The organism is Dyadobacter jejuensis (assembly GCF_003149085.1).
In the GTDB taxonomy this organism is placed as follows: domain Bacteria; phylum Bacteroidota; class Bacteroidia; order Cytophagales; family Spirosomataceae; genus Dyadobacter; species Dyadobacter jejuensis.
Map to the genome: position 1 here is coordinate 57,672 of NZ_QGDT01000017.1, position 45,506 is coordinate 103,177.

Below are 45,506 nucleotides of genomic sequence, written 5' to 3' on the forward strand. Positions count from 1 at the left end.
TTCAACAGGCGTTTTATTATCCCAACCCCTTTAGGGGAACGGTACAATGGAAGGGCGAAGCCTTGAAAAAGATAGAGGTGTATGACCAGTCCGGAAGGCTACTTCGGGAAATTACCGATGGAATTCAAGGTGATTTTATAGACCTAAAGGAACTAACCCAAGGTTATTACTATTTTAAAACGTACACAACAAAAGGAAGCAGCGTACACAGAATGCTGCGGTTGAAATAATGATTAGGTAACTTAATAAATTTGAAGTAATGGATATAACGGTAGAAGAATTAAAAGAAAGACTTGATAAAGGAGAAAATCTTCACTTTTATGATGTCCGTGAGGAGCATGAATATGAAGAGGATAACTTAGGGGCCACTTTGATTCCTCTAGGCGACTTTCCCGACCATGTGGAAGAGCTTAGCCCCCTTAAAGACGAAGAGGTAATAGTACATTGCCGCTCTGGGGCAAGAAGTGGCAAAGCCGTTGCATTCTTGAAAGCTCAAGGCTTTAGCAATGCCAGGAATGTAATAGGCGGTATATTGGCCTATCGTGAATTGGAGGAGTCAGAAGACTAGTGAATAGGAAGGAAGGAATTAACTCACCTTGTGGTGATTTTAATTCCTTCCTTATTATCCCTCCATCGTGATAGCCGCCCGGTTGCACACTCCTCCGACTGGGGGGTTAAATTTAGAAACCTTCACCGTGACCTTGTCCACAGAAGGGTAGGAGCCCCGTATTTTTTGAATCACCTTCAGGGCAATATGTTCCAACAGGTGAGCGGGTTCCTTCATCACCTCTACGGCAATGCTGTATAAAGTTTCATAATTTACAGTTTCACTAAGTTTGTCATGCTCTGCAGCCAGTATAAAATTGGTGTGGATGGTGATGTCCAGTGAATACTTGTTTCCAATGCGTTGTTCTTCAGGGTAGTAGCCGTGATAGGCAAAAAACTCTAATCCTTCTAAGGTAATGGTTCCCAATGAATGTGGTGGTAGGTTCTGTGGCGCTGGTGAGGCCACTTTGATGAATAATATGGTTTAAATTTGGTCAAAAAAGGAACCCCCACTCTCCATTTCGTTGGCTCTGGATGGCTCTGGCGCCTTTGGCTTCGACGGCTCGGTAGCCTGCTGAGCTGGCGGAGTGGGTAAGTTTTTGTCTTGCGCCTCTGCAATGGGGGTGCTATTGTCCGCTTCAGAGCTATGGGCTATCTCGGGGTTTGCTTCTTGTGACCGCGCTGTGTCCTGCGAAACGGGGGCCGCTTTGGCTTCCTCCTCCTGCAAGTTGGGTTCCACTGTTCTGGCGATGTTCAGATTGGTTTTGGCAACTGGAGGTTGTGGTATAATAGCTTCGGACTCGCCAGAAGCCAAGGGTATGGCAGCTTCTACAGGCTTTTCTTCCTGTTTTTCTTCAATAGGCTTTTTGGGGATTTCGATTTGTGCTACATGTTGCTTTATCTCATCCATTTTATTGAGCACCGATTCCCGATCGTACTTCTGCTCGAATCGTTCTATCGTTTCTAAAGTGTTATTGGCCAAGGACGAGAGCTGAACCATGAGGTTATCCCTATAGTTTTCAATGGCTCTAAAATCTCTTTCCTGATTTTTGACCTCATTGACAAACTCCTCCTTTAGGTTTTGAAGGCGCAATTCGGTGTCGGCAATTACCTTTTGAGTGCGTTCCTCCGCTTCTAATATCATGGAGTCGGATAAGGATATAGCTTCTTCTTTCCTCTTTTCGGCCTCCTCTAGGGCTTCTTTTTCTATCTGTCTTCCCGTTTCTTCCGCCGTTTTTAGGGTTCTAAAAAGGGATGATTCTATGTCTTTTAGCTTGGCAAGTTCATTTTGAGTCTGTTCTAGCTGCGCTTTTAGTTGTCGGTTTTCACTGGTAAATCGTTCCCATTCCTGTGATAGTGAATTCAAGAAGGCGTCCACGGCCTCAGGCTCATAACCCCGAAATATTTTTTCGAAGGTATGCTTGCGTATGTCTATAGCGGAAATCTTCATGGCAGAATATAGGCTTGATATGTATTTTTTAAACGTTGCGTAAGTTAAAGATAACTACCCTACATTTCAAAGAATTTGCCAATATTACCATTTAATATGTTTCATATGGCTGTACTTCCCAGACAGAGATGGTACGGTCATCACTACAAGACACTAGCTGATTATGGTAGTTGGACCATAGTAATTTATTCACAGATGTGCCATGGCCGGCGTGGCGTCCTCTATCGATTACTTTTTTGAGCCGAAATCCCTCAGTTTGCCATATTTTTATGGATTTGTCCATACTAGCCGTAGAAAAATAGGCGCCATCGGGACTGAAAGTCAGGTGGTTGATCGCATACATATGTGCGGGTATATCCTGAATCAGCTGGTAGTCAGTTGTAGCATCCCAAATTTTAATATGGGCATCGCGACCACTGCTCAACAAATACCGTCCATCGGGCGAATAGTTCAGGGTGAATACAGAATTGCCATGTTCCCCAATGGTCTGTTTGAGGTGATAGTCTTGTAAATCGAAAATATGTACTCGATTTTGGCTATCCCCGACGGCAAATTCCCTCTGGTCGGGGCTTACTGCGATGCAGCGTATACTTTCTGAACTTAATTTAATATGTTTTTGAACGGAGAAACTGGGGATGTCCATTACCATAAGTACCCCATCGCCCAGGGCAATGAGTGCCTTGTCGTTCACCAGTTGAATGTCGAAAATACTGGCTGAAGTAATTTTGGCCGTTTTTAGGATTGTATTGGTTTTGGTATCCAGGAGCTGGATTCCTTCATAATTCTGGCCTATCCATAGCTGCTCTCGGGTAGGGTCATAGGCTAGGGCGTACACCGATGCGCCGGCGCGAGCTATGAGCTTGCCGAGGTCGGGTTGGGTCAAATCCCATAGAATGATAAAGCCGTCGCCACCTGCCGAGTAGAATTGGGAATCAGTATGTTTTTGAATTATGGTGTAAATACTATCGCGATGACCAGAAAAAGTATCAATTTTGTGGATATTCATATAGGATTGTTTTCACTAGCTAATTAAACAATATAGTTATGCCCCTCGTTCATTCTGAACTTATCGATAATAAGGCTACCCTGTTTTTATGGGAATTGACCGAAGATGAGTCGGAACTCCGTCGCCAGTTGCACCACAAATATAATATGGAAGAGTTGGAGGCCATTTCTCATCCTCAAAAAATTAGGGAATGGTTGGCTAGCCGCTTGCTGTTGCAGCTATTGGCCCAACAACAAGAGCTTGTGTATGCGGGTACCCAAAAGGATGAGCATGGTAAGGCTTTTTTGATAAACCATAACCTACAAATATCCTTGACCCATACCCAGGACTATGTAGCGGCCATCTTAGGGACGGAGTTTCCGGTAGGTATCGACATGGAGCGCCTAGATCCCAAACTGCAGCGTACGGCGCACAAGTTCTTGACGGTAAGCGAATATGAGCATGCCGAAGACGACCTACGCCGATTAGGAACCTACTGGTGTGCCAAGGAGGCGGTATACAAGCTTTATGGGAAGAAGAAGGTAAGCTTTAAAGATCAAATTTACATTCTACCCTTTTCCGATCAGCAAGAGGTGCTGGAAGGGGAGCTTCGGGATGAGGATACCCTGCTCGTCTCCCAGGTATATCTGCGATGGATTGGCGAGTATTGTATGGCCATAGCACTCTAGTGAGGTGCTATTCCAAGGGGTGGTCCATGGTCGACCGTAATATATTTTCCAGCTCCTTCTTTTTCTCATGATCGCCCGTCTTCTCGTAGGACAACAGCAGGTTTCTCAGTACCCTTTGAATTATCTCCAGGTTGGTGCAGGGCTGGTAGAAGATATCTTTGGGCTTAATATTCAATTGGGCAATGTAATGATCGATATCGGTTTTAGAAAATATAATACCCCGACTGAATACATTGATATAAAACTGCACCTGGTCCTTTTTATAAGTCAAGACAAAAAGGTTGGGAAGATTAACTCCGTAAATGGGCAGTTTTAGCTTATGTGCTATCAGCAGATAAATTACGCATAAGGTAATCGGGTTCCCCTTTTTGGTTTCCAAAACAATATTAATCATCGAGTTGGAAGGAGAATGGAAGTTTTTGGTATTAGCCGAAAAATTTAGGTCGCCAAAAAAGACCCCGTTGATCCTTTTTATCTGGTCCACCGGATTCATTTCGTCTTGAAACTGGGTCCATATATCATAATAGAGCTGCTCAACAGACACGTTTAGCTCTTCGAGGGTAAGGTCGGGGTATAGGTAGGTAGCCACTATCCACATACCCTCCATCAAATCCTGTCCACCACTATTTCTCCAGGTCTGCAGGCGATCCATCAGGATACTCTGTTGTAGTTCATGGATAAGTTCTTCTATGCGATGCTGTACCGTAGGGTTAAAGCTATTTTCCCATTCTGTTTCCAGTAAGGGGATAATACTACCACCCAAAGATAAAATCCTACCTTCTACATGCTGGCTCACTTCATGGTCTTCGTCGTCGAGTAGTGATATCAGTGCTTTTATTTCGTTCTTATTCATAATCCCACAAATCTTCGTTTTCTAACAATCGGATAAATAAAAACATTTTTTTTTTATAGACGTCAAATTTTCTACTTTTGCTCGGAAAAAATAATTATATCCCCTTGTTGTTTTGCCCTATTTTAAAGGGTTAAGCTAAGGTAGGTATGTTAATTTTGAGTCAATCGGTAATTTCCTTATTCACTACCATTTAGATATTAAGTATATTGAAAATGAAAATACTTGTTACAGGAGGGGCCGGTTTTATAGGTTCGCATACCGTTGTGGAGCTACACCAGGCAGGCTTTGAGCCCGTTATTCTCGATAACCTCTACAATTCTAATCGGGATGTTCTTAAGGGCATCCAGCAAATCACCGGTGTCGAATTTCCTTTCTATGAATATGACTGCAATGACCTTGAGAAACTCAGAGAACTTTTTGATAAAGAGCGGTTCGATGGGGTCATTCACTTTGCCGCTTATAAGGCGGTAGGAGAGTCCGTTCAGAAACCCTTGGAATATTATGAAAATAACCTTGTTTCGCTGCTCAATTTACTGAAAGTCATGCAGGAATACAAGGTGCCTAAGTTTGTATTTTCTTCGTCTTGTACCGTATATGGTCAGCCAGAGCAACTCCCCGTTACTGAGGACACCCCAAGGCTGCCAGCTACTTCTCCTTATGGCAATACCAAAGCGGTAGCAGAGGACATTATCAGGGATTTTGTGTTTTCTGGTACGGTGGTTAAGGCCATTGCACTTCGGTATTTCAACCCTATTGGAGCGCACGAAACTTCTTTGATAGGCGAATTGCCTAATGGAGTTCCTAGTAATTTGGTGCCCTATATTACCCAAACGGCTGCGGGCTTGAGGCCCTCACTTACCGTTTTTGGTAGCGATTATGATACGGCCGACGGTACCTGTGTTAGAGATTTCATACATGTGGTCGATCTGGCCAAGGCCCATGTAAAAGCCTTGGAGTTGTTAGACGAAAACCAGGCCGATCAGTACTACGATGTCTTTAATGTAGGAACTGGAGAAGGATATACTGTCCTGAATCTGATCAAAACCTTTGAGGAGGTCAATAAACTTAAGCTCAACTATAGCATAGGTCCTCGCCGTGCTGGTGACGTGGAGAAGATCTACGCTCAGGCCGACAAAGTAAATACCATCATGAAATGGAAAGCAGAAAAAAGCCTCGCAGAAGCACTGCGTGACGCTTGGAATTGGCAATTAAAAATTACACAGACTAAATGAAAAAAATACTTATTACCGGAGGAGCCGGTTTTATTGGTTCCCATGTGGTACGTCGATTCGTAACCAACCATCCCGAATACCATATCTTTAACCTGGATGCTCTGACGTATGCGGGTAACTTGGAGAATCTGAGCGACCTGGAAGATGCCGGTAACTATACTTTTGTTAAGGGAGATATAGTAGATGCCGCATTCCTCGATAATCTGTTCGCCGAGAATGACTTTTTTGGAGTGGTGCATCTTGCCGCCGAGAGCCATGTAGACCGGTCCATATCCGACCCTATGTCGTTTGTGATGACCAACGTGGTGGGGACGGTCAACCTATTGAATGCCGCTAAAAAGGCTTGGGGTAGTGACTTAGACGGACGCCGCTTTTACCACGTGTCTACCGATGAGGTATATGGTGAACTGCACGACCCTAAGGAGTTCTTTCTCGAAACGACTAGCTACGATCCTCGCTCCCCATATTCCGCTTCGAAAGCCTCTTCCGATCACTTTGTGAGGGCCTACCACAACACCTATAAGCTGCCCGTGGTGATCTCCAACTGTTCTAATAACTATGGTCCTAACCATTTTCCAGAAAAGTTGATCCCTCTAAGTATTCATAATATTTTGAATAATAAGCCACTTCCTGTCTATGGAAAAGGCGAAAATATTCGGGACTGGTTGTATGTAGTAGACCATGCCATTGCCATCGATGTCATTTTTCATACCGGAAAAGACGGCGATACGTATAATATTGGAGGGCATAATGAGTGGAAGAATATCGATTTAGTGTTGCTACTTTGTAAAGTGATGGATCAGAAATTGGGCCGTCCCGAAGGTACTTCCGAAAAGCTTATTACCTATGTTACCGATCGTGCCGGCCACGACTTGCGGTATGCCATCGATGCTACCAAGCTTTCGGATGAGCTAGGATGGAAGCCTTCCCTTCAGTTTGAAGAAGGGTTAGAAAAAACCGTAGACTGGTATCTGTCTAATCAGGATTGGCTCAATAACGTCACCTCGGGAGATTATAAGAAGTATTACGACTCAATGTACACTAATCGTTAATTATGAAAGGAATAATATTGGCGGGAGGGTCTGGAACCAGACTTCACCCACTCACACTTGCCGTTAGTAAGCAACTCATGCCGGTTTATGATAAGCCCATGATATATTACCCCTTGTCCATTCTGATGCTGGCGGGGATAAAAGAGATTTTGATCATTTCGACCCCACACGATTTACCCAATTTCGAAAAATTGCTAGGCGATGGTAGCCGATTGGGTTGTAGATTCGAATATGCCGTTCAGCCGAGTCCGGATGGACTGGCTCAAGCATTTATTATTGGAGAAGAGTTTATTGGAGACGATAAAGTGGCCCTGATATTGGGTGACAATATATTTTATGGCTCTGGACTTTCCAAATTATTACAATCCAATAATGATCCTCAGGGAGGGGTTATATTCGCTTACCAAGTACATGACCCTGAGCGTTATGGAGTGGTAGACTTCGATAAAGAGAAAAATGTGATCTCTATTGAGGAGAAACCTCAGAAGCCAAAATCGAATTATGCCGTTCCTGGTCTCTATTTTTACGATAATAATGTAGTTGAAATAGCCAAGACGATTCCACCTTCACCTAGAGGCGAACTGGAAATAACCGATGTGAACAGGGTTTATTTGGAGCGGGGCCAACTTAAAGTGGGCGTGCTCGATCGTGGAACCGCCTGGCTCGACACTGGCACCTTCCAATCTTTGATGCAAGCCGGACAATTCGTTCAGGTGATCGAAGAAAGGCAAGGATTGAAAGTGGGGTGCATTGAGGAAATTGCCTATAGAATGGGCTTTATCAATGAAGACCAGCTTAGAGAGATTGCCAAACCGCTCGTTAAAAGTGGCTACGGAACCTATCTCGAAAGTATTATTGCCCATAAGTAAACGTTGATATACCCTAGAAATAGTAATTTTCTGTATGAAATTTATCTTAAATGAAATAGAATCTTACTGTGAGTTACATTCGGACCCTGAAAGCGACTTGCTGAGCAAGTTAAACCGGAATACACAGGCCAATGTCCTGAACCCCCGGATGCTTTCAGGGCCCTTACAAGGAAGATTGCTCTCCCTATTTTCCGGAATGATAAACCCTAAAAGGATACTGGAAATAGGGACTTATACCGGATACTCCGCCCTATGCTTGGCCGAGGGGCTCTCCGATGATGGTAAGTTAATTACCCTCGACATCAACGAAGAGCTGGAAACGATGGCTAGGAGTTACTTCGACGACTCCCCTTACAGCCAAAAGATCGATTATAGAATAGGGAATGCTCTGGATTTGATTCCAGAAATAGACGAGGTCTTTGATCTCGTATTTATAGATGCCGACAAAATAAACTACCAGGCCTATTATGATTTATGCCTACCTAAGATGAGGCCGGGGGGGTACATCCTCGCCGACAATGTATTATGGAGCGGAAAGGTGGTAGAAAAGTTGAATAAAATTGATAAGGATACCCAGGCTTTATTAGATTTTAACAAAGCCATAACCGACGACAAACGGGTGTCCAACTTGCTCTTGCCCATTCGGGATGGATTGATGGTGATTCAAAAACACGCTTAAATACTGACAGCATTTCATTTATGAGAATCAAACTAAAAAAATATAACAGCACCAATGGTTTTCTATTGGCCCTACTCATGTTAATAATGACTGGGGTACGTGCGCAGGATTTCCCTAAAGTGCCCGATCATGTCAACTTCGGAGGCATCAATGTGAAGTTCGATAAGGGGGCTCAAAGGATCATTGAGCAGGACATTAAGAGCCTGATGGGTAACCAAAAGTTTTGGGAAGAGAAAATGGATAGGGCCATTCTCTATTTTCCAATCGTAGAGGGCATCTTAATGGATGAAGAAGTACCCATCGATTTTAAATACTTGGCGGCACAAGAAAGTTCCTTCAAGCCCGATGTAGTCTCTAGCTCGAAAGCAGTAGGTTTTTGGCAATTCAAAGCCGAAACGGCTATAGAAATGAACCTCAGGGTGGATAATGAAGTGGATGAGAGGAAAAATATTTCTTCGTCGACCCACGGAGCCGCTTGGTACCTTAAGAAGAATAACCAACAGTTTAACAACTGGGTAGCCACCCTATATTCCTATTATCTAGGAGCCGGAGCAGTCAAAAAAATAGTGCCTTCTAACTGGGCCTATGCTAGGGAGGTTTCGCTGACCAACAAGACTGATCGCTACGTGCTTCGCTTTTTTGCACATAAGATTGCCCTTGAAGCGGGGATTGAGCGTTATCGCTCCAAGAATAAACTCGTTTTGCTAGAATCGGATTTTGGAAAGGGGAGGTCTTACGCCGATATCGCTCAAACGCTAGGCATCAATCGGCAAGAATTACAAGAATATAACCGCTGGTTCGTAGGCGAAAGGGTTCCTGATGATCGGGAATATCTATTGACAATCCCCGTATCGGTCGACCACGTAGTGGCAGTGAGAGAAAAACTTTCTATGCCGGCCATAGCCGCCACGGTACCTGTGGCGAGGCAGTCAGGGGCTAGTGGATATCCCATCCTGAAGCCCTCCAATGTGCAGCCTAAAGGCAGTAGTCACGAATTTTATGAGATTAACGGATTGGCGGGTATTTTGGCTAAGCCTGGAGATACCCCAAAGTCTTTGGCGAAGGCCGGAAAGTTGAGTATTTCAAAGTTTATGAAGGCCAACGACCTGGTGCGCGACATGCCCATTATACCCGGTAATGTGTATTATTTGGCTAAAAAGCGTAAGCAAGCTTCCGTGCCTTTTCATGTGGCAGAGCCAGGAGATACCTGGCAGGCGATTTCCCAGCAATATGCTATAAGACTGGTGAACTTGCTGAAAAATAACCGTACGATTAGTCGCAATTATCCCATTCAGACGGGGCAGAAGCTTTATTTGAACCGTAAACGACCTAGGAAAGAACCCATCGAGATAGTGCCAGTGGCGCCTCCTACGCCGATGGCCCCCCCGGCACCTATGGTGACTGAAGCCGCAAAGGAAACAGAGCCTGCCACTAACGATATTCCAAGCAATTCTTCGGAAAGGAAGAAATATGCCCCTGTGTTGGTAGAAAGTAAACCGATGGAGCCCACTCCAGCGGTAGAGGTAGAAAAACCAGCGGTGGTAGTAGCTGCCGAAATTAAAAAACCGACACCCTCTACACCTACTACGAGCCAAGTGAATGACCGTGTCGTGATTATTAGTCAGGACGATAACGATTCCGAAAATACTCAGGTAGGCAAGAATACCATAAGTACAGAGCGGCCAAAAGAGGTAGCTAGCAATGGGTTCGAATCGGAGCAGACTCGTGTAGCCTCAAAACCCTCAGGAGTCAAAAAGGCACAAAGCCATATTGTTAGTTCGGGGGAGACTTACTTTAGCATTGCCCGGATGTACGACTTATCCGTGACTAAGCTATTGGCCCTCAACAACCGGTCGATAGATACCTCATTGCTGTCGGGCGATGAACTTATTGTGGAAGGTACTGGGTCGGTAGCCGCTACCCCGAGCACAGCGGAAGTTGCCGTCCCCAAAAAGGCACCCGTGGTTAATAGTCCCGTGGAGCCCAAAAAGGTAGTTCCTAAGCCTAGCATCGAGAATAAATCTGTAGCCCAATACCACACGGTAGAGTCGGGCCAAACCTACTATAGCATTTCTAAGTTACATGGGCTTACGGTCAATGAACTACTTGGATTGAATGCTTTGTCGGTAAACGATAAGTTAGCCGTTGGGCAGCGGTTGATCGTTAGAAAGGGCCAGGCAGCGGTGTCGGCTGCACCTGCAGCCAGCGAAGCTCCGGGATATCACGTGGTGCGGTCGGGTGAAACGCTATTTTCTATTGCCAGGCGTTATAACATGACAGTCGACCAAGTGAAAAGATTGAATAATATGTCAAGCAATACGGTTCTTGTCGACCAGAAATTAAAAATTGCCCAATAAACGGATCCATGATACTAATTGAGAATACCTGCATCAGCGACGATATAGAAGATCAACTCTTTGTATGTGACTTAGAAAAGTGCAAAGGAGCTTGCTGTGTGGAAGGAGATTCCGGTGCTCCTTTGGATGAGGACGAACTGGCCATACTGGATGAAATATATCCGGCTGTGGAGCCGTATCTGACTGAAAAAGGAAAGGCTGTTATCAAAAAAGAAGGAACATTCACCACCGATTGGGAGGGAGACTATGTGACTCCCGTTATCGACGGGAAAGAGTGTGCCTATGCCCTGTACGACGAGAAGGGGATTTTAAAATGTGGGATTGAACAGGCATATATTGATGGTAAAACGACCTATAAAAAACCCCTGTCATGCCATTTGTATCCGATCCGTGTCACGAAGTACGACCAGTACCATGCGCTGAATTACGACCGTTGGAGCATCTGTAGCCCCGCTTGCTCCTTGGGGTCTGAACTTGGCGTGCCAGTTTATAAATTTCTTAAAGCCCCGCTCATTCGGGCTTATGGCGATGACTGGTATCGTCAGTTAAGCGAAGAGATTCAAGAGCGGCAACAAGCTAAGGATGGTCAAAAGTGATTTTTTTGAGGATGTCTATGCCGTTGTAAAGCTGATACCTGCCGGGCGTGTAACTTCCTATGGAGCCATTTCCAGCTATCTGGGGGCCAAGCAAGGCGCCAGAATGGTGGGTTGGGCCTTGGGGCATAGCCATTCGGCAGGGGATATTCCGGCCCATAGAGTACTGAATAGGGACGGCCGACTCACCGGTAAGCTGCAGTTCACTACCCCCACGCTGATGGAGGAACGGCTAGGCGCAGAGGGTGTGGCGGTAGTAAATGACCGGGTAGTGGAGTGGAATAAATTATTTTGGGATCCTATGTTGGAATTGCTTTAAAACTTAAAATCGGTCAGGGTTTATCCTCAAATGGATGGTAGGCCCTGACCGATTCTCTTCAATCATATTTTTTTGGTACCGCCACTCTCATTGGCAATCTTCTGAATCATCGGGAGTTTCTCTGCAGGGATTAAGTTTTTATAATCCCAGAAGGCCGAAACACATACAATTTTCCAGCGCCCATCTATTTTTTCCATCAGACGAACTTCCTTACTATGATGGAAGTTTTTTTCATTCTGATCACTATTAAACTGATCCCAAGTGAGGTAGGCTACCTGACTGCCGTAAAACTTGAATTGCATATTTTTTCTTTCTACAATAGGATGGCTCGAAAGGGGCTCGGGATTTTCTTCGATGTATTTGCCGATATGTTTGTTGATATCCTCCCAGCCTACGTTAGAGTCGAAAGTGCCGTCGTCGTTACTCCAGGCCTGAAAGGCGTATTCTGTTTGGGCGAAATTAGACTTCCAAGCTTCATAATCTCGGGCAAAGAAGGCCGCGGTCTCATTGGCTATTACCTCGCGGATGGCCTGCTTTTCGGCCTCCATGGTTTTTTCACTTTTATTAGGGTCTTTACTCTGGCCACAAGACCAAAACAATAGCGCGATAATAAAGAATAATGGATAAGTTCTCATGTCGTAATAAGTTAGTTTGTGAAGATTACTTTCAAAACACCACTTTAGGTACGCATACTAGATGAAATTCGTTTTGGTTATTAAATTTAGGAGTAAGTTAACAAAATTTTGGAGTAAATCAAGTAAAGTATCCTTGTTTTGGCCAGGAAGCCAACAATTATATTATCCGCACCATGGGGGCGAACTTTCTAGGAGCCCTTACTTTGTAAGAGGAAGCTAGTATTATTCAAAGAACCCCACAGGGTGATGGGATTCTTTGGGAGAAGGTTGAATTAGATTTGGGATCTTCCAGTACTCATGGCCATATCCCGCTTGTTGCCTTTTTTACCCAGGAATAGTAAGCCTATAAAAGTGAGCATCCCATTGATGATAAGTCTTTCGAATCCGATCTTATATCCATTAAAAATTTCTGCAGAATAACTATTCAATATATAGGTGATTATCGGCGCTATTACACAAATCAGAGGTACCCAGCGGTCGATGACGGGGCGCTTCATAAAGGCCCCAAAGGCGAATAAACCGAGTAGGGGCCCATAGGTATAGCCCGCCAAATCGAAAATGGCCGTGATGACTTCTTTATTATTCATTTTGCTGAACACCAGAATTACCAGGTAAAACAATACTGAAAAGCCTATATGAACCCAGAATTTGATTTTTGAGCGCTTTTCTTCTGGCTTCGCTTCTATATTCATAAAATCGATACAGAATGCCGTGGTCAGGGCGGTTAGGGCGGAGTCGGAGCTGGCATAGGTAGCCGCCGTAATACCTAATAAAAAGGTGACACCCACTAGGAGTCCTAGGTGGTTGAGGGCCAACATGGGGTAAAAATCATCTGTTTTGGCCAAGACCGGAATGCCCTTGGACTCGGCATAAACGTAGAGTAAAGCGCCTAATGATAGGAATAGGAAATTGACTACCACCAATACCGCGGTAAACCAAAACATGTTTTTTTGAGCCTCTCCAATGTTCTTACAGGTCAGATTTTTTTGCATTAAATCTTGGTCTAGCCCCGTCATGACGATGGCGATAAAAGCCCCAGCCAAGAACTGCTTAAAGAAGTTTTTGGGGTCGTTGGCGTCCCAGTAGAAGATCTTAGAGTAGCCACTGTTCTGAACCGTATCCCAAATAGCCGTTGGACCGTCCAGATTCAACTCTTGAGAAACCAAAACGATAGTCAATATAACGGCAGTAATTAAGAAAAAGGTCTGAAGGGTATCGGTGATAATAATGGTTTTAACCCCACCTTTAAAAGTATAGACCCAGATAAGAAATATGGTGATGGCCACAGAAATTTCGAAGGGTACTCCCAACGGTTTAAAAAGGGCCAATTGGAGTACTTGAGCGGCCACATAAAGCCGAACTGCTGAGCCCAAGGTACGGGAGAGCAAGAAGAATGCGGAGCCTGTTTTGTAAGACCAAAAACCAAAACGTTTTTCTAAAAAGGAATATATAGAAATCAGATTGAGGCGGTAGTACAGGGGCATCAGGACGGTGCCGATTACCAAATAGCCTATTATGTATCCTAGGACTACCTGAAAATAAGAAAACTGTATATTAGCCACCGACCCTGGGACCGAGATAAAGGTAACCCCCGACAAGGACGTTCCGATCATTCCGAAGGCTACCAAATACCAGGGCGACTGGCGGTTGGCAGTAAAGAAGGTATTGGTGTCCGCCCCTTTGGAAGTGAAAATTGAAATGGCAATGAGCATTCCAAAATATACGACGAGTATAAGCAAAGCAATAAGCGGATTCATTGAAAGCGGGTTATTAGTAGTGAATTAAGAATAAATTAAAAGATACCTCTTGTCCTTCTGATAGTCTGGGTTTTTCATTATTTTTGCTAATCAAACAGAAATTTAGTTGTTATGCAAATAGATATAGAGACAGACGAACAAATTCTGGAAGATACAGTAGCTGTCGATATGCTCAAACTCGTCATTTATAATGACGATGTAAACACTTTTGATTGGGTGATAGACACCTTGATGGAGGTGTGTGGGCATACGAGCGAACAAGCCGAACAATGCACCATTATCATTCACTACAAAGGGAAGTGCAGTGTGAAAGAGGGAGAGTTCGGGGAGCTACTGCCTATGCGCAATTCAATTTGCGAGCGTGGAATTTCTGCCGAAATCCACTGATCTTTCTTCCATATTTTTAATACTTCTACATGAATTATCCCTCACGTCTTATTGAGGAAGCTGTAAATGAAATATCCCGTCTGCCAGGTATAGGTAAGAAGACGGCCTTAAGATTAGCGTTACATTTGCTGAAACGAGATCAGGCCCAGACTTTACAACTGTCTGAAGCCTTGGTCAAAATGCGCTCTCAGACAACTTATTGTAGGCAATGTCATAATATTGCAGACGCAGAGCTGTGCAATATTTGCAATAACCCCAACCGAGACCAGCATATTATCTGCGTGGTGGTGGATACGCGCGATGTGTTGGCCATAGAAGCAACTAGTCAATTCAAAGGGCTATACCATGTGTTGGGAGGGATTATCTCCCCTATGGAGGGGGTTGGCCCCGCCGACCTGAACATCGATTCCCTGATGCAGCGGCTCGAAGGCCAGCAGTCTGGAGAGTCGGTAGAAGAGATCATTTTGGCTTTAAGCCCTACCATGGAGGGAGATACGACCGCCTTTTATTTACAGAAGAAAGTGAAAACATTCGGTATAAGAGTCAGTACCATCGCTAGGGGAGTCCCTATTGGTGGGGACTTGGAATATGCCGATGAAATTACCCTGGGAAGGAGTATAGTAAGCCGTGTGGCTTATGATTGAACAATTAAACTTAACCTATGAAAGTAATGATGAATAGAAAGGAATTTTTACGTGCGATGGCTTTAGGAACAGCCGGAGTCGCTACTATAGCCGATCAAGTATTTGCTGCTGAGCAAACCCCGGGTTTGGTACTGGAGAAGGCTCCTTTTAAGCAAGCGCCACTTTCTTATGGATTTGCCGACCTAGAGCCTAGCATCGACAAAATGACCATGGAAATCCATTATGGCAAGCACCATGCCGGGTATGTTAAGAACTTGAATGCGGCAGTAGCCGGAACTCCTTACGAGAAAAAAAGCCTCGAAGATATACTAAAGTCGATCAGCAAAGCACCTGTAGCTATTCGTAACAATGGAGGAGGGCACTGGAACCATAGCTTCTTTTGGGAAATAATGGCCCCTGGTAAAGGTGGAGCGCCTCAAGGTGCCGTTGCCGATGCTATTAAAGGTCAATTTGGCTCTTTCGAAAAATTGCAGGAGGAATTCAATAAAGCGGCAGGAACTCGTTTTGGTTCTGGATGGGCCTGGTTGGTAGCCAATAAAGGAAAGCTGACCGTAACCTCTACCCCTAACCAAGATAATCCCTTGATGGATATCAGCGAAGTGAAAGGAACCCCTATTTTGGGAATCGATGTTTGGGAGCATGCCTACTACCTACATTACCAAAACAAGCGTGCCGATTATGTAAAGGCATTCTGGGACCTGGTCAATTGGGATAAAGTAGCTCAGCATCTGAAGAGTGCTAAATAAGCGTTGAAATATATCGGAACATGCCTCAATTTACGCTGGTAAATTGGGGCATTTCTATATAGTATGAGCCAGAATAAATATGCGTATTTCCAATTTTTCGTAGCGTAATGTATAATGATTGATTTAAGAAGTGATACAGTTACCCGTCCTACACCGGCCATGAAAGAGGCCATGTGGTCGGCTTCCGTTGGGGACGACGTCTATGGTGAGGATCCCACCGTAAATGCTCTGGAGCAGAAGGTCGCCAATATGTTTGGGATGGAAAAGGCCTTGTTTTGTGCATCTGGAACTATGACCAACCAATTGGCCATTCGGGTGCACTGTGAGCCTGGCAGCGATGTGATCTGCGAGAAAGACTCCCATATTTATTTGTACGAAGGAGGTGGAGTAATGGTCAACGCCCAGGCCTCAGTTCGGTTGCTTACGGGAGATAAAGGTCGACTAAACGCTGGTCAGATAGCGGAAACCATATCTCCTGAAAACGATATTCATAATACCTATACCCGCCTGGTTTCTCTAGAAAATACCATGAACAAGGGCGGAGGGAGCTATTATGATTTCGATGAAATTCTTAAGATTCAGAAGGTCTGTAATGAACGGCGGGTGGCTCTACATTTGGATGGGGCCCGGCTGTTCAATGCCATAGTAGAAACAAATACTCCCTTGAAAGACTATGGACAAGCCTTCGACAGTATTAGTATCTGTCTGTCTAAGGGCCTAGGGTGTCCCGTTGGTTCCTTACTGCTAGGTACGGAGGCCTTTATACATAAGGCATTACGGTTCAGAAAAATGATGGGAGGGGGCTGGAGGCAAGCGGGCATGCTTGCTGCCGCGGGTATCTATGCGCTGGATCATCATGTGGAACGCCTAAAAGACGATCATCGACGTGCCTTAGCATTGGCAGAGCTGTTCTCTAGGCAGCCCGAAGTATCCTATATCTATCCGGTTCAAACCAATATTGTTATTCTTAAACTGCAGGATGGATTGGATGCCCAAGCCTATGTCGATAGCTTGGCGAAGAGAGGGGTGTTGGCCATAGACTTTGGAAAAAACCTAGTGCGGCTCGTGACGCACCTCGATTTTTCAGACGATCAATTGAATTGGCTCAGTGACCAATTATAAAGAACGGCGACCCTTTTATGGGTCGCCATTCTTTTATTAATTATACATCGGCAAAGTGCCATATTTTTTGCCATATTCGATCATCTGATTGTAAAAGGAATGTGGGTATTCGAGTTTTACATCTACGATCTCCCCTTCTTCGAGGATAGGCACCAGCCGTGGTTGAATAAAACCCTTGTAAGGCTTGATGTTAAGCTTGGCATATCGCTCCAACACTTCTTTGTGCAGGGGTTGATCTACCTTTACTCCGTAGTTTTCTACCAGTTTTTTTCCAGCTTCATAGTCGCCTTCCGATTTGATACGTTGTATCTCCTTGAGTAATTCACCAAAGAGGCCGCGTAGCTTTTCGTAATCGTTGACTTTTACATAGGTCTTGCCCTCCTTGGTAACAAATTCTACGATCTTCTGATCTTTCCCTTTTTCATAGACCCAGTAGGCATTTAGCGCCCTATTGCGCATATGAGCCTCCTCTATATTATCCCCTAGCTTCAGCCTGGTCAGCTGGGTGAAAAGTCCATTCATCATATAGCTGTCATATTCGGCCTTTCCCACCTCCAAGGAGGGCATCACGCCCAGCTCCACAAGCTTGGGATCCATAATAAAATACAGGCCCACCAAGTCGGCACGGGCTTCCTCTAGGCAGGAGGCATAGCTCTTTAAGGTCTTGTCTGGAGTGCCAATCCCAGGGTTGATCTGTCCGGAGGCATGCCCAATACACTCGTGCATATCGGTATGCAAGTCGCTAGCAAGGCTTCCGTATTGGGCTAGCCTGTCGCCAGTGGCCTTGTCCACCACAAATTCGTCCAGAAAGCCATTTCCTTTGCTCGATTCGTTATAGGCATGGATAATATTGCTTAAGGAGACCGACTTAGAGCCATGTTCCTTTCTGACCCAGTCAGAATTGGGCAAATTAATCCCTATTGGCGTATTAGGAGCGGCATCACCGCCTTCAATAATAACAGTAATGGCCTTGGCGCTGATCCCTTTCACGTTTTTCTTTTTGTGCTCCGGCATGAGTGGCGTATGGTCTTCGAACCACTGAGCTTGGTCGGCAATGGCCTTGATGCGCTTAGTGGCTTCAAGGTCCTTGAGCGATACCACACTTTCGTAGCTACCCTTTATGCCCAAGGCATCGTTATATACCTCCACAAATCCGTTAACCACATCAATTCGGCTGCTGGTGTCGGCTACCCATGCGATATTGTATTCGTCCCATTTCTTTAGGTCTCCCGTTTTATAGTATTCTACCAAAAGGGTCAAAGCCGTTTTTTGCTGCTCATTTTCAGCTACTGTTACGGCTTTTTCTAACCAGTAGATAATTTTGTCGATGGCAGGCCCATACATGGCTCCAGACTTCCATACCTTTTCGATGAGCTTTCCATTTTCCTTGGTGAGCTTACTATTTAGGCCCCATTCGGGCTGCTCGCCGGAGGAAGGGTACTGGGCATAAAACTGCTCAACTTCTTGTTGACTGACTCCTTCGTAGAAGTTATTGGCCGATCGGGCGATATTGTCTTTTCCCTCGGCCAGATCTACCATTTTAGATTGATATTGCGGGTCGAAAATCAGGGGCTGAATACGTTTCAAAAAGGCCTCTATCGTTTCCCCTTCTTCCAAAGGCAACTGTTTCGGATTGCTATTCTTGACCAATTCTGAAAAATATGCGAAGCTGCATTCCGGAACAAACTTGTCGTTGGAGTAATGGTGAAATATACCATTGCTAAACCATACCCTTCCGGCGTAGGTTTGGAAGTGCTTCCAGTCCTCGTCTGTTTTGGAGCCTTTAAAGCTATCGAAAATAGCATCGACGGTCTTGCGAATGGTAAGGTTGTGCTTACCACGCTGGTCATAAATGATATCCCGCCCTGCCAATGCCGCTTCATACAGGTAATAAGCCAAGGTTTTTTGCTGTAGGCTGAGTTCTTCAAAACCCGGAACTTGGTAGCGAAGTACTTGCAAATCGGCGAATGATTCGGCATTTACTTCAAAATCTGGCCCTTTATTTTCCTTTTTATCCGAACAACCTGCCAGGAGTAATCCTGCTAACAGTAACAATCCTGATGTTTTTAATGCCTTCATAATTGGTTCAGTTGATTATACAGAACTTAAAAATACTAATAATTAAGCTTCTGATATCATTTCTTCGTATTCATATTCGGAATTGGGTCCTTGGTATATTACTCGCATGCTCACCAGGTCGGCCAGGTAGGTATGTATGCCCGCCTGGCCTATTTCTTGCAAAAAGTCGGAGTAAGAAGTCAGTCCTTGTTGGTTTCTTTGAATAGCCTGCCGAACGGCTTCCACCTTAAAAGTCTCCGTAGGTTCAAAGACCGCAGTTCGTCCTGGGACCACCAATTTGTCGCCATTTTTGGAAGTATAGGTGGTGTCGCCAGAGTCTACACGTACCTCGTAATTGTCGATACCCAAGGCTTTTAATTCTTTTACAAATTCGGGAAATGGAAGGCCTTTAGCCTTTATTTCCGCCGACTCAATTAAGGATTCAGTTAACTCAATAAATTCCATGATGCTTTAGTTTGGGAGTAGTATGTTGCCAAAAGGCCTGTTTGTGGGGCTAATTTAAAAGAAAAACGAGAGAGAATTTATGACCAAGATCTTAGTACTAGGAGCATAAAGATATATCCAAACACATTTTTCTATATTAAGAGGCATAAAAGCCCGCATCCTACTACTTTTTCAAATGAAAAGTAGTAGGAAACGAGCTGGAGTTTGGCAGGCTGATCATGCGGCCAATCAGCTTGCAGATGCTGGTGCGTCACCGGCCCCCTTCACATACTTGCTTCGTGTATCTAGTTTTTTGATCATCTCATTCGACATTTCATCAGCCGAAATGCCATACCCGCTCACCAGCGTACCCTTAATGCCCTCATTAGATTCTATCAGATACAGGATAGACATATCGGAAGGATTGGTCATTCCTTCAAAACGATAAAAGTCGACGATATCAAAATCCTCAGGCGAGAGGCTTAGCTTCACGCCATCGTCTTGATGTGCCTCGAGGGCATGGGCGGTGAGGTTGAAGTCGTAGGTATAGCCTTCATTTTTGGCCGCTTCCAGCCTTTCCACTAGGGTGTCGGGTTCGTTGGTGTTCTGATATTGTGGGTTCTGGCTATTTTTATTTTGTTGTCCGTTTTCTACAGTTTCCATGATGCTCGTGCTTTTAGTTGAAAGTTCCTCTAATCGGAGTAGCATCAAAAACCATGCCTTTTTAACTAAATATTATCCGATGAGCTCAAAAGGGGATCTCAAGAACTCCCATATGGTAGGCGCCAAAACAGCCCAATCCTCCTTCAATATTGCTAAAAACGATGGTAGGCTCAGTAAAGGGGTTGTTGTTGAGGTTTTGATATTTGGTTTGGTGAAACTGATAGTAGTTTTTTTCTATGTTCAGTGTTTCCAGGTGAATCCTGATTAGCTTGACCTGGGGAGCGTTGGGGTCGTCGGGGCTACTTGAAGGTATGCGGTATATAAAATTGGGCGATTTGAGGGTAAGGCCATCTAGGTTGGCATCGGTTTGGAATAAGCGATTGTTGATACCGTCATCGTAACGTAAACTTACCTTTTTCCTCCTTCTTTGAAGGTTATAACCCTCCGTGGTCTCGTCCCAAACCAATTCGTTCAATTCTACTTCTATATATCCCCTACAAATATAATAGTTGGCCTGGCCAGGTATATCCTTAAAGCTGGACCGTATCCTAAGGGCGGTGTCGCCTGCTACTTTGTAGTGATACAGACTGTCGAAGGAGTAGCTGCTCACCGCTGTCTTCTCTAGTGGGACCGTCGTGGTTGCTGAGACCGTTTCTTGTTCGGTTGAAACCGTAAGATAGTACTGGGTTCCAGGGTGAATAGGGTAGGTACTTGCGCTGACGATATAGCGCTCATCCTCCGCAGAATATGGGATATCGATAGCGGAAGTACCATCCGTGAGGGTGACAACAGCATTGGAGATGGGGGTGAAGTTATAGTCAGTGGGGCCATATATCGTTTGCGACCGGGAGACTACCACTTCAATTTTTTCTTTTTCGGGGGCGATATAACTTTCTACCACCAGTTTGGAGCTTCTGTCGGGAAGTTTGGACGGGTCCACGTCGTTAATCAGGCTCTCACAGGAGCTAAGACCTACTAAGAGGAATAGCAACAGGCCGAAATGGAATTTATGAATCAACATGGGTATAGTAGCCTAGAATTTGAAGTTATAACTGATGGAAGGAATAATGGGGAAAAGAGAGTACCGGGATAGTACTGCCGACTCTCCCGTACCATTGGCATTGTCTTTCTTTCTGATGTCATAAAAAAACGGGTTGCGCCGATTATATGCATTGTAAAGCCCAATTTCCCAAGTCCGTTCGTGGCGTTTTTTTACTTTGTGGAACTGTACCGCCACGTCGAGGCGATGGTAAGGCTCGGCACGGAAACTGTTTTTACTGCCGTATTCCGTGGTTTCGTTGGGACTAGGCTTGCTGTCTGGGTTCAAGTCAAATCGATCTCCAAAGGTGTAATAGGTCGAAACAGGGATAGACAGGGCATTCCCTGTGCCATATACCCAGGTAGCCGATAGGGTAATTCTTTTGCTCAATTCGTAAATGCCTACTACCGAGATATCGTGCCGTCGGTCGTAACGTGGGAAATAGGTTTTTCCAAAATTAAGCTCAGGGAATTTCCATTGGGTCCAGGACAAGGTATAGCCAATCCACCCCGATAGCCGTCCGGTTTTCTTTTGTAACAGCAGTTCGGCCCCATAGGACCACCCTTGCCCCGCCGTGATATTGTCTTCCCAGTTGATTTCATTGGCATTTTGACCGTCGATACTTAAGAAAGAAGAGCCTTCTTTATAACTTAGGATTCGGTCCATATTCTTGTAATAGCCCTCTAGGGTGATGGCCAGTCCGGGCTTTTCAAGATCTTTGGCCAGGCCTAAAGCCACCTGGCTCGACTGCTGAGGCGCTACCCTATCGGTGGTGGGTACCCATAGGTCGGTGGGTAAGCCTAGCCCGGTATTGGATAGCAAATGAACATACTGATTCATAAGGGCAAATGACCCCTTCAGGGAAAAATCGTCGGCTAGCCGATAGGCCGCTGAGAAGCGGGGTTCGGGGCGCAAGTAGGTCTTGTTTTCCGTTTGGAAGGTCGAAAGTCGGAATCCAAGATTCATTTTGAGGGCCTGAGTAGGTTGCCAGGTGTCCTCCACATACACTCCAGATTCAAAGTTATTGATGGTTTTAGCCTTAAAATTAAGATCGTCGGGGAGGTTGGTCCCATGGATAGCTAAGGCCGATGGAACGAAGCGGTGGGCGGTAACTTGCCAACCAAATTTGATGCTATGGCGGGTGTTGGGGAAGTAGTCGAAATCGGACTTTAGACTGAAATCGCGTATCAAACTGTTATATCCTAATTTGAATTCGTCGTTGGGTGGGCTAGGATTTAGGATATTTTCTGAGGCCGATACACCGAAATTGAAATGACTGTATATTAAGGAGGTGTTTAGAAATAGCTTCTGGTTGATCAGGTGGTTCCATCGGAGTGTGGCCGTAGCATTGCCCCAGTCTAACCCGGAGCTTCGTTGCTCGTCGGGGGCGGTTTCCTTTACACTGAACTTGTCCTGTCCAAAATACCCACTGAGATATAATTTGTTTTTAGCGCCGAAATCGTAATTTACCTTCGCATTAAGATCATAGAAGTAATATCCGGGCCTTATTTTGCTGTTTTCTCCTTTTTGCTGTTGGGCAATGAGCGGTTGCGCAAGGAAATCGATATAGGTGCGCCGTCCTGAGAGAAGGAACGATGCCTTTTTATTGGCTAGAGGCCCTTCCAGAGTCAGTCTGGAAGATATTAGTCCTATGCCACCTTCCCCATGAAGCTTATCTTTACTGCCCTCCTTCATATTCAATTCTACGACCGACGACAGCCGGCCTCCATAGCGAGCGGGGAATCCGCCTTTGGTAAGCTCCACACTCTTGAGAGCATCACTATTAAAGATAGAGAAAAAGCCAAAAAGATGGTTGGCATTATATACGACGGCATCGTCCAGTATGATTAGGTTCTGATCCGGTCCTCCACCCCTTACGTACAAGCCCGTTTGTCCTTCCGTACCCTTTTGTACCCCCGGCATTAGCTGCAATACCTTGATGACGTCCTTCTCACCAAAAAATGCGGGTAACTTTTTGACCTGGCTAATAGGAATGTCGATTTGGCTCATTTGGGCCGCCTCGCTAACCTTTTGCTGCTGGCGATTGCCAGAAACGGTTACCTCCTCCAGTTGGTTGTCGGGCTCCAGGGTCAGGTCTATTTGAAGGTCTGTATTGGCTACGATGGGCCTTGTCTGGCGTTTATATCCCACAAAGCTGTAAATCATACTTCCTTGGGTTCCCTTGGGAATGGTAATGGAGTAAAACCCATAGCTATTGGCTACCGTCCCATAGGTGCTGTGCTCCAAATATACATTAACACCCGGCAAGAGTTCCTCACTGCCCTTTTCGCGGACGAAGCCACTGACCGTAATCCTTTCTTGCGCCTTAGCGGTAATAGGGAAAAGTAAAAACAAAAGAATTAGGTATATTAACGGCATGTATAGTAGATTGTGTTGTTGGAAAACGTTTTTTTTGTGTCCAACTATATACGAAAAGGGATATTAAAATGTTGCATACTACTGATTGATAACCCTTAATATCCGTGGGCCTCACCCTGGTGGAGCAACCTCTACGTATTGATTTGGTGATAAGTACTTTTCCGTCGGGATTCTGGACAGCCTAACGGTAAAGCAGCTTAATTCTATCAAAAGATAAAATTCTTTAAAGGAAATATGAAACGAAGGAAATTTATAGGGAATACCTTGTTGGCCTCTGCCGGGCTCACCCTCTCTAATGCGGCTTTTGGTCGAAGAAATGCCTTAGTTCGAGTGGACGACTATGCCAGTGACTGGCATCAAAAAGGTGATGGAACTTGGATAGGAGAGGCTTTTTGGGCGAATAGGTTACAGGATTGGCGCATGGAAAAAGGGGGGGTAGAGACGGTAATTCGCGGAAAAAACCGTTCTCTGGCTTTGTTGACCCACGAGTTAGGGAAGGCCTCCGAGCCATTTAGCATGCAGGTGGACTTGCAGTTTTTAGATAAAAAGCTAGATAAGGACCTGGTAGGGTTCAGAATTGGGAATGTTGGTCGGATAGACGATTACAGATCGACGGCAATATATGGCAAAGGAATGCGCCTAGGCTTGTTGGGGAATGGGAAGCTGCTCCTAGGTCAAAAACAATCCGATGAACGTGTGTCAGAAAGCGACTTAAGCAAAAAATTAACCTTACAGCTTTCGGGGAAGCCTATACATAGCGATTTGTATGCCCTGCAGTTGACGGTATCGGAAGGGCGCCGGCAGCTTCTAGAAATAAAAGGATATTTGGTAGGGAACAAAGAGATTATCGGCGGCATAGCCTTGCTGCATGATGCCGATACGGAGCTTCAGCAAGAACTGCAACCGGGCGTTCGCTTCGAAAGGTTCCTGTTGCGGGGCACTAAGCTCGTAGGGGATCCTTCTCGCACCTTTGGCCCCATTATGTTTGCCCAATATACCCTCGACAAACAAACCATTAAGCTCTCCGCACAATTAGCCCCTATAGGAGCGGGAGCCCAACGGGTCGATTTGTTTATCAAGGAGGGTAAGGACTGGAAAAAACTGGATACGGCACAGGTGGATCCAGTAAGTAGAGTAGCAGCCTTTAGGATATCAGATTGGCTAGCCACCACGCCTATACCTTACAAACTTCAACTTCAGGGCCATGGCTCGAGTTACGAAGGTAGCTTTGCACCAGCCCCTACGGCCGATCAGCCGGTAAAGCTCGGCTTGTTCAGTTGTAACTGTGATCATGGATTCCCCGATACCGACCTACGTAGCCATATTCTGTACCATAACATTGATGCGGCACTTTTCTTGGGGGATCAATTTTATGAGGGTACCGGTGGTTTTGGAGTCGAAGAAACTAGTCTGGATCGATCGATTCTCGATTATTTACGGAAATGGTACCAGTTTGGCTGGTCTTACCGAGATGTGTTCCGCCATATTCCTTGCGTGTCTATCCCCGACGATCATGACGTGTACCACGGCAATCTGTGGGGAGAAGAAGGAAAGGAGGCCCTCAAGGAAGGAGCGGCCTATGTACGCCAAGATTCGGGTGGGTATAAGATGCACCCCGAATGGGTTACGATGGTGCAGCAGACACAGGCTAGTCACCTTCCCGATGCCTACGATCCTACCCCCGTAAAAAATGGGGTCAGCGTATATTATACCGATTGGAACTGGGGACCATATAGCTTCGCCATTCTTGAAGATCGGAAGTTCAAATCGGCCCCTCAGCATATATTTCCTAAAGAAGCAGGCATTCAAAATGGGTTTATCACCAATCCTGACTTTAAAGACGAAACCTACCTCAATGCACCTAATGCCGAGTTGCTGGGGAGTAGGCAAGAGCAGTTTTTGGAAAACTGGGTGGCAGATTGGAAGCATGGGGCCCGCATGAAAATAGTGCTTTCTCAGACTAACTTCTGTACCGTTGCCACCTTGCCCAAAGGATCTTTAGGCGACTCGATGGTCCCTAAACTGGAGATTCCTGAATTAGGAACGTATGTGGCTGGCGACGACATGACCCGGGATATGGATTCCAACGGCTGGCCGCATAGCAAACGCAACAAGGCCGTAGATATCATTAGAAGGGGATACACGTTGCATCTGGCCGGAGATCAGCATATTGCCTCCGTAGTTCGATATGGAGTGGACTCCCACGACGATGCCGGCTTCGCATTTGCAGGCCCAGCCCTCAACAATATTTTTCCTCGGCGCTGGTGGCCCGATCTGCCCAAGGATCATCAGCCTCTGCCAGGGAAACCTTCGTACACAGGGAAATTTGAAGACGGTTTTAAAAATAAAATTACCTTACATGCCGTTGCTAGCCCTCGGAAAACGGGCCTCGAACCCGCCATTATTCATGATCGGGCTACGGGATATGGTATCGTCAAAATAGACCCTACCACTAGGGATATTACTATGGAGTGCTGGAAAAGGAGTGCCGATCCTGCTAAGGACCAGGCTAACGGACAGTACGACGGCTGGCCCATTACGGTCAATCAATTCGATAATTACGATCGACAGGCCTTTGAATACTTGCCCGAGCTAGAGGTGGTCGATCAACAGGATGCCGTAGTGCAGGTCCTCAACGAAGGGAATGGAGAGGTTCTATATACCCTACGATTGGTGGGGGATAAGTTTCGTGCCAAGGTTTTTGAAGAAGGAAGCTACACCCTCCGGGTGGGCGATCCCGACAAGGGGATTTGGAAGGAGCTGAAAGGCCTGAAAACGGGCAAGAAACGCAGAAGGAAGCAAAAAACGTTGAAGGTGCGTTTAGCATAGAATTTCCCCGGCTGATTGCCCAGCCGGGGAAATGAACTAGTTTCCTTTTACATTCATTTTTAATCCATAAACCGACTTTTGAGCGGTCATAAATAGCATATCGTTTTTCTTCCCTCCAAAACATATATTGGCCGTCCAGCCCTGGTGAACGGGGATATAGGCTATCTTATTGCCGGTTGGGTCGAATACAGTTACCCCATTGCCAGTCAAATAGAGGTTCCCTTTAGAGTCCAGGGTCATGCCGTCGGACCCCATCTCGGCAAATAGTTTTTTGTTGCTAATCTGGCCTTGCCCCGTAATATCGAAGACGTATGTCTTGCTGGCGCCAATATCGGCAACATAGAGCTTTTTGCCGTCGGCAGTACCCACAATGCCGTTTGGCTTGTTTAGCGCATCGGTCACCCGGGTGATGGTGCTCCTGTCGGGACTCAGGTAGTATACATGTTGTCCGTCTTGCTGCATAGCCGGATCTCGCTTCCAATAAGGGCGCTTGTACAGGGGGTCGGTAAAATAAATACCTCCTGCCGCATCCAACCACAGGTCATTGGGGCCGTTGAGGAGTTTTCCATCGTATTTTTCTCCTATAAGGGTGTGGTTTCCCTTTTTATCGAAAGACCAAAGTTGGTTTTCTTCGTCGGCACAGGTAATTAGTCGACCCTTTTTATCGAAATACATGCCGTTGGAGCGTCCCGACTTGTCTGAAAATGTGGTTATTTCACCCGTCTTGGCGTCCCAGCGAAGGATTTTGTCGTTGGGTTGATCCGTAAAAAAAACGTTTCCTTTTTTATCAGCCACCGGGCCTTCAGTAAAAGCATAGCCTCCACCTAACAACTCAACCTTCGCCCCGGGGGCTATGAGGTTGTTCTGGTCCATGATTTGCGCATTTGCGCTCAAACTGAAACATAAGCACGCGCATGCAGCGAGTCCTCTAACTGGTTTGAATATCGATATCATTTTGTATAATTATATAAAATACAGGACTGGCCCTGCCAGTCCGTAAAGGTGCTCTTCCTTATGAATTGATCATGATTTTCTGTCCTCCTTTCCGAATAGACTCATATACGGCATCTACCACGATCATATCTTTGAGGCCCTCTTCGCCCGTTACATTGGGATCGGGTTTGTTTTGAAGAATACAGGCGGCTATTCCATCCATTTGATAGGCCTGATGATTCACACTCGGCTGATTGATAGGCCCCAGGTGAGTCTTGCCCTTAATAGGTCCATAGCCAAATGCCGGTACCATTTCGGCCCAGCCCTTGGAGCCCATTAGGTGCAGCCGTTCGGAGTGGTTGAAATTATAAGTGCAACCGCAATTGGCAATAATGCCACTAGGAAAGCCTAGCTGAAAGGTGATGGTCTCGTCGACCTCCTTAAATTTGACAGGATCGGTTTTGCTCTCTTGGGCAGTTACCCATATAGGCTCTTCACCCGTGCAGTATCTTGCGGCATTTAGGGAGTAAACCCCTACGTCCATCATGGCTCCACCTCCGGCCAAGGCCTTTTTTAGCCTCCATTGGGTAGGGTCTCCGATGGTAAAACCCATATAGTTGTTGACATGCATGATTTTGCCAAACTCACCCGCTTCGCGCATGCGGATTACTTCCTGAGTATGTGGTTCAAAATGTAGCCTGTAGCCCACATAAAGTCTAACCCCAGCTTTTTTGCAGGCCTCGATCATCTCTCTGGCTTGTTGTGCATTGTCGGCCAGGGGTTTCTCACATATAATATGCTTGCCCGTCTTGGCTACTTCCAACACAAATTTGTGATGCAAGGAATTAGGGGTGATCACATACACCAAGTCGATTTCCGAATTATTGCGGATGTCCTCGATGTTCTCGTACGAATAGGTGTTTTTGTCTGGGATATCGTATTTCTTTTTCCAGGTATCTATTTTGGATGGAGTACCCGATATGAGACCAGTAATCTTCGCCATTTTACATTCTTGCATGCCCTTGGCAACAATATTGGCGTAGCCACCCAGACCAAGAAGGGCTACCCGCAGGGGCCGGTCTACTGGTACATCGCTGGTATGAGGGTCGGCCGCAAAGCTGTAGTCGGCCATCGAGCTAAGACCCAGCCCGAGAGCTAACTGTTGTAAAAACACACGACGTGCTTGCATAAGTATTAGTTTTTTGGTGAATGCATTTGCCCTTTAAAGTAAGGGAAGCTAATATTCTCCTTATAGTATAATCACTTGTGCCTTTTTTTGGTCTATTATTCCTTCTATCGGTCAGGGAAGAAGGCCCCATTAACTTAAAATTGTTTTTTAATTGGATAGGGAACTAAGTGATGCATTTATATGTTATTACATTAAATGTATAAACATATAAATACCGAAACTTATGAAAACGCTCATTAATGGATTGCACCATATCACAGCCATCGCGAGTGATGCCCAACGTAATGTTGATTTTTATGTAGGAGTATTGGGCTTAAGGTTGATCAAGAAAACGGTGAATTTCGATGCACCGGACGTATACCATTTATATTATGGGGACCGGGAAGGTACGCCAGGCTCTGTACTTACTTTTTTTCCTTATGCGGGTTTGCAGCGTGGACGTAAGGGTGGGGGGCAACTAACCTACACGGCATTTTCAATACCAAAGGCTTCATTGGCCTATTGGATGGACCGTTTGACTAGTTTTGGGATCCCTTATTCTAGTCCTTATAGTCGTTTTGACGAATCGTATTTACGGTTTGAAGATTATGACGGCATGGGAATAGAGCTTGTAGCCAATCAGAACGATTTACGTCCGGGATGGGACAACGGAAAAATACCCCTTGATTACTCAATCCGTGGTTTTTATACGGCTACGCTCAATGAGTTTTTTATAGACAAGACGATAGCGCTGCTCACCGATGTCATGCAACATAAATTAATAGCGGAAGAAACCGATTTATGGCGTTTTGAGGCCTTAAAAGGTGGGCCTGGAAACTATGTGGATGTTAAAAAGTCCTCAAAAGATGTGAGAGCACTCCAGGGAGCTGGCTCGGTACACCATATTGCCTTTTCTACCGATACGGATGAGACCCAACTCGAAATTCGAGAAAAATTATTGACGGCTGGTTTTCATCCGACGGAGGTGCTTGACCGGAATTATTTTCACAGTATCTACTACCGCGAACCGGGGGGGATTCTGTTTGAGATTGCCACCAACCCTCCAGGATTCACTGTAGATGAATCGTTGTCGGAACTAGGGACTGGCTTAAAACTTCCCGAATGGTACGAAGCAAGGCGTTCGGATATAGAAGCGGAGCTTCCCTCATTGGTAAGTGAAGCAAAATAAACGATCAATGGGTTAGGATAGGTTAAGATGAATTTTTAAAAGAAGAGCAGATGCAAACATTAAATGATATGGAATGGAGAGGGGCGCCCATCAATCAGGCCCCAAAAGTGATGATCATGGTGCATGGGCGAGGGGCGTCGGCAGAGAGTATTCTCGATCTTCATCGGTATTTCAATGATCCTGACCTGAGCTATGTGGCTCCACAGGCAGCGGGAGGGAGTTGGTACCCCTATAGTTTTATGGCGCCCATGGAGCAGAATGAACCTGGTTTGTCTACCGGGTTGAATACTCTGGCCGGCATGGTAGCAGAACTAAAGCAGCAATATGGGATAGGTGCCGAGTCGATATACTTACTTGGGTTTTCGCAAGGGGCTTGTTTGGTGCTTGAATATGCGGCCCGAAATGCACAACGCTATGTCGGGGTATTGGCCCTGAGTGGTGGGCTGATTGGGCCCGAGGGGACCGACCGAAACTATGCCGGGGATTTTGGCCAGACACCCATCCTGATAGGGTGCAGTGATGTGGATAGCCATATTCCCAAGGCCCGGGTGTTGGAATCGGGGGAGGTGTTAAAAGCCATGGGAGCGGATACCACCGTGCAGCTCTATAAAAACTTCGGCCATAGTGTTCACCAAAATGAAATAACTTATATCAACGATTTGTTGAAGGTTACCCGATGATGCTGCCGCTGGAATTGTTTCTTGGATTCATTTCCAGTATCGGTTTTAATATCCAATTATATTCGCCACGCTGTGGCTTGTATTTTAGGGTTAAAGGGTGGGGGATTTTGAATTAATTTTATTGATAGGCAGACATATGTTATTGTTTTTCTGCAGCTCGGGAGGAGCGAAATATTACTAGCATCGATTGTTGTGTATTTAGAGCTCCAGAGGAACGGCATATCTTATCATTTAATATGCCGCTCCTCCGGAGCTCAATTTTGGAACTGCCATATTGTTTCTATTCATATGTCGCCACGCTGTGGCTTGTATTTTAGGGTTAAAGGGGATTCTTCTGAATCAATTTTAATGATAAGCAGACATATATTTTTGTTTTTCTGCAGCTCCGGAGGAGCGAAATATTAATAGCATCGATTGTTGAATAAACCTCCCTATATCCCCATAAGCAAGAAAGCCTACTCCAAGGAATAGGCTTTCTTATTATATTTGGGTGCAAGTTATAGTTCCATTTTAACGGTTCGTTGAGGTACCTCTTCTGACAGTTCGAAGGTCTTGGTTTGGCGCACCCCGTTACTGATGATGTCGATGTCGTAGGTGCCACATGGTAGTTCCTTCAGGTTAAGGGTTCTGCCAAATTTGGTATGCTTCTTCGAAATCGTCTCGCGGTATACAACCGTTCCGCGGTAATCTCTTACTAGCAAATGGGTGGGGTACTCAGCACCGGCTTTGTCGACCATTACATTAATCTTTCCTTCTACGGTCGTGTAAATGCCAGTTCCGAAGCTAGCGGCTTTTTTAGTTCCCTTGTCTTTGGCTACTCCTGAAAGAGTGGCGGTAAGGATGATCGCTAATGCAATGGCGATGGTTTTGATTGAGTTTTTCATGGCTAATGTGATTGTAGGTGATTGTTGTTTAAAGAACGTTACAAATATATGTGTTATAAAAGGTACTATGTATAACAAAGTATATAAAAGGTTCGATTCGCTGGATGAATGGTAATCAAATAGTTAGGTGAGGTTTTTGCTTATAGATGACCCTCGTAAAGCGTCCAGCGGGTCTTGTCAGAATTTCAATCTAAAGATGTTTGGAAGGCTCTCGGCGTTGCACAAGCTGCATAAAATATTTTTGGTTTTTCAGAATTAGTTTCTGCACGGAGGGGACCCTAGGCAAGGGTTGGTTAGTTTATCAGGCTAATAACGGGGTGCTTAGAGCTCGATTTTATTTCGAAAGTATGGTTTTTTGTTATGCCTTTGCTTGAAATTTCGATTTGGTACGATCCCATTTCTAGTTCACTCAGATTTAGCGTTTTGCCAAACCTGTCATAGGATTTCTTAATGGTTTCACGGTAAAGGATAGCCCCCTCGTCATTTTTCAGGAGTAGGTGCGTGGGAGCTTCTGTAAGCTGCTTTTCCACCATTATTTTTACTTTACCATCGAGGGTGGTATAGATTCCCGACTCCAACCGAGAGGAACGTTTTGACTCCTTATCTAAAGCGAAACTAGAAAGAGAAGTGGTGGCAACAAGGGCCAAAAATAATGCGGTGGTTTTGAATGACTGTTTCATGGCTAATGGATGTTCTATGTGTTCGTTTGAATGATTAACGTTACAAATATAAGGGCTATGTAAGGTACTATGCATTACAAAGTACATGAATGGTAAAAACTTTTGGTTGAATGGTTATGGGTAAATACAGAACAAAAAAAGCCACCCGAATGGGTGGCTCTCGTTCATATAGGTTAATTATGTTAGGGGTATTAATCTTTTTCTACGTAGTTCATGTCCTTGGTAAAGGTCTCTTCTAGGTAGAACAGGGCGATTACGGCGACGGCACTAGTACCGAGTCCAATAAACAGAGCACTCTGGAGGACGCCAAGGTCGGGCTTGAAATACACAAACATGGCCGCCAATGGGATAGTAGCCCCTCTCACGAAGTTGGGGACTGTGGTAGCCACGGTGGCTCGTAGATTGGTGCCGAAGAGTTCTGCCGCAATGGTAATGAATAGCGTCCAGTACCCGTTACAGAATCCTAATAAGGCGCAGAATACATAGAATGCATAAGGCGTTTCCATCGGGAAGGTAAGGTAGCCCGCCATCATCAGTAGGGACATGCCTATAAATAGGATGATTACTTTCTTACGACTCTTCAAATATTGACTCAAGAGACCGCTGCCTATATCACCGAATACCTGTCCGGTAAAGGCGAGCATTACGGCTTTGCCGGCATCGATGCCCACGAGACCCTTTGCGGCGCCTATTTCGGGAGAGAAGGTGATCAGAATACCCACTACGAACCAGATCGGCAAGCCGATGAGTATGGCCATGAGGTATTTACTCAAGCGCTTGGCGCTGGTGAGGATCATCATGACATTTCCGCGGTCGACGGTATTGGACTTTACATGTTGGAACATTCCCGACTCAAATACGTTGAATCGGAGCACGAGAAGCAACAAGCCCATCCCTCCGCCTACGAAATAGGAGATGCGCCATGCGAACATATCGGCGACGAAATAGGCCAAAATAGCACCTAATACGCCTAAAGTCGCCACCAGGGTGGTCCCATACCCTCTAATTTCCTTGGGGAGTACTTCGGTAACTAGGGTGATGCCGGCTCCTAGCTCTCCGGCCAAGCCCACCCCTGCTATAAAGCGCAGGATGGTGTATTGCTCCATATTGGTGACGAAGCCGTTGCCAATATTGGCAAGGGAATACATGATAATGGAACCGAATAATACGGATAGACGCCCCTTTTTATCGGCAATGACTCCCCAAAGCACCCCACCGATTAGCATTCCGGCCATCTGGCTGTTCAACAAGGTGATGCCATTGGTAAGCAACTGCTCATCGGCTACACCGATATCTCTTAGGCTGGGAACACGCACGACACTAAATAGAAACAAGTCGTACATGTCGACCAAGTAACCCAAGGCGGCTACTATGACGGGTACCTGCAATAATTGAGGAAGCAGGGGTTTGCGCATTTCGGGAGTTTGTGACATAATTGGGTTTAGCTTTAGACTGTCGGCCCCACAGGACCATCAGCGAAATAGGTTTTCAATGTTTTAACATTCCATTCGTCAACAACCGCTAGTGACTAAAGTCGGTCGATGAGCATACCTCCATCCACCATAATCACCTGGCCGGTAGAGTAAGGGAAGTCGCCGCGGGTTAAGGAGGCTACGGCCTTGCCAACATCGTCGGGGGTGCCCCAGCGAGGCTGTAAGGCCATGCCGTTAGCAAACATGCCATCATATTTTTCCTGAACCTTGGAGGTCATATCAGTCGTGATTACGCCCGGACGGATCTCATAAACGGGAATACCGAAGTCGGCCATTCTTACTGCAAATAATTGGGTGGTCATGGCCAGTCCAGCTTTGGAGACACAATATTCGCCTCGGTTGATGGACGTAACGGTGGCCGATACAGAAGTGACAAATACGATGCTTGCTGTGAGGTCCGCATCGTTTTGTTTGTCAGCGGCCATGCGCTTGGCAATAGCCTGTGTTAGGAAGAATGGGCCTTCCAGATTGGTGCTGAGCACTTCCCGGTAATTTTCGGGGGTGGTGTCGAGTAAGTCCAACCGTTGCCTAGGGGCGATGCCCGCATTATTGACCAACACATTGAGCTTAGAAAGGCCTTGATAGGCCGTTTCGATGATTTGGGCACGATCTTCGGAAATGGCGATATTGCCCTGGCAGTATACCACTTTGGCGCCAAGCGACCTTAGTTCTTCTAGGGCTTCTTGGGCATTTTCTTCGGGGCGAACCCCATTGATGGCCAAGTCATAATTTTCCTTTGCCATAGCCTTAGCTATGCCGAAACCGATGCCTCGGGTACCACCCGTTATTAGTGCTGTTTTCTTTGACATAAAATTGAGAAAATTTAGGCAGCCATGCCCTCCTTTCTGTGAAGAGGGTGGGCATGGATATTATAGGAAGGCTGGGGCATGGCCCCAGCCCTAAAATGAGTGGTTGGCTATAGCTCTTCTATTGGAACCCATTGGCGTTTCTCCCAACTTTCGATTCCTTTTTCGGCCAACTGAACACCACGTGCACCCGCCTTGAGGTCCCATGGGAAGGGCTCATCTTTAACGATGTGTTTTAAGAAAAGCTCCCATTGTGCTTTAAAGGCGTTATCATGATTTTCTTGTTCTGGCACTTTGGACCAGCCCTCAAAAAATGGAATGGGCTGAGGGATATCGGGGTTCCAAACGGGCTTGGGGGTATTGCCATAATGTTGGATATAGCAGTCACGAAGACCTGCTACGGCCGATCCGTGCGTGCCGTCCACTTGTAAGGTAAGCAAGTCGTCGCGGCGTACCCGTACGGTCCATGAGCTGTTGAACTGGGCGATGACGTCGCCTTCTAGTTCGAAAGTAGCATAACAAGCGTCGTCGGCAGTACAATGATAAGGCTTTCCGTTTTCGTCAATTCTTTCGGGAATATGGGTGGCTCCAAGGCAGGATACGGCCTTAACCTTACCAAAGAGATTGTCGAGTACATAGCGCCAGTGACAAAGCATGTCTACGATAATGCCCCCGTCGTCTTCTTTACGGTAGTTCCACGAAGGGCGTTGAGCTGGAATGCTGGTTCCTTCGAATACCCAATAGCCAAACTCTCCTCTAACAGAAAGGATCTTTCCGAAGAAACCACTTTCCATCAACCTTTTCAGTTTCATCATGCCCGGTAGCCATAATTTGTCCTGTACCACGCCGTTTTTGAGGCCCGCTTTAGTGGCAAGTTCATAGAGTTCCAGCGCCTCTTCGGTGGTGGTTCCAGTGGGCTTTTCGCAATAGATGTGCTTGCCGGCCAGTATGGCCTTTTTGATGGCCGCCGCACGACGTCCCGTTACCTGGGCGTCGAAATACACCTGATAGGACGGATCGGCCAGTACGCTGTCGAGGTCGGTGGTGAACTTTTTGATGCTCGTCTGGTTGCATAGGGCTTCCAGCTTGGTGGCATTACGGCCTACCAGTATCGGGTCGGGCATGATCACCTCATCGGCGGAGATTTTAACTCCTCCTTGTTCGATGATGGCATTAATAGAGCGTAAAAGGTGTTGGTTCGTTCCCATCCGGCCCGTTACGCCGTTCATAATTATGCCTACGGTATGTGTCTTCATTGTATTTTGGTTAAAATGTTTTCGGTGACTCATTAATTTTGGTGCTATACCTTCGCTACGAAGGCATCGGTAATTTCCTTTAGAAAGACATGTTGATCCTTTGCCCAGTGGATATCGGAGAATATCTCTACTTCGCAGTACCCCTTGAAACCGGCTGCTTCCACCCATCCTCTTATTTTACGGAGGTCTATACAGCCCTCACCCATGAGTCCACGGTCGTTGAGCAAGTCGAGGGTGTTGACCTTCCAGTCGCATACATGGTAGGCCAGCAGGTTATTATGGGCACCACAGCGGGCTATTTCTTTTTCTAGATCGGGATCCCACCACAGGTGATACACATCCACGGCCACACCCACATAGGGGGAGTGCAAAGATTCGGCTAGGTCGTTGGCCTGTCCGAGGGTATTGATCGCAGAACGGTCGGCGGCATACATAGGATGTAAGGGTTCGATGGCCAGCTTCACATTGAGTTTTTCGGCCAAGGGTAGTATCGCTTCTATTCCCTCCTTGATTTGTTGCCGGGAAACTTCCAAAGGCTGATCGGGCGAGGCGCCACAGACCAGCACGATCATGGGGGCACCCAAAGCGGCGGCTTCTTCTAGGAGTTTTTTGTTTTGGTCGATGGCCTTAGCCCTACCTGCGCTGCTGGTATGGGGGAAAAAACCGCCCCGCACGTAGGAGACGATGTCGAGTCCGGCTCCCCGGATTATTTCACCGGCCTTATGTGGCCCTATTCCTTCTATGGCGTTTTGCCAGACGCTGATTCCCTTGACGCCGGCGGCCATGTAGTTGTCTACGGCCTGGTCCAAGGCCCAGGCTTTGGTAGTGATGGTATGGACGCAACAGCGATCCAAAGAAATTTTGTCCATGATAATATCGATCTTATTTCAGATTCCAGGGGGATATTCCCCTAGAATCTGACGGGTTAATTATACGAGTGCAGGTGATTTTACGGCTCCTAGATAGCTATAATAGGGAGCACCCTTGTTGATGCGGTGCAGGTATAGGGCCAGTTCTCGGGCGTGGTAGTCGCCCCACATACTCGACTCGCCACATGGTACCTTTTGTCCTTCAGGCGTATGATCCCATCCATTGGGGTGGTGGTATATCGAGTGGAGGATCAGTCCTTGGTGGGTTGGGTCGGTAGACAGGTAGGGCTCGGCAAAGAGGCTGTCAGCGGCAGTGATGCCCGCTTGCCAGTACTTTTGGCCCGCTTCTGTATCTTGGCCTGTCATCAGATATTTTCCGAGGCGCAACAAGCCCTGGGCGCCGATAGCGGCAGCCGAACTGTCGATAGGTTCGTAGGCATTATAAGGGTCGGAAGCACGCTCCTGGTAGTCGCCGAGCTTATGTATGTTCGGTGCGCCAGTATCCCAATAGGGGATTCCGTCGGCGGCGGTGTTGTCAATATAAAAGTCGCAGGTGGCTTTGGCTGCCTTGAGATAAATACGCTCCAGTTTCGCGCGTCCTCCCATTGGGGCTAGTTCTTCGTCGCTGAAGGAAGCAAGAGATTCCAGCTGTTCGGCAAATCCCAGCATGGCCCAAGCCAATCCTCTGGTCCAGGTAGTAAAGCCCGAGAATCCTTGTTGAGAGTTGGGGCAGCGGTAGTTGCCATCGTTGGTGTTAAACACACTTTCGTGGGCCGTCCGTCCCCATAAATCGTAGCTGTCGCGGCCTTCACCATAATACACCGAATATTCGGCAGTGGCTAGGGCGTGCAAGGTGCCCCGTTTTAACAGACTAGTTTTCAGGTCATTTTCGCCCATATGGCTATGGCCCAAAAGGTGAGAAACCATCAGGGCGCGTACTGAGCGTATGGTATCTACGAAAAGGGAGTGGGGGCCATTGAAGGAATGGATAAACCCTTGACCATTTTTGATGTCGGTCCAGCGGTCGGCTTGTACCGATCCCGATACTTTTAGGGCCACTTCATAGAAGTTTCGTTCCCACTCATTTTCGGGGATCCGACCTTCGTTCATCAGCCTGAGTAAGTTGCCATAGGTACTCACGTTATTGAAGCCATGGTCGTGAACTCCGAAATGGCTCAGGTGCGAAGGCATCTTGTCTACCGTATGCTTCCTAGCACTTTCTAGGAATGCGGGGTCGTCGCTCACGTCGTATTGGATTACCTCGGCGCCATACTGGAAACCCTGGGTCCATTCGGTCCAGCCTCTAAGGGTATATTTCCCTTCTACCGTGAATACCGGAGTGCCTTTGGAGGCGTCGTACTCTTTGTTGATCAAATTGATCTTCTGCGCAGAAAGATCCCAAAGTCGGTCGAGCTTGGGTTGTAAAGATTGGGCGGTGAGATCGGTACGGATTTTCATAAATCTTGTATGTAACAGTTAAGGATGAAAAGGCCCCATTTGGGTTTGTCGGCGGGATACAACAGAAATGAATGGTATCCTACTCGAAACGCAATGGTAGTAATAAGTCCTTTTATTATTGTACAATACAAAGTTATGGGGCTACAATCCCGATGGCAAGGTACATTTTAGATATTAAATGGTACTTTTCCGAACAAGTTCGCGGTACTCGTTGGGCGTGAGTCCCGATTTTTTTTTGAAGATGCGGCTAAAGTAGGAGGGGTCGTCCATCTGAATATGGTAGGCGATCTCTTTGCTGCTAAGTCTGGTGAACACCAGGAGCCGCTTGGCCTCTAGCAAGAGTTTCTCTAGGATGTATTCTTGGGCCGAAATTCCCAGGAATTTTTTGACGAGTTTACTCAGGTAGTCGGGGGTCACCGACAGCTCCAAGGCATAGCGCTGTACTTCGTGCCATTGAAGGAAATTTTTTTCAACCAGTTCCTGAAATTTACCTACCAACTCTGGGGTGATTTTGCTGCCTGCCTGCGCCGTATTTGGGCGTTGCATCACGATACTGCCACATTTTTGTAGTACCAGCCCTAGGTAGCGCCCTATTAGGGACTGGTCGGGATGGGTAGCGAGATGTTCGGTGACCATATTGGCCATTAAGTTATGGAAATAATCGCGTTCGGCTTCTGTCAAATGGATAATAGGTTGCCGGCGAGTAGGTTGGAAGAAAGGGAGCTGGGCTATGGAAACATTGCCTGGGTTATAAAAGGTGTAAAAGTCTTCAGAAAACGCCAATATGTATCCCTTGCAGGGTATACTGGCGTTAAGTAGATGCACCTGTCCGGGAGTTAAGAAATGAAGTCCTGTACCCTGGATAGAGTAGGAGTGGAAATCGATCTCATGAAAGCCTTCTCCTTCCTCAATAAATAACATTTCGTAGTAGCTATGCCGATGTGGCGTATCGGTAGGCAAAGGGGTAATGGGCAAGGCTACTGGCGATTCTTGATGAATTCCCTGGCTGTTTTTAAAGCGATAGATCCGAAAGGCCGGAATAGTATCTGGCGACTTAGGAAGGGTATGTAAGGGGATATTTTGAGCCATGGGTACATCTCTGTGGTTGGTGTTACGACTTTAGTAACCTTTTTAAAAGCATATAGATCAGAAAAACTACCAATATTAATGCAGTTATTGGCAGAAAAATGGCCAGAGAAGATAATCCAATAGATGCTATATTTTCGGAGGTAGATACCACCGGGTTGCCCAAACCGGCTGTAGCCTTGCTGGAGAATAGCCGTAAAAGTCCTGTGCCGGTATGTACGAGGCCAGCCGTGCCCCCGCCCACTATTAGGCCCATACCCCAGAGGAGTACGGGGTTGTCGATTTCAATAAAACTGGTGCTGAGTAAGGTGCCCCCGATCACCGCAGCTGGGGCGGCGACGGTGTCGAGCAGATTATCGACGAAAGGAATGTAATATCCGGCGATTTCGGCCACTGAGGCCGTGAGTAGGGTGAAAAAGGCGGGCCAACTTCCCAGCCATTCGAACTGTTCCCCCGGGCTGATCCAGCCATTCATGGTGGCAATATTGGCCAGGAGCATGGGTAAAAATATCCTGAAGCCTGTGCTGGCGCTAAGGCCTATTCCGAGGCAGATGCTTAAAAATAATTCCATATCTAGTGAGGTTAATGGTCGTTCCGATTGATTGGGCTGCTGTCGTTACGGGGCTTACTCGTGGAGCAAGGATACCCATTGATGATAGAATATAGTACTTTTTGCGATGATTTTCCCCTTTCAAACGTTAGCACTACGAAGTTGCTAGAATGTTGGGGAGGATTCGGGATCAATATCGTAATTTTAGCCCCTCGTAATATATCATGCAGTTACCATTATTTGAAATATAAAAGTAGTTTATACAGTGAATCAGGAAACTAAAAGCGGTCAGATTTTCGATGTGCTCACCTTAAAACGTTTGTACGCTTTCGTTCGACCTTACCAAAAACAATTTTATTTGTTAATTGGTATCATCCTGCTCAATGCCCTGCTAGCGCCACTAATGCCCTTGCTGATCAAATACACCATTGATACGCCCATAGCACAAGGGAATTACCAGCAGCTTACCTGGATGTTGGTGCTCATGGTCGTAGTGATTATCTTACAAGGTTGTGCCCAGTTTTTTAATACTTATATGTCGGGTTGGTTGGGGCAGTATATTATTCGGGATATTCGGGTGCAACTGTACCAGAAAATTATAAATCTTCGGCTTAAGTTTTTCGATAATACACCCATTGGTCGGCTCGTTACCCGGACCATCTCCGACGTGGAGACCCTGTCCAACGTATTTAGCGACGGTATGGCAGCCATTGCAGGCGATATCTTGCAACTGGTGCTGATTATCGGCGTTATGTTTTATACGGACTGGCGGCTGTCGCTCATCAGCCTGTCGATGATCCCACTCATGCTGTTTGCTACGTATGTTTTCAAAGAAAAAATTAAGGATTCATTTAATGAAGTTCGGGCGGCAGTGGCCAACCTCAACTCCTTCGTTCAGGAGCATATTACCGGTATGAGCATCGTTCAGATCTTTAGCAGTGAAGACAATGAATTTCAGAAATTCAAGGAGATCAATAAGATCCATCGGAATGCCAATATCCGATCCATTCTTTACTATTCTATTTATTTCCCGGTAGCCGATGTGATCTCGGCCGCCGGCACGGGTTTGGTGGTTTGGTATGGTTCTAAGCAGATCCTCAGTGCCGATGTGTCCTTTGGTACGGTTACGGCCTTTGTGATGTTTATAAATTTGTTTTTTAGGCCTATCCGCCAATTGGCCGACCGTATCAATACCCTTCAAATGGGGATTGTGAGTACCGATCGTATCCTGAAGCTCTTAGATAGTGAGGAGTATACCAGCAATGAAGGTACCCATGCCCCCGATATTATCCGGGGAAAGGTATCGTTTCGGGATGTATGGTTCGCCTATATCGATGAGGAGTGGGTATTGAAGGATATCAATTTCGAAGTTGGGGAGGGGCAGACTATCGCCTTCGTGGGGGCTACAGGAGCTGGGAAGTCGTCGGTAATCAATTTGCTTAGCCGGCTGTACGATATCAACAAAGGTGATATACAGATCGACGGAGTATCGGTGCAGGACTACGATCTTACCGCTTTACGCAAAAATATCGGCGTGGTTCTTCAGGACGTATTTCTATTTTCGGACACCATCGAGAACAACATCCGCCTGGGCGACGATAGCATCACCCACGAAAAAATAGTGGAGGCCGCTAAGCTGGTGGGCGTTCACGACTTTATTGAGCGGCTCCCTGGGGGCTATGCCTACAACGTCATGGAGCGAGGCGCCACCCTGTCGGTGGGGCAGCGACAGTTAATTTCCTTCGTGAGGGCCATGGTCCACGAGCCCAAAATCATCGTCTTAGATGAGGCTACCTCGTCGGTAGATACCGAAACGGAGCAGCTGATCCAGAAAGCCATTGAAAAATTGATGGTGGGGCGTACCGCCATCGTGATCGCCCACCGGTTGTCGACCATCCAAGAGGCCGACCAGATTATTGTCCTCGATAAGGGCCGAATTATGGAAGTAGGGAATCACGAGCAGCTTTTAGAGAAACAAGGTTTTTACGCTAATCTCTACCAAATGCAGTACAAAGAGGTGTTGAATGTTAGGGGTTAGGCGTTAGGTAATAGGCGGTAGGTTAAAGGCGGCCGTCGTGCGGTTAAATGGGGCGGCCGTGCGGTTAAAGTTCTTGCGCGTAAAACGGATGGTTGACCATCTCATAAGCAAGAAAACAAATAGTTATTTAGAAAATGTAACTGCTGTAAAATCGGTAATCTGCCTTGGGTAGGGGTATTCGACCAGTGTAGACCGCCAAATTTTTACATCGGCAATAGCCAAAATACCTTTTTCCCGTCTCGCTAATGGGTTGTTTTTGGGATTTAATGCTCTATTTACAAATAATGAGCCAAAAGCTTCATAAAACTAAGCCACAAAAAAAGAGGTAGGATCATTCAGAACCTAAAACCTGTATATAAATAAAAACCTAAAACTGAAAACCGAATATGGATAACTCGTAAATAGTGGATTAATACCCGCAACCTTTAACCGCGAGTCGGTCGCATACAACCTAAAATTTACAACCTAATACCTACTTCATCCAACTCAAAAGCTCTTGAGTGGTGGTTATTTTTTTAACGATATAACCATTGCCATTCAAAACATACATGGTGGGTGTACCAATTACTGCAAAGTTTTTAAAATTGACTCCGTCAAAGCCTTCTAAATCACAAAACCTTTCTGTCCACGGAAATTGGTTAGCCGTGTTTTTGTAAATCTGTTCGTCAGTATCGGCAGAGATGGATATAATTTTAAGTCCTTTAGCTTCTAAATCGTTATAATTTTTCAAAAGGCTTTCAATGGTCTGTTCACAAGGGCCGCAACCGGATTGGTAGAAAAGCAATAAGGTGTATTTGGACTTTACACTGGAATAGTGGCTATCCTTATTTCTTTCCAAGGCTACGTTTTTGGTAATTACGAGGGCAGGTGCTTTTCCTGTGAGGTCTTGCTGATAGAGATTCAAAACCCCATCATAGTTCAGCAATCGTTTGGAATTTTTAATTTCGGGTACCAAGCCAAACAAGACATCGTCTTTGCCGACAGCGGTAAGTTCTCTGGTTAAGTTGGTTACAAAATCGGTATATATCTTATCGTTTGGCAAACGTTTTAAGATGGTTTGGGCATCTTTAAATAATTGTTCATCGTTTTTTAATACTGCAGCGTTCAATTGCACCCAAGCATTGATAATTCCGCCCCAATGGTGAGATGTGTATAGTGCAGCAAAATCTAAATCATTCACAATAAAATTATTGATGTTCTTGGCTTTTTCTATTTCGTCCAAAGTGATGATTGATCCAATTCCCATTGTTGCATTCACGATCTGTCTAAACTTGGCTGCATAAAGTGGTGATTGGGCTAGATCTTTACTCAAAGCCACATATTGTGTTTTTATACTGCTGTATTCCTTATCGGCTGCGATGTGCAACTGATTGTTTTTATCATAAGCCCTAAGCGTGGCTAGCATGGCATCATGTTTTTGAAACAAGACTGCTTGTTTTTGATAATTGGCGAGGAGAAACACATTTTCGGGAGTGTTTTTATAGATAATATTCTCTGTGCTGGGTACAGAATCTAAACAAGTAACCGAGAAGTTTTCTTTATTGATTATAAAATCTAAGCCACCGCCTGTTTGGCTATTGGTCAATAGCCATTGTGCCATTCCTGTGTAGCCTTTGTGTTCCTCGGGAACTACCAATTGTACCTTGCCGTCCTTAGGAATAGTCCCTTTTTGTAGGGTTATGGTATGGTCGCCTTGGAAAATGGTAAATTCATAGGTTTTATGGGCAAAAGCAGGAAATTCTATCTGAATATTTTGTGCCAATGCCATTGGGCTAAAAAATACCATGAGGAAAAGAGAGAGGATTGTTTTTTTCATTTTAGGTTGAAATGCTATTAATAATAAAAAAAACCGCCACCAATGTTTCCATTTCTGTGGCAGTTTGTATGATGATTTATGTAAGAATCACATAAATTGCCTGAAGGATTTATTCCGCTACGCAACGGATATTTCCCCCTATAACTTTAGTACCAGTAACTCCAGCAATTGAGCTTAGATTATAAACTTGAAGTAAATACGAACCTAATTCAGAGCTACTTCCTGATTCCCAATATAGACCAAAAGTTCCACGACCGGATAAGGCACCATCGTTATTATCACGATAACCACCCACTATAAAAGATACATTTTTTGAAGAAGCATTATGACCATGATGAACAATTGCACTATAATTAGTATTAGATTCTACAAAAGATCCTGTTTGAGTTCTGAAACTATTTCTAAGAAAATTCTGGATTACATCACGGGAGGGCACTCTATAGCCAGAAGGGCATGGATCGGTAGCTGTTTTTATATCATCTTGCCAGGCATCTGTAGCAGGAACAGTTGTATTCCAACCTGAAATTGCTGCAGCGGATGTTGTTCCTGTTGCCACTACTGCACTTCTACCCCACTGATAATAATTTCCTATTAAACCCTGAACTGGTACATTTGGATCTAATGAAGTCGTTGCACCTAAATTATGACACATAAACTCAAGTTTTGTTAAATTATCCAATAGACCATCACATTTCATACAATCCATAACTTCGATAGGTAGTGTTATTTGTTTGTCGGTTCCACCTCCGTTAGACGCATCATTATAGGTTACTATCAAGGAGGCTTTAAGTGTTGTTGCTTTGGTTGTTCCTGCCGCTAATGTATTTAAGTTCGGATTGTAATTTACAGTTGCAATTACTGGGGTACTGATGTTTTGCACTAATCTGTCACCACTTACACTATTGATCACCATGCCGTTATTATTAATAAAAGTAAATCGCACATTACTTACTAAACCAGTTGGCGTGAAAGTGTATTGTTGAGTATTGACTGATGCCAAGGTAAAATCGCTTTTATTAGGCGTTCTAGCACTTGAAACCCCACAACTGGCATTAAAATTACCTTGTGCAACATCAAATGTTGATCTACCGGTAAAGGATTTAGTAGTAGGATGACCACCAGTTTTATCACTAGGTCCACCAGAGATAACGCCTCCAGAAGTCGCAAAACAAGGACTCCAAGTTCCATCTTGGTAAGCTCTAACGCATTGACTTGAGATGTCATAAATAATCATCCCATCCACTGGTGTGGCAATGGCAGTGGTATTGGCTACTCTTGTAACGAGTAATGCTTTGTTGGTACTTTCCAGTTCCAGTATACTGGAGGCTCCTATGGTTGTAGGATTATCTCCAATTTTTACTTGAGCGAAACCCAGGCTGCTCAAAAAGATGAAAGCTAGTAAAAGAATATTTTTCATGTTTTTTATTGTTTTGATTGAATGGTTTGAGTAATAGTTGGTATAGAGAAAATTTGTTTTTGGTTTTTGTGCATTTAGCGTTTCACGAGCTTTTGAGTGCTGCTAATTGTCTTTCCGTTGGCGTCGCGTAGTCTTACGAAATAGATGCCACTACTGAGTGCTGCCGCGCCAAAGCTGGTGGTTCCTGGTCCATCTATCTGTAGGCTTTGGCCTATCAGCTGCTGTCCTAAAAGATTGATGACCGAAAGCTGTGCATTTCCTTTGTATTGGGTCACATAATCGACCTTCACCAGTTGGTGTGCACCTGTGAGGGGGTTGGGGTAAACGCTAATGGTAGCGTCGGGCTCTCCACAGGTGGTGGTTAAGCTTTGCAGGGTGCTGTAGGCAAAGGTGTTATCCTGATCTACCATTTTAAGGCGGTAATAGCTCGTTCCCAGAGGCTGGGTGGTGCTATAGGTATAGGTATTTCCGCTGCCTTCTATCTGAGAGGAACGTACCTGATCAAGCTTGGTGAAATGCAGGGCGTCTTGGCTCTGTTCTACCTCAAAATGGTGTAGGTTAATCTCCCCGGTGGTTTCCCAGGCCAGAGTTACCTTACAGTCGGTTACGGAGGCTGTAAAGCTGATAAGCTCCACGGGTAGGGGAGTTTCTATAGTCCCAATACCCAGGGCGGTTATGCCGTTGGGTACGGTTCCGGAAAGTTGGCTGTCTTCCGTGTTGGCTGCTGCTGAGGGGGCCCCACTCAAATCGACCCATGCACTGCCATTCCATCCCACCAGCCGTAGGTTACTGGCTGTGGCAAAGGTAGTCATGTCGGGGATGGATACGGCTACGGCGACACTGGCCTCTGCCCCTG

At 45.8% G+C, this 45,506-nt stretch carries 43 protein-coding genes (1 of these 43 only partly in view); 18 read left to right on the forward strand and 25 right to left on the reverse strand.

Going from position 1 to position 45,506, the window contains the following annotated elements:
- On the forward strand, positions 1 to 230 hold the final stretch of the coding sequence (locus CLV98_RS21100) for a T9SS type A sorting domain-containing protein (protein ID WP_109677749.1). 1,630 nt of this gene lie to the left of the window's left edge; 230 of the gene's 1,860 nt are visible here — the last part of the coding sequence; its start codon lies off the left edge, out of view; the stop codon is at positions 228 to 230.
- A gap of 29 nt (positions 231 to 259) precedes the next feature.
- Positions 260 to 568 carry a rhodanese-like domain-containing protein gene (locus CLV98_RS21105; protein WP_109677751.1) on the forward strand — a complete coding sequence of 103 codons (309 nt, stop codon included), beginning with the start codon at positions 260 to 262 and terminating at the stop codon, positions 566 to 568.
- 54 nt (positions 569 to 622) lie between these two features.
- On the opposite strand, the gene folB is transcribed toward CLV98_RS21105, so the two are convergent.
- From folB to CLV98_RS21120, 3 genes are all read right to left on the reverse strand, one after another.
- Positions 623 to 973 carry a dihydroneopterin aldolase gene (folB, locus tag CLV98_RS21110; protein ID WP_109677753.1) on the reverse strand — a complete coding sequence of 117 codons (351 nt, stop codon included), beginning with the start codon at positions 971 to 973 and terminating at the stop codon, positions 623 to 625.
- A gap of 57 nt (positions 974 to 1,030) precedes the next feature.
- A complete protein-coding gene (locus CLV98_RS21115) occupies positions 1,031 to 1,996 on the reverse strand; it encodes a DivIVA domain-containing protein (RefSeq protein WP_109677755.1) in 966 nt (321 codons plus the stop codon).
- A 91-nt stretch (positions 1,997 to 2,087) separates the two neighbouring features.
- A complete protein-coding gene (locus tag CLV98_RS21120; protein ID WP_109677756.1) occupies positions 2,088 to 3,002 on the reverse strand; it encodes a WD40 repeat domain-containing protein in 915 nt (304 codons plus the stop codon).
- Positions 3,003 to 3,040: 38 nt separating this feature from the next.
- Between CLV98_RS21120 and CLV98_RS21125 the strand changes: the two genes are divergently transcribed.
- The gene (locus tag CLV98_RS21125; protein ID WP_109677758.1) at positions 3,041 to 3,670 is read left to right on the forward strand and encodes a 4'-phosphopantetheinyl transferase family protein; all 630 of its coding nucleotides are present in this window, start codon (positions 3,041 to 3,043) and stop codon (positions 3,668 to 3,670) included.
- A gap of 7 nt (positions 3,671 to 3,677) precedes the next feature.
- Here the strand turns inward: CLV98_RS21125 and CLV98_RS21130 are convergent, their stop codons facing one another.
- A complete protein-coding gene (locus tag CLV98_RS21130; protein ID WP_109677760.1) occupies positions 3,678 to 4,523 on the reverse strand; it encodes a transglutaminase-like domain-containing protein in 846 nt (281 codons plus the stop codon).
- A 212-nt stretch (positions 4,524 to 4,735) separates the two neighbouring features.
- On the opposite strand from CLV98_RS21130, the gene galE reads away from it, so the two are divergent.
- From galE to CLV98_RS21165, 7 genes are read left to right on the forward strand one after another with little or no spacing between them, the layout of a single operon-like run.
- Complete coding sequence (gene galE / locus CLV98_RS21135) at positions 4,736 to 5,755, forward strand: UDP-glucose 4-epimerase GalE (protein WP_109677762.1); 1,020 nt, start codon at positions 4,736 to 4,738, stop codon at positions 5,753 to 5,755.
- Complete coding sequence (gene rfbB, locus CLV98_RS21140; RefSeq protein ID WP_109677764.1) at positions 5,752 to 6,807, forward strand: dTDP-glucose 4,6-dehydratase; 1,056 nt, start codon at positions 5,752 to 5,754, stop codon at positions 6,805 to 6,807. Before galE ends, rfbB begins: the two co-directional genes overlap by 4 nt.
- 2 nt (positions 6,808 to 6,809) lie before the next feature.
- Positions 6,810 to 7,676, forward strand: a complete 867-nt coding sequence (rfbA, locus tag CLV98_RS21145) for a glucose-1-phosphate thymidylyltransferase RfbA (protein WP_109677766.1) — start codon at positions 6,810 to 6,812, stop codon at positions 7,674 to 7,676.
- Between the two features lie 34 nt (positions 7,677 to 7,710).
- Positions 7,711 to 8,355: an O-methyltransferase gene (locus CLV98_RS21150; protein ID WP_109677768.1), complete on the forward strand. Its 645-nt coding sequence runs from the start codon at positions 7,711 to 7,713 to the stop codon at positions 8,353 to 8,355.
- Positions 8,356 to 8,375: 20 nt separating this feature from the next.
- Complete coding sequence (locus tag CLV98_RS21155) at positions 8,376 to 10,712, forward strand: LysM peptidoglycan-binding domain-containing protein (protein ID WP_109677770.1); 2,337 nt, start codon at positions 8,376 to 8,378, stop codon at positions 10,710 to 10,712.
- 8 nt (positions 10,713 to 10,720) lie between these two features.
- Positions 10,721 to 11,308 (forward strand): DUF3109 family protein, encoded by a 588-nt coding sequence (locus CLV98_RS21160; protein WP_109677772.1) that lies wholly within the window; start codon positions 10,721 to 10,723, stop codon positions 11,306 to 11,308.
- The gene (locus CLV98_RS21165) at positions 11,295 to 11,624 is read left to right on the forward strand and encodes an MGMT family protein (protein ID WP_109677774.1); all 330 of its coding nucleotides are present in this window, start codon (positions 11,295 to 11,297) and stop codon (positions 11,622 to 11,624) included. The genes CLV98_RS21160 and CLV98_RS21165 overlap by 14 nt, the downstream gene beginning before the upstream one ends.
- 62 nt (positions 11,625 to 11,686) lie before the next feature.
- Here CLV98_RS21165 and CLV98_RS21170 read toward each other — a convergent pair whose 3' ends face one another.
- On the reverse strand, positions 11,687 to 12,259 hold the full coding sequence (locus tag CLV98_RS21170) for a Cif family virulence factor (protein ID WP_229203520.1): 573 nt from the start codon (positions 12,257 to 12,259) through the stop codon (positions 11,687 to 11,689).
- 272 nt (positions 12,260 to 12,531) lie between these two features.
- Positions 12,532 to 14,016 (reverse strand): sodium:solute symporter, encoded by a 1,485-nt coding sequence (locus CLV98_RS21175; RefSeq protein ID WP_109677776.1) that lies wholly within the window; start codon positions 14,014 to 14,016, stop codon positions 12,532 to 12,534.
- 168 nt (positions 14,017 to 14,184) lie between these two features.
- Here CLV98_RS21175 and CLV98_RS21180 point away from each other — a divergent pair, with 168 nt between their 5' ends.
- The 4 genes from CLV98_RS21180 (at position 14,185) to ltaE (ending at position 16,915) form a co-directional block, all read left to right on the forward strand.
- The gene (locus CLV98_RS21180) at positions 14,185 to 14,403 is read left to right on the forward strand and encodes an ATP-dependent Clp protease adaptor ClpS (RefSeq protein ID WP_374755203.1); all 219 of its coding nucleotides are present in this window, start codon (positions 14,185 to 14,187) and stop codon (positions 14,401 to 14,403) included.
- A gap of 29 nt (positions 14,404 to 14,432) precedes the next feature.
- On the forward strand, positions 14,433 to 15,047 hold the full coding sequence (recR, locus tag CLV98_RS21185; protein WP_109677780.1) for a recombination mediator RecR: 615 nt from the start codon (positions 14,433 to 14,435) through the stop codon (positions 15,045 to 15,047).
- A 29-nt stretch (positions 15,048 to 15,076) separates the two neighbouring features.
- Positions 15,077 to 15,793: a superoxide dismutase gene (locus tag CLV98_RS21190; RefSeq protein WP_109677782.1), complete on the forward strand. Its 717-nt coding sequence runs from the start codon at positions 15,077 to 15,079 to the stop codon at positions 15,791 to 15,793.
- A gap of 111 nt (positions 15,794 to 15,904) precedes the next feature.
- Entirely contained in the window at positions 15,905 to 16,915 is a 1,011-nt protein-coding gene (ltaE, locus tag CLV98_RS21195; RefSeq protein ID WP_211320096.1) for a low-specificity L-threonine aldolase, read from the forward strand.
- Between the two features lie 36 nt (positions 16,916 to 16,951).
- Here ltaE and CLV98_RS21200 read toward each other — a convergent pair whose 3' ends face one another.
- From CLV98_RS21200 to CLV98_RS21220, 5 genes are all read right to left on the reverse strand, one after another.
- Complete coding sequence (locus CLV98_RS21200) at positions 16,952 to 18,994, reverse strand: dipeptidyl-peptidase 3 family protein (RefSeq protein ID WP_109677786.1); 2,043 nt, start codon at positions 18,992 to 18,994, stop codon at positions 16,952 to 16,954.
- Between the two features lie 42 nt (positions 18,995 to 19,036).
- Complete coding sequence (locus CLV98_RS21205) at positions 19,037 to 19,438, reverse strand: DUF1398 family protein (RefSeq protein ID WP_109677788.1); 402 nt, start codon at positions 19,436 to 19,438, stop codon at positions 19,037 to 19,039.
- A 228-nt stretch (positions 19,439 to 19,666) separates the two neighbouring features.
- Positions 19,667 to 20,080, reverse strand: coding sequence for a hypothetical protein (locus CLV98_RS21210; protein WP_109677790.1), 414 nt, complete (start codon positions 20,078 to 20,080; stop codon positions 19,667 to 19,669).
- Between the two features lie 85 nt (positions 20,081 to 20,165).
- Positions 20,166 to 21,101, reverse strand: coding sequence for a DUF4249 domain-containing protein (locus CLV98_RS21215; protein WP_109677792.1), 936 nt, complete (start codon positions 21,099 to 21,101; stop codon positions 20,166 to 20,168).
- Positions 21,102 to 21,113: 12 nt separating this feature from the next.
- Positions 21,114 to 23,498, reverse strand: a complete 2,385-nt coding sequence (locus CLV98_RS21220; RefSeq protein ID WP_109677794.1) for a TonB-dependent receptor — start codon at positions 23,496 to 23,498, stop codon at positions 21,114 to 21,116.
- Positions 23,499 to 23,732: 234 nt separating this feature from the next.
- On the opposite strand from CLV98_RS21220, the gene CLV98_RS21225 reads away from it, so the two are divergent.
- The gene (locus CLV98_RS21225) at positions 23,733 to 26,327 is read left to right on the forward strand and encodes an alkaline phosphatase D family protein (RefSeq protein ID WP_109677796.1); all 2,595 of its coding nucleotides are present in this window, start codon (positions 23,733 to 23,735) and stop codon (positions 26,325 to 26,327) included.
- A gap of 36 nt (positions 26,328 to 26,363) precedes the next feature.
- Here CLV98_RS21225 and CLV98_RS21230 read toward each other — a convergent pair whose 3' ends face one another.
- Positions 26,364 to 27,200 (reverse strand): SMP-30/gluconolactonase/LRE family protein, encoded by an 837-nt coding sequence (locus CLV98_RS21230; RefSeq protein WP_109677798.1) that lies wholly within the window; start codon positions 27,198 to 27,200, stop codon positions 26,364 to 26,366.
- 139 nt (positions 27,201 to 27,339) lie between these two features.
- Positions 27,340 to 28,449, reverse strand: coding sequence for a Gfo/Idh/MocA family protein (locus tag CLV98_RS21235; protein WP_109677800.1), 1,110 nt, complete (start codon positions 28,447 to 28,449; stop codon positions 27,340 to 27,342).
- 223 nt (positions 28,450 to 28,672) lie between these two features.
- Here CLV98_RS21235 and CLV98_RS21240 point away from each other — a divergent pair, with 223 nt between their 5' ends.
- Together CLV98_RS21240 and CLV98_RS21245 are read left to right on the forward strand one after the other, a co-directional pair.
- Positions 28,673 to 29,617 carry a ring-cleaving dioxygenase gene (locus CLV98_RS21240; protein ID WP_109677802.1) on the forward strand — a complete coding sequence of 315 codons (945 nt, stop codon included), beginning with the start codon at positions 28,673 to 28,675 and terminating at the stop codon, positions 29,615 to 29,617.
- 50 nt (positions 29,618 to 29,667) lie between these two features.
- A complete protein-coding gene (locus tag CLV98_RS21245) occupies positions 29,668 to 30,297 on the forward strand; it encodes an alpha/beta hydrolase (RefSeq protein WP_109677804.1) in 630 nt (209 codons plus the stop codon).
- Positions 30,298 to 30,794: 497 nt separating this feature from the next.
- Here CLV98_RS21245 and CLV98_RS21250 read toward each other — a convergent pair whose 3' ends face one another.
- The 9 genes from CLV98_RS21250 to CLV98_RS21290 all read right to left on the reverse strand — a co-directional run bounded on the left by CLV98_RS21250 (position 30,795) and on the right by CLV98_RS21290 (position 39,400).
- The gene (locus tag CLV98_RS21250) at positions 30,795 to 31,181 is read right to left on the reverse strand and encodes a hypothetical protein (protein ID WP_109677806.1); all 387 of its coding nucleotides are present in this window, start codon (positions 31,179 to 31,181) and stop codon (positions 30,795 to 30,797) included.
- 293 nt (positions 31,182 to 31,474) lie between these two features.
- Entirely contained in the window at positions 31,475 to 31,861 is a 387-nt protein-coding gene (locus CLV98_RS21255; RefSeq protein ID WP_109677808.1) for a hypothetical protein, read from the reverse strand.
- Between the two features lie 191 nt (positions 31,862 to 32,052).
- Positions 32,053 to 33,294, reverse strand: a complete 1,242-nt coding sequence (locus tag CLV98_RS21260; protein ID WP_109677810.1) for an MFS transporter — start codon at positions 33,292 to 33,294, stop codon at positions 32,053 to 32,055.
- Positions 33,295 to 33,389: 95 nt separating this feature from the next.
- Complete coding sequence (locus CLV98_RS21265) at positions 33,390 to 34,163, reverse strand: 3-ketoacyl-ACP reductase (RefSeq protein ID WP_109677811.1); 774 nt, start codon at positions 34,161 to 34,163, stop codon at positions 33,390 to 33,392.
- Between the two features lie 107 nt (positions 34,164 to 34,270).
- Positions 34,271 to 35,416: a Gfo/Idh/MocA family protein gene (locus tag CLV98_RS21270; protein ID WP_109677813.1), complete on the reverse strand. Its 1,146-nt coding sequence runs from the start codon at positions 35,414 to 35,416 to the stop codon at positions 34,271 to 34,273.
- A gap of 44 nt (positions 35,417 to 35,460) precedes the next feature.
- Positions 35,461 to 36,285 (reverse strand): sugar phosphate isomerase/epimerase family protein, encoded by an 825-nt coding sequence (locus CLV98_RS21275; protein ID WP_109677815.1) that lies wholly within the window; start codon positions 36,283 to 36,285, stop codon positions 35,461 to 35,463.
- A gap of 60 nt (positions 36,286 to 36,345) precedes the next feature.
- On the reverse strand, positions 36,346 to 37,743 hold the full coding sequence (locus CLV98_RS21280) for a glycosyl hydrolase (protein WP_109677817.1): 1,398 nt from the start codon (positions 37,741 to 37,743) through the stop codon (positions 36,346 to 36,348).
- A gap of 174 nt (positions 37,744 to 37,917) precedes the next feature.
- Complete coding sequence (locus CLV98_RS21285) at positions 37,918 to 38,832, reverse strand: helix-turn-helix domain-containing protein (protein WP_109677819.1); 915 nt, start codon at positions 38,830 to 38,832, stop codon at positions 37,918 to 37,920.
- A gap of 22 nt (positions 38,833 to 38,854) precedes the next feature.
- Positions 38,855 to 39,400: a DUF4126 domain-containing protein gene (locus CLV98_RS21290; protein ID WP_109677821.1), complete on the reverse strand. Its 546-nt coding sequence runs from the start codon at positions 39,398 to 39,400 to the stop codon at positions 38,855 to 38,857.
- 244 nt (positions 39,401 to 39,644) lie between these two features.
- Between CLV98_RS21290 and CLV98_RS21295 the strand changes: the two genes are divergently transcribed.
- Complete coding sequence (locus tag CLV98_RS21295) at positions 39,645 to 41,417, forward strand: ABC transporter ATP-binding protein (RefSeq protein WP_109677823.1); 1,773 nt, start codon at positions 39,645 to 39,647, stop codon at positions 41,415 to 41,417.
- Between the two features lie 472 nt (positions 41,418 to 41,889).
- Here the strand turns inward: CLV98_RS21295 and CLV98_RS21300 are convergent, their stop codons facing one another.
- From CLV98_RS21300 to CLV98_RS21310, 3 genes are all read right to left on the reverse strand, one after another.
- Positions 41,890 to 43,233 (reverse strand): peroxiredoxin family protein, encoded by a 1,344-nt coding sequence (locus CLV98_RS21300; protein ID WP_109677825.1) that lies wholly within the window; start codon positions 43,231 to 43,233, stop codon positions 41,890 to 41,892.
- 109 nt (positions 43,234 to 43,342) lie between these two features.
- Entirely contained in the window at positions 43,343 to 44,650 is a 1,308-nt protein-coding gene (locus CLV98_RS21305; RefSeq protein ID WP_109677827.1) for a phage tail-like protein, read from the reverse strand.
- A 74-nt stretch (positions 44,651 to 44,724) separates the two neighbouring features.
- A partial coding sequence (locus CLV98_RS21310; protein ID WP_109677829.1) for a T9SS type A sorting domain-containing protein occupies positions 44,725 to 45,506 on the reverse strand: 782 nt, incomplete at its 5' end.

Excerpts from the sequence above, each read along its gene's own strand:
- CLV98_RS21105 (WP_109677751.1), top strand. The coding sequence starts at position 260 with ATGGATATAACGGTAGAAGAATTAAAAGAAAGACTTGATAAAGGAGAA.
- CLV98_RS21115 (WP_109677755.1), bottom strand. The coding sequence starts at position 1,996 with ATGAAGATTTCCGCTATAGACATACGCAAGCATACCTTCGAAAAAATA.
- CLV98_RS21120 (WP_109677756.1), bottom strand. The coding sequence starts at position 3,002 with ATGAATATCCACAAAATTGATACTTTTTCTGGTCATCGCGATAGTATT.
- CLV98_RS21125 (WP_109677758.1), top strand. The coding sequence starts at position 3,041 with ATGCCCCTCGTTCATTCTGAACTTATCGATAATAAGGCTACCCTGTTT.
- CLV98_RS21130 (WP_109677760.1), bottom strand. The coding sequence starts at position 4,523 with ATGAATAAGAACGAAATAAAAGCACTGATATCACTACTCGACGACGAA.
- galE (WP_109677762.1), top strand. The coding sequence starts at position 4,736 with ATGAAAATACTTGTTACAGGAGGGGCCGGTTTTATAGGTTCGCATACC.
- rfbB (WP_109677764.1), top strand. The coding sequence starts at position 5,752 with ATGAAAAAAATACTTATTACCGGAGGAGCCGGTTTTATTGGTTCCCAT.
- rfbA (WP_109677766.1), top strand. The coding sequence starts at position 6,810 with ATGAAAGGAATAATATTGGCGGGAGGGTCTGGAACCAGACTTCACCCA.
- CLV98_RS21150 (WP_109677768.1), top strand. The coding sequence starts at position 7,711 with ATGAAATTTATCTTAAATGAAATAGAATCTTACTGTGAGTTACATTCG.
- CLV98_RS21155 (WP_109677770.1), top strand. The coding sequence starts at position 8,376 with ATGAGAATCAAACTAAAAAAATATAACAGCACCAATGGTTTTCTATTG.
- CLV98_RS21160 (WP_109677772.1), top strand. The coding sequence starts at position 10,721 with ATGATACTAATTGAGAATACCTGCATCAGCGACGATATAGAAGATCAA.
- CLV98_RS21165 (WP_109677774.1), top strand. The coding sequence starts at position 11,295 with ATGGTCAAAAGTGATTTTTTTGAGGATGTCTATGCCGTTGTAAAGCTG.
- CLV98_RS21170 (WP_229203520.1), bottom strand. The coding sequence starts at position 12,259 with ATGAGAACTTATCCATTATTCTTTATTATCGCGCTATTGTTTTGGTCT.
- CLV98_RS21175 (WP_109677776.1), bottom strand. The coding sequence starts at position 14,016 with ATGAATCCGCTTATTGCTTTGCTTATACTCGTCGTATATTTTGGAATG.
- CLV98_RS21180 (WP_374755203.1), top strand. The coding sequence starts at position 14,185 with ATGCTCAAACTCGTCATTTATAATGACGATGTAAACACTTTTGATTGG.
- recR (WP_109677780.1), top strand. The coding sequence starts at position 14,433 with ATGAATTATCCCTCACGTCTTATTGAGGAAGCTGTAAATGAAATATCC.
- CLV98_RS21190 (WP_109677782.1), top strand. The coding sequence starts at position 15,077 with ATGAATAGAAAGGAATTTTTACGTGCGATGGCTTTAGGAACAGCCGGA.
- CLV98_RS21200 (WP_109677786.1), bottom strand. The coding sequence starts at position 18,994 with ATGAAGGCATTAAAAACATCAGGATTGTTACTGTTAGCAGGATTACTC.
- CLV98_RS21205 (WP_109677788.1), bottom strand. The coding sequence starts at position 19,438 with ATGGAATTTATTGAGTTAACTGAATCCTTAATTGAGTCGGCGGAAATA.
- CLV98_RS21210 (WP_109677790.1), bottom strand. The coding sequence starts at position 20,080 with ATGGAAACTGTAGAAAACGGACAACAAAATAAAAATAGCCAGAACCCA.
- CLV98_RS21215 (WP_109677792.1), bottom strand. The coding sequence starts at position 21,101 with ATGTTGATTCATAAATTCCATTTCGGCCTGTTGCTATTCCTCTTAGTA.
- CLV98_RS21220 (WP_109677794.1), bottom strand. The coding sequence starts at position 23,498 with ATGCCGTTAATATACCTAATTCTTTTGTTTTTACTTTTCCCTATTACC.
- CLV98_RS21225 (WP_109677796.1), top strand. The coding sequence starts at position 23,733 with ATGAAACGAAGGAAATTTATAGGGAATACCTTGTTGGCCTCTGCCGGG.
- CLV98_RS21230 (WP_109677798.1), bottom strand. The coding sequence starts at position 27,200 with ATGGACCAGAACAACCTCATAGCCCCCGGGGCGAAGGTTGAGTTGTTA.
- CLV98_RS21235 (WP_109677800.1), bottom strand. The coding sequence starts at position 28,449 with ATGCAAGCACGTCGTGTGTTTTTACAACAGTTAGCTCTCGGGCTGGGT.
- CLV98_RS21240 (WP_109677802.1), top strand. The coding sequence starts at position 28,673 with ATGAAAACGCTCATTAATGGATTGCACCATATCACAGCCATCGCGAGT.
- CLV98_RS21245 (WP_109677804.1), top strand. The coding sequence starts at position 29,668 with ATGCAAACATTAAATGATATGGAATGGAGAGGGGCGCCCATCAATCAG.
- CLV98_RS21250 (WP_109677806.1), bottom strand. The coding sequence starts at position 31,181 with ATGAAAAACTCAATCAAAACCATCGCCATTGCATTAGCGATCATCCTT.
- CLV98_RS21255 (WP_109677808.1), bottom strand. The coding sequence starts at position 31,861 with ATGAAACAGTCATTCAAAACCACCGCATTATTTTTGGCCCTTGTTGCC.
- CLV98_RS21260 (WP_109677810.1), bottom strand. The coding sequence starts at position 33,294 with ATGTCACAAACTCCCGAAATGCGCAAACCCCTGCTTCCTCAATTATTG.
- CLV98_RS21265 (WP_109677811.1), bottom strand. The coding sequence starts at position 34,163 with ATGTCAAAGAAAACAGCACTAATAACGGGTGGTACCCGAGGCATCGGT.
- CLV98_RS21270 (WP_109677813.1), bottom strand. The coding sequence starts at position 35,416 with ATGAAGACACATACCGTAGGCATAATTATGAACGGCGTAACGGGCCGG.
- CLV98_RS21275 (WP_109677815.1), bottom strand. The coding sequence starts at position 36,285 with ATGGACAAAATTTCTTTGGATCGCTGTTGCGTCCATACCATCACTACC.
- CLV98_RS21280 (WP_109677817.1), bottom strand. The coding sequence starts at position 37,743 with ATGAAAATCCGTACCGATCTCACCGCCCAATCTTTACAACCCAAGCTC.
- CLV98_RS21285 (WP_109677819.1), bottom strand. The coding sequence starts at position 38,832 with ATGGCTCAAAATATCCCCTTACATACCCTTCCTAAGTCGCCAGATACT.
- CLV98_RS21290 (WP_109677821.1), bottom strand. The coding sequence starts at position 39,400 with ATGGAATTATTTTTAAGCATCTGCCTCGGAATAGGCCTTAGCGCCAGC.
- CLV98_RS21300 (WP_109677825.1), bottom strand. The coding sequence starts at position 43,233 with ATGAAAAAAACAATCCTCTCTCTTTTCCTCATGGTATTTTTTAGCCCA.
- CLV98_RS21305 (WP_109677827.1), bottom strand. The coding sequence starts at position 44,650 with ATGAAAAATATTCTTTTACTAGCTTTCATCTTTTTGAGCAGCCTGGGT.